Consider the following 56563-nt stretch of genomic DNA (forward strand, 5'->3'; position numbering starts at 1 on the left):
GACATCCGCGCCGCTGTCGAACTTCTTCCAGTTGATCTTGGCCTTGGTGGCAGCCTCATAGGTCCCGTCGGCCTGCGGCACGCGCGATGGCTCGACGATCGGCTGGTAGCCGATATTGATCGTGACGTCGGCGGCAAAAGCGCCTGTCGCTGCAAGGGTCGCGGTCAGGCCGGTCGCAAGTGCCAGCGTTGCAAGCCCGCGCCGTGAAATGGAAAACATGTCGGATCTCCCTGAATATCTTCGTGTTGATCGGTAAGACAGCGCTTATTCCGCCGCCGCCTTGAACGACTGGGCGGCTTCCAGGCCGCGCTCGAGATCGGCCAGAATGTCGTCGATATGCTCGATGCCGACCGAAAGGCGCACATAGCCTTCCGTCACGCCCGTCTTGCGCTGGTCCTCGGCGCTCAGCTGCGAATGCGTGGTGGAGGCCGGATGAATGGCAAGGCTGCGGGCATCGCCGATATTGGCCACGTGATAATGCAGTGTCAGCGCATCGATGAAGCGTCGACCGGCATCGCGTCCGCCTGCCAGCTCAAAGCCCACGAGACCACCATAGCCCCCCTTCAGGACGGCATCGGCGCGTGCACGTGCCGTACCGGTCTGCAGGCCCGGATAGATGACCTTGGTGACCTCCGGATGCCGGGACAGGAATTCCGCCACCTTCTGCGCATTGCTGCTGTGCCGTTCGATGCGCAGCGGCAAGGTCTCGATCCCTTGCAGCGTCAGGAAGGCGTTGAAGGGGGACAGTGCCGCTCCGAGGTCACGCAGCAGGGTGGTGCGCGCCTTGATGATGTAGGCGACGGGGCCAAGCGCCCGGGTTGCTTCCACCCAGACAGCGCCGTGGTAGCTCGGATCCGGCGTGTTGAGCGCCGGCTGGCGTGCCGCAGCGGCCTCCCAATCGAAATTGCCGCCGTCGATGATGGCGCCGCCGATGGAAGAGCCATGGCCGCCGATATATTTGGTGGTCGAGTAAACGACGATGGCGGCGCCGTGGTCGAAGGGGCGCGCGAGGAGTGGCGCTGCGGTATTGTCGACGATCAGCGGAATGCCGAGCTTGCGCCCGATGGCGGCGACCTCCGCGATCGGGAAGACCTGCAGCTTGGGGTTCGGCAGGGTTTCGGCATAGTAGGCGCGCGTGCGCTCGTCGGTTGCACGGGCAAAGGCTTCCGGATCCTGCGGATCGACGAAGCGCACCTCGATGCCCTGATCCTTCAGGGTGTTGGCAAACAGGTTCCAGGTGCCGCCATAGAGGTCGGTCGAGCTGACGATGTTATCACCCGCCCGCGCCAGGTTCTGGATCGCGAAGGCCGAGGCAGCCTGTCCGGAGGCCAGAACCAGAGCGGCCGCACCGCCTTCCAGCGCCGCCAGACGCTGTTCCAGAACATCATTGGTCGGATTGCCGATACGGGTATAGATCGGCCCGAGTTCCTCCAGCGCGAAGAGGCGCGAGGCATGGTCGGCGTTCTGGAACTGGAACGACGTCGTCTGGTAGATCGGCGGCTGGACCGCCCCCGTGGCAGGATCTGCCCGCCAGCCCGCGTGCAACGCAAGGGTTTCGGAATTTGAAATCTTCGTCATGTGCCTCTCCTCTGCAGTCCCGGCGCCATCGGCGCTTCATGGACACTGAGGATGAGGATAGGTTAGTCCATAAATTCTACAGATTATAAAAATTGCGAATTTGCGAACAGAAGAGAAAAATTCGCCTCCGTCTTTGGAAGGGGCCGAAGCAGGGATGCCGCAGATGCGTTGGGCAAGCACCCCCGGACCCGGATGGCGCGCACAGCTTGCAGGACATTTTGGATGTCCCGATGGGAGGCACGGGACCAGATGGGCCCTGACACTTAACCCTGATTGTAATCCGCAAGAGATCGCCGAGACGCCCACGGGCGGAGCTGGCGCCATGCAAAGAGCGTCGAGCGGAGTCGGGCTGACGTGTCGGGCCGTCTGTGGTCGGTTGGCGCCGCTGGACAATGCGAGGCTCGGCCGCATCCGTCAGGTTGTGCAATCGACAGGCGCGCACCAAATTTTCCCGATCGTTTCCGACTTACGCAAATTCATTGCTTATAAATCTATAAAATACATAGAATAAATAATCTCCGATAAATTGTTGGAGATGCCCATGCCCTATCAGCTCAGTCTTCTGGATAAAAGTCCGGTTCGCGCAGGAGACAGCGCCGTGACCGCGCTGGCGAACACCGTCAACCTTGCCAGGCGTGCGGAAGAGCTGGGTTATCGGCGCTTCTGGGTGGCGGAGCATCACGGCACCACCGAACTGGCAAGCTCTGCACCGGAGGTGCTGGTCAGCTGGATCCTCGCCAATACCTCGCGCATCCGCGTCGGCTCCGGGGGCGTCATGCTGCAGCATTACAGCCCCTACAAGGTTGCCGAGACCTTCAACCTGCTGTCTTCTCTGGCGCCGGGTCGCGTCGATCTCGGGATCGGCAAGACGCCGGGCGGTCTGCCGAATGCGACGCAGGCCTTGCAGGTCTACCGCGCGGAAAAGCCGGATTTTGCCGCCCAGCTCGCGGCATTGACAACCTATCTGGATGAAGCCGTCCGCGTCGGACGGGATCCGGCGCGCCCGGTTGCGGGGCCGCAGCCGCCCGTCAGCGCCGAGCGGTTCTTGCTGGGGGCAAGCCCGGACAGCGCGCGGCTGGCCGCGCAGCAGGGCTGGCATTTCGTCTTTGCCGGTCACCTGAACGGCGATCCGGAAAACCTTCGCCTCAGCCTGGAGACTTTCCGCGCCGAAAGCGGTGGCAAGAGCGCCATCCTCGCGCTGGCCGTGCTCGCCTCCACCGATGCGGCACGCGCTGCGGAACAGGTGGCGGACCTGAAAGTCTTCAAGGTCTTCCTCGACAACGGACAGTCCGTCAGTCTCGGGCGGCGGGAGCAGGCGGAGGAATTTGCCCGGCAGGCCGGCGCGAAGAGTTTCCGCATCGAGGAGCGCAAGCCGAGCATCCTGCACGGGACGCCGGAGACGATCCACGCCGAGCTCGCCGATCTCTCGGCCCGCTACGGCATCGAGGAATTCATTCTCGAGCCGCCCGCCGTCAGCGCCGACGAGCGGCTGGCATCCATCGAACTTCTGGCGCGCCAGCCTCTTTCGGCGGCCGCCTGACCTCGGAGCATCATCCCATGAGCAAGAAAATCACCTTCGGAATCATGCTACAGGGCGCTGGCGGCCATATGAACGCCTGGCGCCATCCCAAAAGTCCGGTCGATGCCAGCGTCAACCTCGCCTTCTTCCAGAGCGTCGCGCAGAAGGCGGAAGCCGCCGGCATCGCCTTCGGCTTCGTGGCCGACGGGCTCTACATCAACGAGAAGTCGATCCCGCATTTCCTCAACCGCTTCGAGCCGCTGACGATCCTGTCGGCGCTTGCCACCGTCACCAGCCGCTTCGGGCTGGCGGGCACCGTTTCCACCTCCTACAGCGACCCCTTCACGGTGGCGCGGCAGTTCGCCTCGCTGGACCTCATCAGTGGCGGGCGCGCCGGCTGGAATGCGGTGACCACGCCGCTGGAAGGCACAGCGCGCAATTACAGCCGCCAGCATCCGGAACATGCGCTGCGCTACGAGATCGCCCAGGAATATCTGGAGGTTGTGAAGGGCCTGTGGGACAGCTGGGACGATGACGCCTTCGTGCGCAATCGCGAGACCGGCCAGTTCTTCGACCGCGAGAAGCTGCACCGGCTCGATCACAAGGGCCGCTTCTTCTCCGTGGAAGGGCCCCTCAACATCCAGCGATCTCCGCAGGGCCAGCCGGTCGTCTTCCAGGCCGGGTCTTCCGATGCCGGCATCGGCCTTGCCGGTCGTCACGCCGATGCCGTTTTCACCAATTCGGTGTCGCTGGAGGAAAATCGCAGCTTCCTGCAACGCGTGAAGCAGGCGGCGGTCGCGCAGGGGCGCTCTGCGGATGACGTGAAGATTTTCCCGGGCATCGGTCCGGTCGTTGGCCGCACGCAAGCGGAAGCGGAAGAGAAATACCAGATCATCCGCAATCTGATCACCATCGAGGAGGCGCTCGCCTATCTCGGTCGCTTCTTCGATCATCACGATTTCAGCGTCTATCCACTCGACGCCCCGTTCCCGGACCTCGGTGACATCGGCAAGAACAGCTTCCGCTCGACCACCGATCGTATCAAGCGTGTGGCCCGCGAAAAGGGGCAGACGCTGCGCGAGGCGGCGCTCGAGGCGGCCACGCCGCGTGAAGGCTTCGTTGGTTCGGCCGAGACGGTGGCCGACACGATCATCGACTGGGTGGAAAACGGTGCCGCAGACGGCTTCATCCTCGGTTTTCCGGTGATTGCCGAGGGTCTCGACGATTTCATCGAACTGGTCATCCCGATCCTGAAGGCGCGCGGCTATTTCGACGGTCAGCTGACCGGTGCCATACTGCGCGAAAATCTCGGCCTGCCGTTCAAGTCAAGCCATTACGCCAGGCTGGAGGCCTGGGAAAAGGCCCGCGCCTGACACCCGGCCGTCAAAGCCAACCCTGCCGCGCAAGCTTTGGAGTCCTGTCATGAATGTTCATGTGAACGGCGGTCGCCCGGGCGATCCTGCCGGGGTGATCGATTTCGCCTTTCTCGATGAGATCATCGCCCTGCGGCACGATCTGCATCGCCACCCCGAACTCGCCTTCGAGGAGAAGCGCACCGCAGGTGTCATCGCCCGCTACCTGCTCTCCTATGGCTACACCGTGCAGGAAGGCATCGGTGGCACCGGCGTGGTCGCCACGCTGAAGCGCGGCCGGGGATCGAAGCGCCTCGGCATCCGCGCCGATTTCGATGCGCTGCCCATCACCGAGGAGACCGGGCAACCGTTTACCTCGGAGAATGCGGGTGTGATGCATGCCTGCGGCCATGACGGGCATACGGCCATTCTGCTCGCCGCGGCGCGTTATCTCGCGGAAGAAGTTGCCTTCGAGGGCACGCTGGTTCTGATCTTCCAGCCGGCGGAAGAGATCGGCGCCGGGGCCAAGGCGATGATCGGGCAGGGCCTGTTCGAGCGCTTCCCCGTCGATGCGGTCTTCGGCCTGCACAACTGGCCGGGGGTGGCGGCGGGCAGGTTCGGCTTCGTGGCGGGGCCGGCCATGGCCTCGGTGGATCAGGCGCTCATCACCGTTCGCGGCAAGGGCGGCCATGGCGCGTCTCCGCATGAGGCTGTCGATCCGGTGCTCGCCTCGGCAAGCCTCATCACGGCGCTGCAGAGCATCGTGTCGCGCAACATCGATCCGCTTGAAACGGCGGTCGTGACGGTCGGCTCCATTCACGGCGGCGCCGCCTCCAACGTCATTCCGGAAAGCGTCGAGCTGAAGCTGACCCTGCGCGCCTTCACCGAGGAGGTCCGGGCGAGGCTGGAGACGCGGGTGCCGGCGCTTGCGCGCTCCCAGGCCGAAAGCTTCGGCGCCTCGGCCGAGGTCAAGTATCGGCGCGGCTTTCCGGCCGTCGTCAACCACGAGGCCGAGACGGCCTTTGTCCGGGACGTGGCCGAGCGCAACTTCCCGGCCGGAACGGTGATTGCCGATTTCCGGCCGCGCACCGCCAGCGAGGATTTTGCCTACATGCTGCAGGCGCGTCCCGGCGCTTACGTCTTCGTCGGCAATGGCGAGGGCGCGCCGCTCCATAGCCCCCATTACCGCTTCAACGACGACATCATCGCGCCAGCCGCAACCCTCTGGGTGCGGCTGGCCGAGACCTTCCTGTCCTGATCTGCCACGATCCAAGGAGAACGCCATGAGCGATCATTTCCATTACACCAGCCCGCTCGACCCGCTGGCGGCGCCGCTGCTGGAGCAGCTGACGTTCGAATATGACAGCCGTTACGGCAGCTTCTTCGATGCCGAGGGCGCGAAGAAGGAAATCAACCGCTATCCGGCCGAGGTCTTCCAGCCGCCGCACGGCAATTTCCTGCTGCTGCTGCGGGAGGGCAGGGCCATTGCCGGCGGCGCCTTCATGGCCCATGCCGACGAGGGAACGGCGGAGTTCAAGCGGATCTGGACCGACGCAACGCTGCGCCGCCAGGGTCTGGCGCGCAAGGTGCTTCTGGAACTGGAGGCCCAGGCGATCCGGCAGGGATACCACCGGGTCTATCTCACCACCGGCTTTCGCCAGCCGGAGGCGGTCGGCCTTTATCTCACCAATGGCTACACCGCGCTGTTCGACACCACGGCTGCGCCGGAAACCATCGTGAAGCTGCCCTTCGAGAAACACCTGAAGGTGGAGCGCCATCGTCCTGCCCATTCCCTGCAGCGTCCCGTGGCGGACGTGCGGCCGAGCGCATGAGGGGCTTTCGCATGGCTGTCACAACAGATTTCGTCGAGACGGGCGTGGCCAGCGCGTCCCCCTCGTCCCGCCCCCGCACCGGTTTTGCCCAGTACAGGATCGTTCCGGCCCGCTATCCGGCCCGCACCGCCGGCACGCTGTTTGCGCTTCTCGTCATCGGGGTCGCGCTGCATTCGGTGTTCACCAATCCGCGCTGGGGCTGGGATGTCTTTGCGCAATGGTTCTTTGCAGAACCGGTGCTCGTCGGCCTCGGCCGCACGCTGCTGCTGACCCTGCTGGGCACGATTTCAGGCTTCACGCTCGGCACGGCGCTCGCCCTGGCGCGCGTGTCCCGTTCGCCGCTGCTGTCAGGTCTGTCCTGGACCTATATCTGGATCTTTCGCTCCATTCCGCTCGTCGTCCTGCTGCTGATCCTCAACAATCTCGGCTATCTCTACGAGACCGTGACGATCGGCGTGCCCTTTACCGGCATCAATTTCATCAGCTGGAACACCACGCAGATCATGACGCCGTTTGCCGCGGCGCTGCTCGGCCTGACGCTGAACCAGGCCGCCTTCGCCTCCGAGATCATCCGGGGCGGCATTCTCTCGGTCGATCAGGGACAGCTCGAGGCGGCCGCCGCACTCGGCCTGCCGCGGGGCCGGCAGGCGAGGCGCATCATCCTGCCGCAGGCCATGCGCTCCATCCTGCCCACCGCCTTCAACGATATCATCGGGCTCGCCAAGGGCACCTCGCAGGTCTACATCCTGGCGCTGCCGGAACTGTTCTACACGATCCAGATCATCTACCGTCGCAATCTGGAGGTCATTCCGCTGCTGATGGTGGCGACGGTCTGGTATCTCGTCATCCTCACGGTGCTGTCGCTGGTCCAGCACCATATCGAACGGCATTATGCCCGTGGCGCGCTGCGCACGCTGCCCCCCTCGCTGCTCTCGCGCCTGTCGCGGCGCCTTGCCGGAACGCATCAGACGCAGAGCGCTGTTCTCCCAACGCAGGTGGACCGTTCGGTCAGCATCGCGCCGCTTCACGCGCATGGCGGCGACGTGACGATCCAGGGCGTCTCCAAGAGCTCGGTCCGCTGAAGGTTCTCGACGATGTGTCGTTGACGCTTGCGGCGGGCAGCGTCACCGTCATCCTCGGTCAGTCGGGCTCCGGCAAGTCGACGCTGCTGCGCTCGATCAACCATCTCGAACGGGTCGATGAAGGTTTCATTGCCATTGACGGTCAGCTGGTCGGCTATCGGCAGGAGGGCGAGACGCTCTACGAGCTGAAGGAGAAGGACATCCTGAAGCGCCGCGTCGAAGTCGGCATGGTGTTCCAGAACTTCAATCTCTTCCCGCATCTGACTGTTCTCGACAACATCGTGGAGGCGCCCGTCACCGTGCGTGGACTTGCCCGTGAACAGGCCGAACGGGAGGCGCGCGAGCTTCTGGCCCGCGTCGGCCTGGCCGACAAGGCGGATGCCTATCCGCGCCAGCTCTCCGGCGGCCAGCAGCAGCGCGTCGCCATTGCCCGCGCCCTGGCCCTCAAGCCCAAGGTTCTCCTGTTCGACGAGCCGACCTCCGCGCTCGACCCGGAGCTGGTGGGCGAAGTGCTGGAGGTGATCCGCGAACTTTCCCGCTCCGGCACCACGCTGGTGATCGTGACGCACGAGATCGGCTTTGCCCGCGAGGTGGCGGATCTGGTCGTCTTCATGGAGCAGGGACGCATTCTCGAGACCGGTACGCCGGACAAGCTCTTCAACACGCCGGACCATCCGCGCACTGCGGAATTCCTGGCCAAGGTTCTCTAACGAAAACATCAGAGGAACACCTGACATGTCTTATTCCAAAAGTATTTTCAGCACTGTTGTGGCGGGCCTTGTCGCCCTTGCCGCATCCGTCGCCGGTATCGCCCATGCGCAGGAGGTCGATCTTTCGCCGGAGCAGAAGGGGCGCGTGCGGGCGCAGAAGGTCGAGGCGGCGATCAAGCTGATCCCGGCCGGCTTCACCTTCGTGACGCCCGGCAAGCTGACGGTCGCAACGGTTCCCTTCCGCCTGCCGCTGGTGGATTATGCGAGCGATACCAGGACCCCGATCGGCATCGAGCCGGATCTGGCCCAGCTGATCGCCGACGGGCTGGGGTTGCAGCTGCAACTGGTGCCGATTGCCTGGGCCGACTGGCCGCTGGGTCTTGCCTCCGGCAAGTATGACGCCGTGATCTCCAACGTGACGGTGACGGAAGAGCGCAAGGAGAAGTTTGATTTCTCCAGCTATCGTAACGACCTGCTGGGCTTCTATGCCGCCAGGGACGGCAAGGTGAAGGCGATCTCGAAGCCGGAAGACGTCGCCGGCCTGAAGGTCATCGTCGGCGCCGCGACGAACCAGGAGCAGATCCTGCTGCGCTGGATCGAAGAGAACAAGGCCAAGGGCCTGCCGGCAACCGAGGTTCAGTATTACGACGACCAGGCGGTGCTTGACCTCGCCCTGCAGGCCGGCCGCGCCGATGTCTATCTCGGTCCGAATGCGACAGCGGCCTTCCAGGCGCAGAAGGAAGGCAAGACGCGGCTGGTTGGAACCTTCTCCGGCGGCTGGCCGCTGACGGCGGAAATCGCGGTTGCAACCCGCAAGGGATCCGGCATCGCCGATGCCTTCACGGCGGTTCTGAACGAAGAGATCAGGCAGGGCAACTACACCAGGGCCCTGGCGCGCTGGAACCTGACCTCCGAGGCCATCACGGAATCGAAGACCAATCCGCCCGGTCTGCCGAAGAAGAAGTGATTGTGGGGGCGCGCCCCCTGGCGCGCCCTTTTCCCGTTTCAGAAGCTGGAGACTATCATCGTGTCGATGGTTGATAAAATTGGTCGCAGTCTCGCGACCGCATTGGTTCTCGTCGCTCTCGGACCCGCATCGGCGGTGCGTGCCGGCGCGGACAGCGTCTACGACCTGTCACCCGAACAGACGGGGCGTATTCATGTGAAGCCCAATCCACAAGCGATCGCCGCCGTTCCCGCCGATTTCAGGTTCGTGACGCCGGGCACCTTCACGGTCGCCTCGGCCGTCGGCGGCCCGCCGCTCAACACCTATGCGACGGATGCCAAGACGGTCGTCGGCGCCGATCCCGATCTTGCGTCTGCCATTGCCGAAAGCCTTGGCCTGCGGCTGACCATCATTCCCGTCGCCTGGGCCGACTGGCCGCTCGGCCTCAGCTCCGGCAAGTATGACGCGGTGATTTCCAATGTCGGCGTCACCGAGCAGCGCAAGGAGAAGTTCGATTTCTCCAGCTATCGCAAGGGCGGCCATGGTTTCTTCGTGCGGCTCGACAGCAAGATCGGACCGATCAGCGAACCGAAGGATGCTGCCGGGCTTCGCATCATCGTCGGCGCCGGCACCAATCAGGAGCGCATCCTGGTGCGGTGGAGCGAGGAGAACGTCAAGGCGGGCCTGAAGCCGATCGAGCTGCAATATTATGATGACGAGGCGACGCAGTTGCTTGCGCTGCAATCGGGCCGCGCCGACGTCATCGTGCAGCCGCATTCCACGCTGGTCTTCATCGCCAACCGTGACAAGAACATCAAGCGTGTCGGCTTTCTCTCCGCCGGCTGGCCGGAACGCTCGGATGTGGCGATCACCACCCGCAAGGGATCCGGTCTCGCCAATGCCCTCACGATTGCCACGAACGGACTGATCGCCAGCGGCGACTACGCAAAGATCCTCGACCGCTGGCAGTTGAGCGAGGAGGCCCTGGCGAAATCCGAGACCAACCCGCCCGGCCTGCCGAAATACTGAACGCGCATCCCCGCTTTGCTTTCAAAGGTTTCCCCACCATGGCTCTCTCCATCGCCCATATCGGCTTCCTCACCCCTGGCAATTATCCCGATAACGATCCGGCGGCGGGGCTCGAGGAGACGCTGAAACTCTTCGAGGCCGGCGAGGCGCTGGGTTTTGACAGCGCCTGGGTGCGTCAGCGCCATCTGGAGCATGGTGTTTCCTCCGCGCCGGTGTTTCTCGCCGCAGCCAGCCAGCGCACGCGGCGGATCGAACTGGGGTCTGCCGTGATCCAGCTCGGCTATGAAAGTCCGTTCCGGCTGGCGGAGGACCTTTCCATGGCCGATTCCCTCGCAGGCGGGCGGTTGAATGTCGGGGTCAGCGCCGGTCCGCCGCTGCATGCGGAGCTGGTCGCGCCATTGGTCTTCGATGGCGACTGGCGCAGCTTCGATTTCTCCTACGGGCGGGTGGAGCGGCTTCTCGACAGCCTCTCCGGCCATTATCTGGGCGATGGGGAAACCTATGTTCTCTCACCCGGCAACCGCCAGCGTGCCCGCCTGCAACCCTTTGCGCCGGGTCTTAGGGACCGGGTCTGGTATGGCGGCGGCTCGCTTCGCTCCTATGAATGGACAGGTTCGAAGGGCCTCAACCTGATGATCGGCAGCCTCACCTCCGGCGATGTGTCCGACCGGTTCGAGGAGGCGCAACTGGCGCAGCTCAGAGCCTATCGCGCCGCCTTGCCGCCCGGCCGCACACCGCGGGTGGCGGCGGGCCGCGTGATCGTGCCGACCGATAGCGCCGATGCAAGAACGCGGGCCCGCTACGCGACCTATGCCGCCAGCCGGCATGAGCGGACACTCTCGCCGCAAGGCCCGCGCCGCACGTTGTTCAGCCGCGATCTCGTCGGCAGTTCGGATGAAATCATTGCCCGCCTTCAGGCGGATCCGGTTCTGTCCGAAGTTCAGGAACTGCGCCTTGAGCTGCCTTACGAATTCGCGCTGGAGGAGTATCTGCAGATCATTACCGATTTTGTCGAAAAGATCGCCCCGCAGATCGGCTGGCAACGTCGCACCGGGGCAGAGCATCCCGATCCCCGGAGTTTTCGAGACCCGGCAATCCGGGATGCCGAGCGCGGGCGTTTCGCACCCTAGGCCTGCCATGCCTGCGAGGATGGAGGGCTGCCATCCGGATGGCCGTGAAGACGGTGCGACGGCATGGATCGCAACGGAGGGCGGAATGCGGCTGACGGTCCGTCGCGCCGCCACGAGATCTGCAAGGTGATACCCGGCGAGGACGGGCGAGGGCATGGGAAATCCTTTCATGGCCCTTGCGAGGGTATGGAAATGCAGACCGGGGTCCAACTTTGGAATGGGCACTCTCGATATAATATTAAATTTATAGAAATAATTCATCCAAATCGGAGGTATTGGAATGAAGTCGATCATTCGTCTGGCCGCTGCCCTGGCCCTGGTAGGAGCAAGTCACGTCGCCGCCCTTGCGGCGCAGATCTCGGAAATCCGGATCGACTGGGCGACCTACAATCCCGTCAGCCTTGTCCTGAAAGCCGACGGCGTTCTGGAAAAGGAATTCGAGAAGGATGGCATCAAGGTTACCTGGGTGCAGTCTGCCGGCTCCAACAAGGCGCTGGAATTCCTCAATGCCGGTTCCCTTGATTTCGGCTCGACGGCGGGCGCCGCTGCCCTGATCGGTCGCATCAACGGCAATCCGATCAAGTCGGTCTATGTCTATTCGAAGCCGGAGTGGACGGCGCTGGTGACGCGCAAGGATACCGGCATCACCACGGTGGCGGATCTGAAGGGCAAGGCCATCGCCGTGACACGGGGCACCGATCCGCATATCTTCCTTGTGCGGGCGCTCGCGGAGGCGGGACTGACGGAAAAGGACGTTTCACTGGTCCTGTTGCAGCATGCGGATGGCCGCCTCGCACTGAAGCGGGGAGACGTGGCGGCCTGGGCGGGCCTGGATCCGATCATGGCATCGGCCGAGATCGAGGATGGTGACGTTCTCTTTCACCGCAATCCAGCCAACAACAGCTGGGGTGTGCTGAATGTTCGCGAGGAATTTGCGGCCCAACACCCGGACATTGTCAGGCGTGTGCTGCGGGCCTACGAGCAGGCGCGCGCTGAATCGCAAAAGAACCCGGCCAAGCTGAAGGCTGAACTGGTCGCCGCCACGAAACTGCCGGAGCCCGTGATCGAGCGCCAGCTGCAGCGGACCGACCTCAACCATTCCGCGATCGGACAGGAGCAGGCGGGCACGATTGCCGCCGCCGGCCTTGCCCTGCAGAAAGCCGGGGTGGTGAAGGCCGATGTGGACGTTGCCGCCACCGTCTCCCAGCTCATCGATCCCTCCTATCTGCCTGTCGGGGTGGGCCAGTAATCTTCGGAGCCGCACGACATGGCCTTTCTGGAAGCCGTCTTTCTCAAACGCCAGCCGGGCGATGATCTGCCCTTGCGGCAGGGTGCTTCGCTTCTACAGCTGCTGAAACCGGTCCTGATTTCCGTCCTGTTTCCGCTGCTTGTGCTCGCAGGCTGGGAACTCGGCGTCCGGTCCGGTGTGATTGGAGGGCGGCTGATGCCGCCGCCCTCGCGCGTTCTGACGGCGCTCTCATCGCTCGCCGCCTCGGGAGAACTCTCGATGCATATCGGGGTCACGTTGCGGCGCGTGCTTGTGGGCTTCGTGACGGGCGCGGCAGCCGGCACGGTGCTCGGGGCGGTGACCGGTTCCTCGCCCCTGGCGTCGCGTCTTCTCGATCCCACGCTGCAGGCACTCAGGGCCATCCCTTCCATTGCCTGGGTGCCGCTGTTCATCCTGTGGTTCGGTATTTTCGAGACCTCCAAGGTTGCCCTGATCGCTGTCGGCGTCTTCTTTCCGGTCTATCTCGGGGTGCATGGGGCCATCACCGGCGTCGACCGGCGCATCGTTGAGGTCGGACGTGTCTTCCGCCTGTCGCGGCTGGGGCTTGTCCGCAGGATCCTGCTGCCGTCCATCCTGCCAAGCTATGTGCTGGCCCTGCGCGCGGGCCTCGGCCTTGGCTGGATGTTCGTGGTTGCTGCCGAGTTCATGGGCGCATCGGAGGGGCTGGGCTATCTTCTGGTTGATGGCCAGCAACTGGGCAAGCCGGATCAGATCATTGCCGCCATCCTCGTCTTCGCCCTGGTCGGCAAGGTGACGGATACCGTGCTTCTGCTCTGCTCCGCCCCGTTCCTCGCCTGGCAGGATACGCATCAGGGGAAACGGTAATGCTCGATATCCTGCGCCTGTCGAAGATCTATCCCAACGGGACCCGCGCGCTGGAAGCCTTTACGCTGAGCATCAGCAAAGGGGAGGTGGTGGCCATCATCGGCGGTTCCGGATGCGGCAAGAGCACGCTTCTGCGCCTGCTCGCCGGCCTGGAAGAGGCCAGCGAAGGGACGGTCAAGCTGCGCGGCCGCCGGCTGCACAAGCCGGATCCTCTCGTGAATGTCGTGTTCCAGGAGCCGCGCCTGTTTCCGTGGTTGAGCGTGGCCGACAATGTGGGCTTCGGCCTGTCCCATCTTGCCGCGGACAAGCGGAAGACGGCCGTTGCACAGGTTCTCAAAAGGCTGGGGCTCTCGGGCTTTGAGGGGCGCTGGACCAAGGAATTGTCCGGCGGTCAGGCGCAGCGGGTGGCGCTCGCAAGAGCGATCGTGACGATGCCCTCGGTCCTGCTGCTGGACGAGCCCTTCTCCGCGCTCGACGCCATGACCCGGGAAGACCTGCAATCCCATCTGGTGGATCTCTGGCGGGATTTCGGCTCCACCATGGTGCTGGTGACGCACGATATCGAGGAAGCGATCTTCATGGCGGACAGGGTGGTCGTGATGCGTCCGTTCCCGGGGCGCATTCTCGCGGAAGTCCCGATCGATCTGCCTCGGCCGCGCGATCGCATGAGCGAGGGCTTTACCATGATGCGCCGGCATCTGTCGGAACGGCTCGTCCAGTCCCTTGGCGAACAGCGTACCGCCGAACCCGCCTGAGGCAGGACCGCTACCGCATCATCACGAGCGTTTCCAATTTTCAATCGAAGCTTCCGCCCTTCGGCTCTGAAGGAGACGATGCCATCTCCTGACGAGGGATGCGTGCGCATAAAAATTGGTTTGCATATGACCGACCTCAACAGCGTCATGGATGAGAATAGCCGTGTCTATATCGGCTGCCGCTCAAACGGGATCTATCTCCGCAGGTGCGGAGGAACCGCGCCGATGTCGGTGCCCAGTGCCGTCAGGAAGGGTCTATCTCCGCAGGTGCGGAGGAACCGCGGCTGCGCGCGACAAGGCCATGCCGAGCCTGGGTCTATCTCCGCAGGTGCGGAGGAACCACCCAATTCGGAAACGGCGCGAACCCGGAAGTGGGTCTATCTCCGCAGGTGCGGAGGAACCGAGTGGCCGGGGTGATGACCAGTGATCTGATCGGGTCTATCTCCGCAGGTGCGGAGGAACCCGAAAGCGCCCTAACAACGCTCCAGCAGCGCGGGGTCTATCTCCGCAGGTGCGGAGGAACCGTGCCACCTGTTTCGCAAGCTTTTTTCAAAATGGGTCTATCTCCGCAGGTGCGGAGGAACCTCTGGCCTCTAAGTGCCTGAAAACCTGTACAATGTCAAAGAACAGTCAACGATCAAGGGTTGACGTTTGCGAGAGGCCGCCTCACCAGCAGCATCGCATCATGCGCCACGATCTGCTTGGGAGGTTCGCCAAGCGTGGACAAGCCAAGGCCGCCATGGGCGGCGCTGTCGGCCCAGGTCATGACGATGCTGCCCTGCCGCAGCTGGCCATGCCAGTCCACCATGACATCCCAGATGCGGGTTCGAACGCCAGCGCTCATGCGGGGATGGGCATAGACGCCGGCAGAGAGTTCCAGCATGATCGAACCGAGAAACCCGCGATAGCGGGCCTCCACATCGCGGGTCATGATCACCACCATCGGCATCAGTCTTCATCCTCGTTTGCCGTTTCGGTCCGGGGCGCGTCCGGACCCACCAGAAGCTTGATCCGGTCAATCATCGTGGGAATGACGTCGCGCTGGCGAAACAGCCTGGCAGCACGCTGCCGGGTCAGCCGTTCCACCGGCTCGCCGGTCTTCAGCGCCTCGCTCGCGGCCCCGAATGCGATGTCCAGCGTCACGTCATGGCGGTAGAGATCGGCAATATCGAGCAAGAAGGATTGGCCGGAATCCTCGTGCACGAAACCCAGTTGCGGAATGGCGCCGACGCTTGCCACCGCAACCGCGGCGGCGGCCCGCATGGCGCTGGCGGCGTGGTTGATCGCCTGGTTGGGCATGTCGCCGGCGTTCGGATTGTTACGGTCGTAGTTGCGCCCCTTCCAGGGCACGCCGTGGCGCTCCGCGGCCAGTTGATAGCTGCGCTTGATGCGCGCGCCTTCCTGCCCCCGCAGCACCTCGATGTCGCGGGTGCGCACGATCTCATCGAAGCGGATGGCATACATGGCGCGCGCCACCTCCATGCGCCTCTTCGGGTCTGCCCAGCGGCGCACCTGCTCGCGAGCCAGTGCCGATGTATCGGGCATCAGGGGCGGCGCGGTGTAGAAGCGCACCGCCCCTTCGCCGATCGCCGCCAGCGCACAGCCGTGGCGCGCCAGCAGCCGAAGGGCATCGTGGGTGACGCTGGAGCCCGGCCCCAGCAGTATGATCGAAAGCGCCTGGTGCGGGATCTGGTAGTCGCCGGCGGCAAGCTCGCCGCCGCCGGCCGTCACGAAACGCAGGCAACCGTCTTCCACCTCCAGCCGTCCTCGGTCGAGCCAGACGAGACCGTGCCTGTCCGCGTGGGGAATGCGGGCCTTTTCCAGCCCAAGCCGACCGATCAGCATGTCAGGACCCTCCGGGGCGCAGCAGCAGCATGCCAAAGCCATAGGCCGTGTGACGCCCGACGCCGGAGGCGAGAAGCGTTTGAAATGCTTCCCCATTCGTGACCGTCAGTTCGCCATGGAAGATCGCATCCGGCCCCTCGGACATCGCTTCCTTGCCGTGGCTATCGTTGCGTTGAACCCGGTCGCGGGCAAAGCGCGTCATTCTCGTCGCCTGCCGGTCGAGCACGCAGGCGCCTTCAAGGCGTTCGGCAAGCCAGTCGAGATAGACCTCCTCGCGTGAAAACGATCCCGCATCCTCCGGCACACCATCCGGGAATTGCCGCAGCCGGGCAATCAGAAAGGCGTCCACCTCGCTGCCCTTCTTCATCGGCCCGCGCAGAGCCTCACCCTTGAGCTGCCGCCGGTTTTCTTCGCGACTCCACCCCTCCAGCGGCTTCAGCAGCCGCCGCACGGGCCGCACACGCAGATCGAAGGCCAAGCGTCTGCCTTCCCGCCAAATGGCTGGCATCTCCCGCAGCGCCAGATGCGGGGTTCCCAGGGCGTTCAGCAGTTCCGGTGCCACAAGCTCCAGATTGTCCCGCAGCGTCTCTTCGGTAGCTTTCGTATAGGCATAGAGCGTTGCCCCATGTCCCTTTGGCGCCGGCATCAGACGAAATGGCTGCAACAGGCTCTTTCCAAAGGCTTCGCTGAGGAAATGGTGCAAGGCGCGCCCCTCATCGGCTTCAAAGCCGCGAAACGCCGCCAGCCGGCGAAATTCGCGCAAATCGACCGGCAGGCTTGCAAGTTGAAGCGTGCTCATGAGGCCACCTCTTGCGGCATCACAAAGCCTTCGATCACCCTGCGATGACCGCCATGCAGGCCGCTTTTCCAGTTTCTGAGGTCCGGCAGGTCATGGATGCGGGTCACGGCTTCGCCCTCGTCGGGGCCTTCTCCCGGTGGCCAGAAGGCGCGCAGCCTGCTCCTCCGGTCCTTCCTGTCGGCGGCTGGCAGGCGAGACAGTGCGGCATAGGCCGTTGGCGCCTCCATAAACCAGTCGTCGCGCCGCGCAGCCAGGATCGGCCGCGAGGGAAGGCAAGGCTTGCGGCCGATGAAGAGCGGCCGCGCCGGGCGATAAAGCGCCTCCGCCAGCCTGTCCAGATCCGGCGCGTCATCGCAAGGGGCCAGCCGAACCGCAATCATGATGCGCGCATCCATGTGGTAATCCCGCTTGCGGCGATGCGGCGCGCCATAGCTTGCGCCATCGCGCCCTTCCACAAGGCCCCAGGTGGTCCAGCCTCTGTCGCTTTTTTCCAGCTGTGCATTCTGCATGTCGGTCAAAATGCCGGCGGGCCTGTCGCGATCGATACGGGCGGCAAAGACCAGCCGATCCTGCAGCGCCTGATGTTTGTCCGTCTCGGTGCGTGTCCAGCCAAGCGCATTGGCAAACAGCCCCGTCAGCATGGAGGCGGCCGGAAAGTCGCGCGTAACCCCGATCTGGTCGATGACGACACCGCCAAAGGCGAGCAGCGGCGCCTCCAGATCGAGGATCAGCCACCGTTTGTCAGTCATCGGCATCGGGTGCATCCTTCACCTGTCCGGCGGCCCAGGCTGCCAGCTCCGAAAGCGGCGTCTTGTCGATGCCGGGCAACTCGCCCTCGATGCTCAGATGACGGCGCGCTTCGCCCGTCGCATAGGCTTTGTCGAAGGCCGCCAGCTGCCGCGCCAGCGCATCACGCCCCTTGGCGAAACTGTGGCCGACAGCCTCGCGATAGGCCGTCGACAGCGAACGCGGCTGGCGGTCTCCCGCCTCCACCAGCATCAGTTCCGCCCGGCCGTAAGGGGCCGTCGAGCCAAGCTTGGCACCGGGAGACACTTCCGCAATCAGATAGAGAAGGTTGTGCACCACGCGGGCGGCCAGTTCGCGATCCTCGCCGCAGTTTTTGATCAGCCCCGGCAGGTCGATCACCACATAGCCGTAATAGAGGCCGGAGGTGAGTTCGGTTTCCTGGATCGTATCGGCGCCGCTATCATCATCATCGCGTTTCAGATCGTCGACGGCGGTGAAGTAGTCGTCCTCGCTCTCGGCCGGATGAATGGTGAAGGCGTGCGCCACATGCACCGGCGCATCGATGTTGGCGGCGGGATCGGACGTCACCATGCGGCCGAAGAGAGCGGCAGTCAGGCCGCCCGGCAGGCTTGCGCCCTCGGTCATCGTCCTGAAGTTCTTGTCCTTCGCCCAATCCGCGACAGCCTTTTCCGCAGCCTTGGCATCAACGGCTGATGCGGCAATCTCTGCGGCGCGCGCGGCAAGCCAGGTGATTTCCGGCTCGCCGAGCAAGAGGGTCTGACGGCTCTTCTTTCCTTTTGCGCCACTGTCGCCGTAGACGAGCTTCTGGAAGGCCGGTTCCAGCGCATTCACGATCTCATCGGCAAAATGGCCCCGCAACGGCTTGATCACCTTTTCCGTCACCAGTTCGCGCGAACGGAAGCTATCGACATAGCCGGCAAGCTGTTTCAGCGCGTGCGGGTCATTCTCTGCCTTGCGCCAATGGCGTTTCAGGCTTTGCGAGGAAATGCGGGTGCGCGTCGTGCCGCCATAGACGAGGCGCTTGGCCTGACCGGTATCGTCGCGGTTCAGCAGGGCGGCCGTATAGCTATGCAGCGTATGGATTTGCAGAAAGCGGGGCTTGGTCATTTGTCTTCTCCCTTTGCCTTGACGGCAGCAATGCGATCGGATGCGGTGTAGTAAGCGGCTGCGAGCCGGCGCAGCGGCCAGACGTCGTTCACGAAGAGAAGCTGGGCGATATCGACGCAGTTCACGCCGTTTTCCATCTTGCGCGCAATGAAGCGGGCAATGCCTTCCAGCGCTTCTCCGCGTCGGGCAAAGGGCAGGGCCATGAAAGTGGCCAGCCGCTTTTCCGAGAACTTGGCCTCGGCCAGAACCTTGCCCAGCGGTTCGCCGAGCCGGTGAAACGGCGCTCTCGACGCGACCTCGCCTCGCGGCGCAAGCAGTGCCAGAATGCGGACAAAGAGCATGCCGGTGTCGTTGCCCGAGAGCTTGAGCGCCTTGTTCTGCGCCAGCCTCCAGAATTCCAGTTCTCCCGGCCCGTCGATATCCATTCGGCGCAAACGGGCCAATTGTCCGGGATTGAGTTTCATCAGCTCACCGACAAGGTTGGCGACCGCGGATTTCAGGTCGTCATCTTGTGTCTGGACGGCCTCAGGCATGTTCCGTCACCTCTCTCGCATGTTGATCCGTGAACACTTCGGGATAGTTTTCGCGCAGATCTGCCGCTCGAAGCGCCCGCCTTGCCCGCACTTCGGCTCTCAACCGATAGAGGGAATGGCAGGGCATATCCGGCAGGAACTGCTCGAAAATTGCTTGTGTGCGCTCCCAAAGGCGGGAGGCGAAGTTAAGCGCTTCCGCCTTTCTGGCAGCCTCGTCCAGGGACTCGACCGCGAAGCGCTGCCACAGATGCTCGAAGAAGATGGTATCGGCAAAGCGGTCGAGTGCGGCGCGGGCTGCTGTCGTCCGGGCATAGCTGTCGCGGCTGATGCGCTCTTTTTCGCCGGAGGCCGCAGCCAGCACCAGCGCATAGGCCAAAGCCTTGTCGAAACGGTCGATGGCCTTGGTTTGCTCCTGTGCAATCTGTCGCAGGGTTTCCTGCGATTGCGCAGAACCCCAGCCGCGCAAAATCTGCCGATTTTCCAGGGGAACAATGCGGGTGCGGAAACCGCCTGTCTTCGAATTGCCGCGCGCCAAGGCCTGTGCCGTGATGGCAAGCGGCGCATCCGGCCCCTCGAAGGAGGCGCGATGGGCCAGAAGCGGCAGCACCCATTCCCCGGAAAACAGCAGTCTGGTCAGCGTCCGATAATCGAAATCCCCGTCGTCCCCGATCGTCAGGCTTTTGCCTTCAGTCCTGTGGATCGGTGCCCAGGGGTCGTCCAGATTGCCTTTGAGCGCCTTGGCGGCGATGCGGGTTTCGCGCGAGGTGCCTTTGACTGCCGTGATGCGTCCGTCACGGTTTGACAGTCGCACCCGGCGGCACACCTCGATGAACCAGATGTCGAGATCTTTCAGTTGCAACTGATCGCCTTCCGGCCAAGGCGCCAGCCAGGTCAGGCCAATCCCGCCATCCGCATAATCGATTTGGGTGTTCTGCAGAGCGCGCTCCCGCGTTTCCAGAAGAACCCGCAGATCCCGCCGGAACCACGCACCGGGCCGCACGGCCATGGTCTTGCCCCTCGCCAAGGGCGCAAGGCTCAGCATGGCGCGGGAGGAGGAACCGCCGTTCATGCGGACGATGCCCTGATTGCCAGCCCCGCCATAGCCTTCGCCTGTTTGCAGCGAGACGAGCGCAAACAGCCAATCCTGCGGCGATGCGTTTCGCGCCATCCTCTGTTTCAGATCGTGATTGCGCGAGGTGATCAGAAGATCCAGTCCATCGGCGGTCTCGACATCATTGCCAAGCTTCACGCCTTCCGGCACGGCCGGTTGCAGAAAGGCAGGCTTCGACCAGTCCTCGACCACCAGACACCAGGGTTCATCTTCCGGGTAATCCGGTGTCAGGCCCCGCAGCAGCGTCAGCCATTCGTCCTCCCGCTCGGGAATATCCTTTCGTCCGGCCTTGTGAAGCGTAAGTGCCGCCAGTTGCACCAGAAACATATGCCAGGCAGGCGCCTGATGCGGCCGCAGGGCCGGAAAGCTCTCGATGTCGTCCCGCGCCAGGGCGGCAAGAACGCCGGGAAGCGTGAGGTTTCGATCAGGTCTTACCGCTATCAGTGGCTCTTCAATGAGATTTATCTGGACCAAATTTATCCCTCCCGCATCAGACCCGTTCGCCCGTAGCGAAAGGCCGCATCGTTGATCCTGAATGTGATTGCGCCATCAACCACTTGCGGCTCGACCGGCCCTTCGGAAAAGGCGCCCTGCCAGTGCGAAGGCAGGGTGATGCCGGTGATCTGTTCGCCGAACGGGCTGGTGACCGGCGCGGCAAAGTCGATGCGCGCACCCTCCGCGCCAAGCCGGGTGCGGACTTTTTCCTCCACATCGGCAAACGGCGGCAGGTCTGTAAAATCGCGATCGACGGGGAGCCGCAGATGTTTGGCCAATTGGGCGTCGGCAACATGATTGCCGTAAACGCCGGCCCAATAGGTCTGCCACAGTGGGCCGAGTTCTGCGCTCAGCGCGTCGATGCGCTCGGGATGCGTGGCGCTTTCCACGAGAAGGCGGTTCATCTCCGGGATCACCCAGGTGGGGTGATCGCGCACCAGCCTGCGCGTCAACTCACAGGCATGCAGGTTGCGATAGACGCCGCCGCCATCGCGGAACTGTCCAAGACCATTTTCGAATGCGGGCTTTGCCAACCGGTCCAATCCGTCCTCCGGCGACAGAACCAGGCATTGCGGCGCCTCGAAATTTTCCGGGCGTCCCAACTCATGGCGATGCAGCCGGCCGATCCGCTGAAGCAGCACATCGACCGGGCAGAGATCGGTGATCAGCAGATCGGCATCGATATCGAGGGACTGCTCCAGTGTCTGGGAACCGACGATGATGACGCCTTCTGTTTCACGAATTCTGGTGTCAGGGCTGAGAAGGCGCTCCACATGGGCGTCAAGAAGCCTTCGATCTTCGGCGGCAAAGCGCGAATGGTGCAGGGCTGCCCCGCCCGCCACCTGCATGAGAAGAGTTTCGCCACCCAGCTCGCGCACCGCTTCGAACGTCTCCTGCGCCGCCCGCACCGTGTTTCGGATGACGAGAACCTTTGCGCCTTGCCGGGCCGCTTCGATGGCGTGCCTTGCCGCAAGTTCGCCCGACCAGCCTGCCACAAGTGCCATGGCAACCGCCTTGCTGTGCTGGCCCGCGCGATCGACGCCCTGCAGACCATCCCGGCGACCCCAGACTGCGGGGTAGGGAGCCGCGATGGCGGTCTCGAAGTCCTGTCGTTTTCTGCTCCTGTTATCCGTGCTCAGCCATTTCGCGCGGGCTTCAGCGCCAAGCGTGGCAGACATCAGCATGGCATGGCCGCCGCGCTCCAGATGCATCGTCAGCAGATGGCTCTGGATATCGGTCATGTAGGGATCCGACGAATGGATCTCGTCGATCACCAGCAGCGAGCGGGAGAGGGCCGCTGCGCGCAGATGCGCATGCTTGACCTGAAGCGCTGCCAGCATGACCTGATCCACCGTGCCGACGGCAACGGTTGCGGCCAGATAACGGCGCCCGCTTTCGGCCGCCCATCGCGCAATGCGCCGGGCTTCATCCGGATCATCGTCCCACAAGACCTCGAAGGCCGGGAGTGTCTTCCCCGATATGTCGCCCGAGCGGAGATAGCCGGGCACGGCCTGCACGGCTTCAGGCGCCTCTTCCCCCATCAGCCGTCGCACGACATCATTCACCCGCTGATGGATCTGGCGTGCCGCCGCACGCGTCGGCAGCGCGAAATAGAGGCTGTCCACCCTTCCGGCTTCGAAGAGTTGCGCGAACCGCCAGAGGGCGGCTTCCGTCTTGCCGGAGCCCGTTTCCGCTTCGAGAATGACGAGCGGATCATCCAGCGACCACGCACCGGTGACTTCTTGGGCCGGACGCGGTTTCTTGCCGTCGGACAGCAGTTCGAACCGCGCCTTGCCTTCGATTGCGCTTCGCCAGCGCTGGACATCCAGACCGCTGCCGGCAACCGCACGGGCGGCCTGTTGCCGGGCGCGTTCCATGTAATCGGGGTCACACCCGGCGACGAAGGGAAAGAGGCTCTGGGTCGAGCCCAGCCAATCGGACAGCGACACCAGCCCGCAGAACAGATGCTGGAAATCGGGCCGATCGGGAAGCGGAGCGCCGCCTGCTGCAAAGGCAAGCGGGAACCAGGCCCGCATCAAGCTTCCCAGCCGGCGCGCTGCTGAAAGTGGCGCGTAATCAGGCCGGAGAACGGCTTCCCATCCCGTTCCGGCCTTTGGCTCTACGGAAAACGGGCGCCCATGATGCGCGATTGCCGCAAGAAGAAGACCGAGGCTGACACCCCAGCTGTGGAGTGCTGCGACATTGAGAGCGTCCGACAAGGCGCCATCCTGGACCCTGTCGAAGATCGCCGCGCCTTCCTGGACGTGACCGTGCGGGGTGAGCGGTGGCCAGGAGATCCCGGCGATATCTCCCTTGGCCTGGAAGCCGGGATGAAGTTTGCCGCAATCATGCAGAAAGGTGAGTGCCGCAAGGCGGGAGATATCGGTCTCCGTGAGGGCGCGACCCGCCGATCGCTCCATCCGGTTACGCACCACCGGCAGTTTTGCCAGGGCCTCGAAGCAGGCCGCAACGTCTGCGCAGTGATGCGCGAGATGGTGCGTCAACCCAAACGATGACTTTCCCCAGGGAAGCAGAGGCTCCACCGGTACTCCCCCAGTTCATGATATTGCACAACCAGAAGAGTGATTTTTCGAATCATGCGCAACTATTATGTTCCATGTCTCACAGGAAATCGGGCGCAAGTATTTCCTCGCACGGAGCAAAATCGTAAAATGTGCAAGGCTCGCGTATCGATGTTGCAGCGGCGCAAGATAATCCCGAGCTTGTCGAACATACGTCCGGTTATGCCGCCTGACGAGGAAGGATTGCATGGATACGTTAGAAAGCGGCGCGATGGCATCGCCAAGCCACGCTCTTGATCACCTCGTTGTCTAACGCTCTACCGGTACGTCAGTTGATCAGGCTACAGTCTGTGCAAATCATTGTGGAGTGGTGCGCCTTCGGTGACGATACTGCCTTTCTGCATCATGCTTTTAGAACGTTCCGGTGGTTAAAGGTGAAGGCCGAACGTCTCTGCTGGGAGATGCTGTCCGTTTCGTGTTTCGTGAATGAAAGAAGCTGATCATATCGGTAGATGATCTCGATGACGCCAAGGTCTACCGGGTGCCGGTTGGCGTCCCTTCGAGAGCAGACGTCCGTCTTATCCAACTCGATAGATCCCTTCGCCCCTGACCGGCCCGAACGTTACCAGAGCGCGGCCTATCCCCTTTAAGAGCACACTGGCGGCCGAATCCGCCTTTACGACAAGCCCGGCAACGGACCCCGCTGTCCATTGCGATGAACGCGGTCTTTCCTATGCCGAGCGTGCCAGTTGCGTACCGCGTCCGACATTGCTCAGGCCGAAATGGGAGCGGAGCGTGCTTCCCTCGTAGTCTGTCTTGAACAGGCCGCGCCTCTGCAGGATCGGAACCACTTCTTCCGCAAAAAGAGATAGCTGCCTGTTGATGATCGGCGGCATGACGTTGAAGCCATCGGCCGCTCCCGTTCGGAACCAGTCCTCGATGATGTCGGCGACCTCTTCGGGCGTTCCCGTCGCCACGAAGTGACCGCGGGCGCCAGCAAGCTTGCGAAGAAGCTGCCGGAGTGTGAGATTTTCCCGCAGTGTCATGTCGACATAACCGATCACCCGGCTCTTGGAGGCTTCCACCGTATCGGGGTCCGGAAAGTCATCGCGCGTCAGCGGACGATCAAGCGGAATGCCGCTGAAATCGTGTCCCCCGAAGCGGGCAGATAGCCGGGTCAGGCCAACCTCCGTGCTGGTAAGGGCGTCCAGTTCTTCCCAGACCTGCTCGGCTTCCCTGGAGGTCGAGCCGATCGCTGCACTGATGCCGGGCAGGACGACGATGTCTTCCGGCCGGCGACCATAGGCGATGGCGCGGTTCTTGACGTCGGAGTAGAATGTTCTTGCCGTGTCCTTGGTCATGTGGGCGGTGAAAATGGCCTCGGCCCATCGCGCGGCGAAGGCGCGGCCCGCATCGGATTGACCTGCCTGAATATAGACCGGGCGCGATTGCGGACTTTCAGGAACATTGAGTGGTCCCTTGGTCTTGTAGTGTTCTCCGGCATAGTTTGCCGGTCTGATCCGGTCACGGTCGAGATATCGCCCGCCCTCGCGATCATCGAGCACCGCATCGGCCGGAAAGCTCTTCCAAAGTGCATCGACCGCTTCCACGAATTCTTCGGCCAGCCTGTAGCGATCGCTGTGGTCGACATTCTGTTGCCGGCCGTAATTTGCACCCGCCTCCGGTGCCCATGAGGTAACGATGTTCCAGCCGGCGCGGCCCTTCGACAGATGGTCCAGCGTCGCAAACTGGCGGGCCAGCGTGTAGGGCAGGCTATAGGTGGTGGAGGCGGTCCCGATCAGGCCGATCTTGCGCGTATGGGCCGCCAGCAGCGACAGAAGCACGATCGGCTCCAGCGAGCCGGACGAGGCCAGGCCGCTGCTGTTGCCGGCCGCGAGGGTATCGGCGAGGAACACCGCGTCGAATTTCGCCTTTTCGGCGATTGCGGCTGCCTCGACGTAAAGGTCGAGATCCGTCAGCGCCTTGTGGTTTGCGTGTGGATGTCGCCATGCACCCTCATGATGGCCCCGCGACATGAGGAAGAGATTGAGGTGCAACATTCGGGACATGATCGGGCCTTTCAGAGGTTGCCGGCTTCCACGCCGAGGCTTGCGAGCAGACGTGCGCGCAGGAGGGAGAGTTCGGTCTGGTGCTGGTGGCGGGGATGGGCAAGCGAGACGGCGTGATCTTCGGCGATATGACCGTCCTTCAGCACAAGGATCCGGTCAGCCAGCAGAAGGGCTTCGTCAACATCGTGGGTGACCAGGATGATCGTCGGTCGCTGGTGCTCGACAAGACGCATGAGAAGAGCCTGCATTCTCAGCCGGGTCAGCGCATCCAGTGCGCCGAACGGTTCATCCGCAAGAAGCAGCGCCGGTGCACGCAGAAGAGACCTTGCGAGAGAAGCCCGCTGCTTCTGCCCCCCGGAAAGGGTGGAGGGCCATGCGGTTGCCTTGTCGCCAAGCCCCACATCGGCCAGCATCGCCTCGGCGGCGGCGCGCGCGTCCGGGCGGCGAAGACCGAGCTTGACGTTGTCGATCACCGTCTTCCAGGGAAGCAGCCGCGAGTCCTGGAACAGGACAGATACATTGTCCGGCCGGCTATAGTGCCCCTTGCTCTCGGCATCGTCGTCCAGGCCGGCGAGCGCGCGCAGCAGCGTCGTCTTGCCTGATCCGGATTCTCCGAGAAGTGCGACGAACTGCCCGGCTGGAATATCGAGTGAAATATGGTCGAGGACTGTCTTGCCCTTGAAGCTGCGGGAAAGATCACGAATGACCACGGCATGGGTAAGATGGGCGTTCATGAGCCGAGCGCCCGTCGATAGGAAAGCGCACGGCTTTCGATGAACCGGACGATGGCATCGGAGACAAGCCCGAGCAGCGCGTAGATGATGATCCCCACGACGATGATATCGGTCTGTCCCCAGTCACGGGCACGGTTCATGAGGTAGCCGATACCGGTCTGTGTATTGACGAGTTCCAGCACCACGAGCGCCGTCCAGCACAATGCGACAGCCAGGCGCAGGGACACGAAGAAGCCTGGAAGGGCGCCGGGAAGGGCAACGTGACGGATGAATTCCGCACGGCTCAGCCCGAGCGTTCGCGCCAGTTCCACATGACCGATGTCGATGCCGCGCAGGGCGGCATGCGTGTTGATGTAGACTGGAATGAGGACAGCCGTGAAGATGAGGAAGATCTTCATGGCTTCGCCGATGCCAAGCCAGATGATGACGAGCGGTATCAGGGCGAGGGTGGGGACTGCGCGCTTGATCTGGACGACGCCGTCGATCAGAGCCTCGCCGGTTCGCGTCAGGCCCGAAAGAAGGGCAAGAACGACGCCAGCGAAGACACCGAGAAACAGCCCCGAATAGGCGCGTGCTGCCGACGCCGCCAGATGAACGGGCAGACTGCCGTCCAGAACCATGTCGATGCCGGTCCTGACTGCCGTCGAAGGAGCTGCCAGCGTATTGGGAGACAGGACACCGAGCCGCGATGCGGCCTCCCATCCCATCAGGATGATCAGGGGGCCGATCAGCCGCCAGCCTGCCGGAAGTCTTTCAGGCGTCAGGCGCGCCGGTTTTTTCCTGTCCGTGCGATCGGCATTGCGCGTGATGCGCCTGTTGACAATGGTGCTGGTGGATATGTCTGTCATGTCGTCTCCGCGGTTAGCGGGACTGTTCGATGGTCTTGTCGAACGTGTCCACGAAGGATCCCTTGGCGTCGAAGCGTTCCCTGATCGAGCCTGCCTGATAGAGGATGTCGATCAACTTCTGATGGTGTGGGATCGCCTCTGCCGATGTCTGGAATACGAGCGGCGACTGGCCCTTGAGGATCGCCGCCGTATCCTCGGGCGAAACCCGCTGGAAGTCGGTATAATAGAGCTTTGCCCATGCCTTGTCGTTTTCGTTGCTCCATTTCCCGGCCTTGACGAAAGCTGCCAGGAATTGCCGGATGGCCTCCGCCTTGCCGGGATCGGCCAGTGCGTCCGGACGGGCATAGAAATACGACGTACTGGGCAGGAGCCTGCGCTCTTCGGGATCGACAACGGCGCTGGCGCCGGCCTGCCTAGAAAGCCTTGTCACGAATGGCTCCTGGAGCACGGCAACATCAACGGCGCCCGAACGCAGGGCGTCGGGAAGATCGGCAACACGAAGGTTGACCGGTGTGATGTCGCCGAGGGTCAGGCCGGCTCTGTTCAGGGCCTCGATCAGGTATACCTGCCGACCGGACCCTTCGACATAACTCACTTTCTTGCCCTTGAGTTCTGAGAGCTTTTCGATCCTGAGGCCGGCCCGGCTGGTGAGGCGGTATTGAGCGATCTCGCGTGTGAAGGTTGCAACGATCGGCAACAGCGTCCCGGAGGCACGGGCCTGGATTGGCGGCGTGTCGCCGACATAGGCGATGTCGAGTGCCCCGGCGCGGATTGCTTCGAGAATGGCCGGCCCGCCAGCGAAATTCGGGAAATCGACCGTGAAGGAAAGGGTCTTGCGTTGCCCGCTGGCCTCCAGAAGGTTGCGCACGAACTCGGCCTGGTCTGCAACGATCAGCTTTGTCGCTGGCTCGACAGCCCCTGCGGACACCGCCATCGAAGCGGTTGCGGCCAATGCCGTTGCGCAGACGTGCAGAAATGATCTTCGATGCAAGGGGTGATGCTCCATATGAGTCAATCAGCGTCCGCAACACCTGGGACGCCATCGGGACTGAACTCCCGCTAGCTTAGCGGCAATATTTTCAATCGATAGAAATTATGGACTTTAGCGATGGCCAGAACCGGAAATTGCTTCCGGCATCGGAGCATATCGTGGACGGTTATCCTGCCCGGCACCTTTTCCTGATATCGTGCTTCACCGGCCGTCGCGCGAAGCGGGCAAAGCGCTCACATCAACATCGAGAGGCAGCGCTTCTTCAGATCGGCGATGTCGAGGGATGCGCGATCACGCGGACGCGGAAGGTCGACCGTCACGATGTCGCGAATGCGTCCGGGGTTGGGCTCCATGACGATGACGCGGTCGCCAAGGTAAAGCGCCTCCTCAACATCGTGGGTGACGATCACGATGGAGACCTGATTTCTTTCCCAGATCGCGAGAAGTTCGTCCTGGAGCCGCATTCTGAGGATCGAGTCGAGAGCGCCGAACGGCTCGTCCATCAGCAGAATGTCGGGCTCCTGGGCGAGTGCGCGCGCGATGGCCGCACGCTGCGCCATGCCTCCGGACAGCTGCCGGGGATAGGCCTTGGCGAAGTCGGACAGTCCGACGAGGTGCAGGTAGTGACCGATCTTCTCATGCTTCTGCCGCGCCGACAGGGGGCTGGTGTCGAGAGCCAGTCCGACATTCGCCTCCACGGTCAACCAAGGATACAGCCGGTGATCCTGGAAGACCATGCCGACCCGTTTGCCCGGATCGCCGGCGTTGCTTCTCGTGATGGAGCCGCGGTATTCCGTGTCGAGGCCGACGATCAACCGCAGGAGTGTCGATTTTCCGCATCCCGATGCCCCGACGATGCCAAGAATCTCGTTGTGCCCGACGGAGAAATTGATGTCCTTGAGGACAAGTCGATCCAGTCCGTCCAGCGGATAGGACTTGCTGACATGCTCCACGAAAAGAGCGTTGGCCGAAGCGTTCATCGTAGGTCTTTCGTCCAGGGAGATAAGGCGTGCGACAGGCGGGTCGCCAGCGAATTCAGCAGCACGCCACCTGCCGCGAGCGTGATGACGCCGGCGAGAACGATGTCCATGCGGAACTGGTCGCGGCCGCTGGCGATGAAGCTGCCGAGACCACGACCGTTGCCGATGGCATATTCTGCGCCGATCGTTCCGATCCAGGCCGACAGGACGGCAATCTGGAGGCCGATGTAGATACTGGGCAGCGCCGCAGGCAGGTAGAGCTTCGTGATCCGGGTGAGATATGTCAGGTTCAGCACGCTTGCGACGTCCACGAGCGGGCGAGGAACCTGCCGGATCCCCTGTTCGGTGGCGAGGAACAGGGGAAAGAAGGCTGAAAGCGCGGTGAAGACCAGCTTTGTTGCCTCCCCATTGCCAAACCAGGCGGTCAGCAGGGGGATCCACGCGAAAAGCGCCACCTGCCGGATGCTGTGGACCGTCGGCGAAAGGCCAAGGGCGGCCAGCCGGTAGAGGCCTGTCAGATAGCCGGCTGTCAGACCGATCAATCCCCCGATCAGTCCGCCTGCCAGAACCCTTGCCATGCTTGTGCCAAGGGCGGCCCAGAGTTCACGTCCGGACGCGTCGAGAAAAGGCACGGCCACGACCTGCACAGGTGTCACGACAAGGGGGCCACGCACGAGGCCGAGCGACGTCACCATCCACCACAGCGAAAGCGCGCCCAATGGAAGAACGGCGCCCCGCAGACTGAGCAGACCACGGGCGTTCAGCCTAGCCATGAGCGCTCGCCCCCCGGACAATCGCCTTTTCCATCCTCCTGAGAAGAAGGTCGAGGAGGAAACCCACCGTGCCGACGACGATCATGCCGACAATCACGATATCGAGCTGGAACAGCGTCCGTCCCCAGACCATCAGATATCCGAGCCCATCGGAACCGGCGAGCATTTCAACGACGATCAGCGAGACGAAGGCCTGGCTCAGCGAAAGCCGGATGCCGCTTGCGAGAAACGGCGCCATGGCCGGAATGGTCAAGCGGAAGAAGCGTGTAGACCGGCGAATGCCCAGGACGTCGGCGACATCGGACAGCTTTGCCGGAATATTGCGCGCGCCATCGGCGGTGCTGATCGCCATCGGCACGAAACAGGCTTTTGCCAGGATGACGATTTTCAGCGTTTCCTCGATCCCGAGGATCAGGATCAGGATGGGGAGCCAGCCGAGCGAGGGAATTGCCGCCAGGGCGCGGAAGGTCGGGCCCAGATAGGCATCGGCCGAGCGCGAGGTGCCGATCAGAAGTCCAAACAGGAAGCCGGATGTCGCCCCAAGCAGGAAGCCTTCGGCAATGCGCCGGAAGCTGATGGCGGCAGCGGCGATGATATCGCCACTGACGACCAGATCGACAAATGTCTGCCAGACCCATGCCGGCTGAGGCAGCACCTGCGGCGAGACCCAGCCCCGCGCCGCACTCAGCCACCAGAAGAGCAGGAGCAGGAGAGGCGCCAGGGCGACGACCACGGCCGTTGCGACGAGGCGGCGGGCGCGCGGTGCTGCACTCTGCCCGTTCGAGGCTTTGCCCGGCAAGGACAGATGCAGGTCCACCTCGAAGGTTGACATCACCTTGCTCCGCTTCAGTTCTTCACGCTGCCGGTCGTGCCGCGATCCGGCCAGTAGGCCTCGAGCTTCTGCGAAGCGACAGCCTTATCGACATAGGAGCGGTCAACCCAGGCATCGAGGTCAACGTCGCGACGGATGAGCTTCTGTTCGAGGTTGAAGGCAATGCCGCTCTTGTAGCGGGCGACGAAAAAGGCGTCGAGACGCGGATTGTACTTGTCCCTGAGGGAGCTTCCCGCATTCGACTTGCGGATGACGTCGACGGGCGTTCCGGCGCGCGACCAGATCTGGAAGGCTTCCTCGCGGTTCTTCTCATCGCCCAGCCACTGGGCCGCCTTTACGAAGCCGTTGACGACTTTCTGGGTCGCTTCCGGGTAGGACTTGCGGAATTTGTCGGTAACGAGGAAGGCTCCGAAGCCATCGCCTGTCGCACCCGTATCCGAAGATTTGTAGAAGATCCTGGCCAGTCCCTTGTCTTCCAGCGGCAGCAGAAAATCTGCTCCGAACACGGCATCCACGCTCTTGGCGGCGATGGCGGCGAGCTGGTCGGCGTTCTTGAGATCGACGATGGTGATGTCCTTCTCGGAAAGCCCTGCGCCTTTCAATGCCGAAATCAGCCCCCAGTGGATGATCGTCGCCTTCTGAATGGCAACCTTCTTGCCCTTCAGGTCGGCAATCGACCTGATCTCGACATCCGGGCGCGCTGCTCCGAAGATGGTCGTGCCGCCATAGGATGCCACGATAACCGTATCGAGACCATTTGCCTTGCCGATGATATTGGGAACGGCCCCATAGGAGGCAAAATCGAGCTGGCCATTGGAGAGCGCTTCATTGATCGCCGGCCCGGTGCCGGTGAAATAGGTGAATTCCAGCTTGGTGGGGCTGCCCTTGAACTCGTCCGCGATGAAGCCTTTGGCGTCGGCAATCGCCTGAAGCCCCACGCCGAACGGCGTGCCGAAGCCAAAGCCGACGTCGCCGAGGCGGATGGTGGCGGGAGCATCCTCGGCGCGCAGCGGAGCGGATGACAGAGCCAGCGCGGCGGCCAGCAGGAAGGATGAAATCAAATGTCGCATGGTCGTCTCCAATCAGGGAATAATCCGTCCGGTCTCGAAGATCCGGTAACTCAGGTCGCCAGAGGTTCCGCGCGGTTTGGCGTTCTTCCAGCCCATCTCGCGACGAAAACTGCCCATGACGCCGCGTGCGATGAGATCCGCCTCGCTTGCGCCCTCGATGGCATCGGAGAAGGGCGACACGTAGAGCGCGTCGGTGGGGCAAAAGAGTTCGCAAAGGAAGCAGGTCTGGCAGTCAGACTGTCTGGCGATCACCGGAATTCCATCCGCGACAGCATCAAAGACATTGTCCGGGCACGCCTCGACACACAGGTCGCATTTGACGCACCGGTCGGCACTGACGATTTCAATCATGATGCATGGCTCATACGCTGCGGGGAAAGAGAGACGTAGCTGGTCCAGATATGATCAGTGCCGCCGGTATCGATCGCCTTGCGAAGTGCGCTGTTCTGCTCGGGGTGATCGAGGCGTCTCTGGAGACCGCGGCTCTCGCGTCGCAGAAGCGCGCTTTCGGTCACCCATCTTGCCGTTGCGATCAATGCCTCGGCTTCGCGGACCCTGGCGTTGCGTCGGCTGCGCCAGGTCTCATCAGCCCACAAGGCATTGAGGCTCTGTGACGCGGCAGTCAGCGTTTCCGCGGTCCGGAAAAACCCGCGGTCGACGGGAAGGATCTGCTGTTTGACGATATCCGTGACGTCCGCCACCGTGTCGTTGGCCTCTCCGCGATCCGAAGCCGCAACGGCGCTCACGCGATGGACCGTTCGCGAACGCCACAGCGGCCCAAGTGCCTTCACGAAGGCTGCCGCATCCTCCCCGGCCCAGGAGCCGGTTGCCATGGCCCAGCTCGAGTTCGGACCGCCACCGCCTGTCGTCGCTCCGGACATTGCCTGGCGCGTGGCGGCGTCCCCTGCGGCAAACAGCCCCGGCACCGTGGTTCCTGCACGGGCGTCGATCTTCAGTCCACCGGTGCCTCGCACGGTGCCTTCGTGTCTCAGCGTGATCGGGAATCGCTCGGTGAACGGATCGATCCCCAGGCGATCGAAGGGAACAAAAATGTTGGGTTGTCCGCGCCGGAAACCTTCCTGCAGCCTTGGTGGCGCCTTGTCGAGGACGGCATAGACGGAGCCTTTGATGAGTTCCTGCGCCACGGCGCTCTGCCGGTCGCCTGCTTCCCCAAGCACGTCTCCCGCTTCGTTGGTGAAGGTCCCCCAGAAGTAGACCACCCCTTTGGTGACACTCGAATAGGCCGGAGAGATGCCGTACTGCGCGGAGAACTCCATGCCGGACAACGTGGCTCCGGCCTCTGCGGCCATCAGATAGCCGTCGCCGGTCAGATTGTTCGTGCCCAGTGCGCCACTCAGGAAGGCGCAGCCGCCGCTTGCGATCACCACGGCTCCGGCATGGATCGCAAGCGCCTCGCCGCCTCTGCGGTAGCGGGCAATCGCGCCAGCCACGACGCCGTCAGACAGGAGCAGTTCCTCGGCGGGACAGTGATCGAGGATCTTGACCCGTGCCTTGATGAGTTTCTGCCGCATGAACCGCAGATAGTCCGGCCCGCGCAACATGCCGCGATAGGGGCGACCGTCTTCGTAGGTCGGGAACGGATAGCCCCAGTGCGCCAGAAGATCGAGATTCTCCACCGTTCTGTCGAGTACGGTTTCCACGACCGCCTGCTCGGCAAAACCCTGGCCGAGGCGCAGTCTCTGGTCGACGGTTGCTGCCCGCTCCGCTGTGCCGCGCTTGGTATAGATCGTCGTCGTGTTGCCTGCGGCGGTCGCGCCGCTGGTGCCGACATAGCCCTTGTCTATCAGAATGACGCTCATTCCGGCGGAGACTGCGTTCCACGCCGCCCAGCAGCCTGCAGGCCCCCCGCCGATGACCAGCACATCCGTTTCGGCCTTTTCGATTTTGTTCAGCATTCAACACCTCTGAAAAAAGTATATTTAATTTATAGATAATATCGAGAAATGCCTCTTTCGACGGTTCGACTGTTTTGAGAACGCCTTTCCAATCATCTGCATCCCCACCGGATGCGGCGGAGAGACGGAATGTGCCCGGCGCCAGGCCGTTGCGATCGGTCAGATCCGTGAAGGGCTGCAGTCGGCTCGTGTTGAGTTCGCTCTCGCCCGGCAGGGATGGTCGTCGAGCGAATAACCGGAAAGAGCTGAACTCGGCGTCAGATCGCTGAAAGCCGGAGGGATATCACGCTGTCCGGCCGGTCGACGTGAGGAGAGGTCCCAGGTAAGGCGAGGCTGGTGTTGACATCAGCAAAGATGGGACCGCCCGTCCGCCAGCGGCCGAAAGCGCTGGCAAGATCGATAGGTCCCACACGCTCTGTCACTTTGCGGCGACGGGAGAATCGAAGGCGCGTATCGGCGGCGGGTTTGCCATATGCTCCGCGGGTCCCGTCGCGATGGGTGTGTCGCCCGGAATGCCCCATTCGGCCCACGAGCCGTCATAGAGCGCGGTATCCTCCTTGCCGATGAGGTGAAGGCCGAACAGCAGGACGCCTGCCGTGACCCCCGAACCGCAGGACGCGACGACCGGTTGGTCCAGATCGACACCGGCCGAAAGAAATGCCGCGCGGATGGCGTCCGGAGACAGCACCTCTCCCGTCACCGGATTGCTGAGCGTCGTGAACGGCAGGTTGCGGCTGCCGGGAATGTGTCCGGCACGAAGGCCGGGCCGGACTTCCGCCTCCGTCCCCTCGAAGCGGGGTGCGGAGCGCGCGTCGATCACCTGTTCCGCCTGCGTGGTGAGGTTTGTGAGGAGCGCTGACTTGTCCCGCAGAAGGTCTGCGCGAAAGCGCGCCGTAAACGATGCGGGTCGGGGTGCTGGCACCTCGGTCGTCACGGCGCGTCCCTCCGCAAGCCAGCGCTTGAGACCGCCATCCAGAATGGCGACCTTGTCATGACCGAAGACGCGCCATGTCCACCAGACCCGTGGCGCCGACATCAGCCCGTGCGTGTCATAGATCACCACCAGCGTGTCGTTTCCGACGCCGAGCTTGCCGGCGACCGCTTCGAATTCGGCGGCATCCGGCAGCATGTGCGGGAGGGAGCTCCCCGATGCGGCGATCCGGTCGATATCGAAGAACCGCGCGCCGGGAATATGCTGGCGCGCATAATCTTCCGTCGCGGTCGGTGTTGCGCCGGGCAGCTTGTAGGAGCCGTCCAGGAGGACAAGGTTGTCGGTACCAAGGTGATCGGCGAGCCACCGGGTGGAGACCAGCGGGCCGGGCAGGGAGATGGACATGGTCTGTCTCGTCAAGCGGGAGGAAAAATCAGGCGACCAGACGTTCGCCGGCAAGGTGGCGCTCGAGGAAGGGCAGGCTGTCCTGCCCCCAGTACAGTTCATCCTCGAAGCGGAAGGTCGGGATTCCGAAGACGCCGGCCTGCTTTGCGCGGAGAAAATTGGCATCCAGAACGGCTTGAATGTCGGCGTCGCCAGCGCGGGCCTCCAGCCGGGCCGCGTCGAACCCGGCCTTGGAGACGATGGCTGCCCGGACCTCCTGAGTTCCGATATCGTCTGCCCGCCCCCAGAGCGCCGTTTGCAGGGCTCGGGTGAGGGCGATCCAGTCGAGGCCGTCGATCTGCGCGGCGACCACAAGCCGTCCGGCTGGCGTCGGATCCGAAAGACCGGCACGGTTGTCGAGTGCCAGCGGCTTGTTGCGAAGAGAGGCCCAGCGTCTGAGATCGCGCAGCCAGTAGGCGCGCCGTGCCTCGGGCCGATTGCGGGAATAGATCGCGCCGTTTTCCTCGATCAGCGGGATGAGGTGAGGCTGCACCGTGGCCTTATGGCGGGCGGCGACCTCGAGAAAGGCGTCAAAGCCGATATAGGCCCAAGGCGAGCCGATGCCGAAGAAGTAGTCGATGACCTGTGTCATGTGCGTGCCGTTCCATAAAGACTGTCAAAGAGTGCAAGAGCGCAATCGCGGGCAACCAGTGCGGACTGCGGCTTCCGATTGACGGCGATGGTGGCCAGTGCGCCTTCGTAGAGAAGGGCGAGATGGCGGGATGCCAGGCTGAGGCCCGTCTCATCGGAAGGAATGCCTGCGCTGGAGGTGATGCGACCAAAGATGTCGAGGATCGTGCGCTTGTGCCGTCGCGCCACCGATACCACCCGTTCGGAATCACCATGTTCGGCAACCGCCAGCGCAAAGGCGCAACCGCGAAAATCCGGACTTTCCGCCTTTTCGAAGAGACGCTGGAAGATCGTATCGATCTGATCGCGCGGCCGTTCGACGGTGCGAAGAACATCCTCCAGAGACGCGATCACCCGCTCATGCCGCTGTGAGAGATAGGCGGCGACAAGATGATCCTTGGAGGGGAAGTGTCGGTAGAGTGTCGCCTTGGCAACGCGGGCTTCCTCGATGATCCGGTCGATGCCGACTGCACGGATGCCGTCCCGGTAAAACAGGGTGCCCGCAGTGGAGAGGATCTGGTCCTGGATGGGAATGGTCATTGTGTCTGTCCTGGTGCTTCGCGCTCGGCGCTCTCAACGGAAAGGTGCCGCCCCTTCGCCTGGCGGCGCCGATCTCAGAACCGGGCAACCTCGTGGATGTCACGCGTGCCCGGTTTGCGCCCGTCGCGAGCGAGTTCGGCGGCCGCCCGCTGGAAGGCCGCATTGAGGGGCGTCTCGACACCATGCAGCCGGCCCAGCCTGACGATCTCGCCGTTGAGATAATCGACCTCGCTAGAGGCACCGCGTGTAAAACTTTGCCAGGTGGATTGCTGGCCTCGCTCGATGCCGCTGCCTTCGACGATGCGCCATCCGGAGATGTCAACGCTACGTTCGGATCGGGCTGCGGGGTCATGGCCGGCAGCCTGAAGAACGCGGCGCGCTTCCGTGACGAGCGCATCGGCAGCCTTGGTCCGCACCTCGCGATCTCCGGCGAACAGCTCCACCACGTTGGTCACATTGTGCTCCAGCTTGGCGGATTTCCAGCGCCGGATATCGGCGCGTGCCTCCACCAGATAATTTGCGGCCGTAAGATCCGCAGCAATGGTGCGGGCCGTGTCATCCAGGCCGTGCGGATAACGTCCGACGGTCACCACGCCGAGCTGCGGCTCGCTGCCGACGACGACTTCGCCCGTAACCGTGAAGCGTGCCGGAATGAGAATGCTTGCGGCATAGACATGCGCGAAGCGGCGAAGGGCGATGTCTTCGGCGGCAAGGCCGTTCTGGAAGGTGACCAGCGGCAGGTCCGCCGCAAGGCCGCCACCCTCGACAGGCTGCCAGGCCCAGAACTCCGTTGCTGCCTCCACGTCCTGCGACTTGACCGTCAGCAGCAGGATATCCCCCGGCGCAAGGCTTGGCGGACTGGCGGTGTCGTGGATGTTCAAGCGGACATTGCGGGTCTCTTTGGGGCGGCGATAGGTGAGGCCGTGTGCGGCGATATGGGCCGCCTGTTGTCCGCGACCTACAAGGGCATAGGCGATGCCGCTGCGTTCAAATTCCGCAGCCAGACTGGCGCCGACGGCGCCGGCTCCGATGATGATGTAGCGTGTCATGGGATATTTCTCGGGGAGCGGGGGCAAGGCATTGGAAGTCGCGTCAGGCCGTGCGAAGAACCGGCGGCTCAACCGACGAGCTTTGCGCGTCACGCTGCCACCGATCGAAGGCCGCGCGCCCCAGCAGAGATATGGTCGTATCCTCCTGCGGCGCATGCACAAGCACGGCCTGGATATCGCGAAAATGCCGCTCAAGGCCCAGCTCGGCACCGAGCCCGGGATTGCCCAGACCGCGGACAGCCAGTTGCACGGCATCACGCAACTGGCGCCCGGCCAGAAGGCGTGCACGCACCAGACGTTCCGCATCGGCCTGTCCTGTCGACAGGGCGTCGAAGATGAGCTGCCGCGCACCGCCGATCAGGAGATCGATCTCGCCGGAGAGCGTCACGAACCGCTCCGTGCGTGCGATGGGGTGGCCGAGATTGGTGGGCACGCGCTCATGGGCAAAGCGGCTGAAGGCCGCCTGTGCCGCTTCGGCAACCCCGAGATAGAGCGAGGTCAGGGCCAATGTCATGGCCGCGTGGCCGCGATTGTCCTGCTGGGCAACCTCCGTTCCCGTCAGGTCCACCACATTCTGCAGCGGAATTTCGACGTCCTCATATTCCACATCGTGGGAGCCGCTGGCCCGCATGCCGAGGCTGTCCCAGTTCTCGATGATGCGGATGCCGGGTAGACCATTCGGTACCACGAAGGTGCCGACACGGGTCGGCGCCTCGTCGGTATGGGCCCAGACGAGGAAATGCGTCAGCCCGTGCGCACCCGTCACGAAGCGCTTGCGGCCGGAGATCGACCAGCCGCTTGCGGTCCGGCGGGCCCGGGTTGCGGGCAGTCCGCCACGGGCAGGCGAGCCAAGCTCCGGTTCGACGCGGGCTGCATTGAGGAGAAGCGGACGCTCTTTCGCCTCAGCCAGCAGGCTGAGATAAAGGTCTTCCGGCCAGTGGTTTCTGGAGGCCTGCGCCAGATGGTTGAAGAGCGTCATGGCGGTGATCAGGGCGACCGACGGGTCGCCACGGCCGAGCGCCGCAAGGATATGGGCGGTATCCAGAAGGGAAGCACCCCTGCCGCCATAGCGTTTCGCCACCGTGCTTTCCAAGAGGCCGCCTGCGTGAACGGCACGAATGCCTGCCCAGGGGAATGCACCACTGCGGTCGACCTCGGGCGCTGCGTCTGCAACGGCGCGGACGATCTGGTCGAGCTGGCGGGGATCGAGAACCATCAGCAGAGGCCCTTTCAAAATGACCGGAAGTTTGCTGCCGCCCCTTGAGGAGAGGAGGCATCGAGAAAAAGGTTTCCGGCAGATGTCCCTCCTGCCGGAAACAAAGGCTCAGGCCGCGGCCTTGTTTTTGGCGTTCTCACGCTCGCGCAGTCCCTCGCGGACCAGCGGCAGCACGTAGCGGCCATAATCGACGGCATCGTTGAAATTGTCGTAGCCGCGGATCGAGATCAGATCGGCGCCGAGATCGACATAATCGAGGATCGAGTCGGCAATGGTGCGAGGGGAACCGACAAGGGCGGTTGTCGCGCCGCTGGCATTGGTCGCCGTGACCGTCGGATACCAGAGCGCCCGGTCATGCACGTCGCCGCGCTTGGCGATGTCGAGCAGGCGCTGCGAACCGACATTGGCGGGTGGGGCAGCCGTAAGCGGCGCGCGGCTCAGGCCCTTCTGGCGGTTTTCATTCAGGCGGTCGAGCACACGGTGTGCCTTTTCCCAGGCGAGCTCATCCGTTTCCGCGATGATCGGGCGGAAGGTGACCCAGATGCGCGGGCGATCCTTGCGCCCGGCCTTGGCCGCCTCGTCATAGATCCGGTCGATCTGCTCCTTCGTTTCCGCGAGCGGCTCGCCCCACAGGCCGAAGATGTCGCAAAGCGAGCCGCCGATGCGATAGGCGGCATCCGAGGAACCGCCGAGCGAGATCGGGATCAGGCCCTTCGTCGGGCGGACTGCGGCACGGAACTGCTTGAACTGGTAGTATTTGCCCTCGAAATCGAAGGGTTCGGTGGACGTCCAGGCGAGGCGCAGGATGCGGATATATTCTTCCTGGCGCTCATAGCGTTGTTCCTTGTTGAGGAAATCGCCTTCCCGCGCCTGCTCCTCGTCGCTGCCGCCAGCGATGAAGTGGACGACGACGCGCCCGCCGCTCAACTGATCGAGCGTGGCCAGCGATTTCGCCGCTACCGTCGGGTAGACCGTGTTGGGACGCAGCGCCACGATGATCTTGATCTGCTTCGTGTGTGCGAGGATCGTCGCGCCGAGCGTGAACGGATCGAAGGAGGCCGAGGAGTAGGGGATCAGCGTGTAGTTGAAACCGTAATCGTCGAGCGCACGGGCATATCGCTCGAGGAACAGCGGATCGACCGGCGCATCGGGGAGAGGGTTGAGGTCATTGGAGGCGTTGGCGAAGCTTGCACTGATAAATTCTACGGGCATCTGAGAAGGTCTCCGTTCCGATTGCCGGGCGATAGGGTCAGACTAGGGGGCTGAACATCCGGGAGAAAGACAGGTCTTTCTATTCTATGGAATTTATAGAAAATATTGTTCCGAGGGACAAGGGCGCGGGTGCCGGCCGCCCTTGTCCTGCGCCGGTCAGGTGGCCGGTGCCCAGCCAAGGTGTGGGGCCACCGTCTCGGCGAGATCGCGCAGCACGCGGAGGTTCTCTTCCAGGCCATGGGCAGGCGGAAGGAACAGGACGAGTTCGTCGGCGGCCGCAAGGCCGGGATCGGCGAGAACCGCTTCGGTAACCTCGTCGGGCGTGCCTTGAAACACCGGGGAAATCTGTCTGCCCGCAGGCAGCTGCCCCTGAGCCACCGGCGCAAGCGCGCCCTTTGGCCGCGAAGCGGCGATCCCGAGCGTACGGCGCTCCAGATCATAGGCCGCATATTTTTCCCGCAGTTTGGCGGTCGTGCCGACAAGGATGGATGCAGCGACGGCGACCGCGGGCGGCTCGGTCTGCCAGATCCGCCGCCAGGCCGAGCGATAGGCCTCGATGATGCGGGCCTGGTAGGCACCGAAACTTTCGCCCTCTGCATGGCCGTGCTGCACGGTTCCAGTAATGAGGCCAATGCCGAGTTCGGCGGCCTGGATGGCAGAGGCCACACTTGCGACGCCCTGCCGGATACGGTTGCGAAGCGTCGGGCTGTGGGGCGTCACGCGCAGCTGTGTTCCTTCCGGAGCCCCCTGGCCGGGACCGTCCACCGTGTGGAGCACGTCGCCGGCGACGGCAGACAGGAAGCGTGCCTGCCGACGTCTGGCCTCGGTTCTGGAGTCTGTGTCGACGGCGCCGAAGACGGCATCGAAGGCGGCGTTCTCCCCGGTCGAAATTGCAAGCTCCAGTCGGCCATCGACGAGAAGATCGGTCGTGCCGGCGGCTTCCGCCAGCAGGATCGGATCCTGGTAGCGCATCGGAATGACTGCGGAGCCCAGCGTTATGCGGCTGGTATGCTGTCCGACGGCCGCGAAGAATGGCAGCGGTGAAGAGAGATAGTTGTCGAAGTGCCGTTGATAGGACCAGCCGGACTGGTAACCGAAAGCTTCCGCTGCCTGATAGAGGAGAATGCCATCGCGCAGGCCCTTCGCCGGTCCGTCCATGTCGTTGAACGACACGCGCGTATTGAAGCCGAGCCGCGTCTTCGGACGAAAGTGCGCAGCCGCGACGGTCTGTTGCAAAGCAAGGGTCATGCAAATATCTCCTGACGCAGGTTGGCTGCCTTGTGTGTCGCGGTCTGTGAGGCGTGAACCCCGGCCGGGATCGAATCCAGGAGGGCCCGGGTATAGGGTTGGCGGGGGGTGTCGAAGATGTCCGTCACGGTCCCGTGTTCGACGATGCGGCCCTTGCGCATCACCGAGACCGTGTGGGCGAGCTGGCGCACCAGAGCGAGGTCGTGCGAGACGAACACATAGGTGAGGCCGAGATTGGCCTGCAGCGACAGCAGGACCTCGACGATGTCGGCCTGCACGCTGACATCGAGCGCAGAGGTCGGCTCATCGAGCACGATCACATCCGGCCGCAGGACGAGGGTGCGCGCGATGGCGACCCGCTGGCGCTGCCCGCCGGACAAGGCGCCCGGCTTGCGCTGCAGCAGGTGGTCGCCCAGTCCGACATTGGCGAGCGCCTCCCGCACCTGTGCGCGCCGTTCAGCCACCGTGCCGATCCGGTAGCGATCGAGCGGTTCGCGCACCAGCTGTTCGACCGACCAGGTCGGGTCAAGCGAGGTGAACGGATTCTGGTAGACGAGCTGCAGATGGCGCCACACCGCGCGCTGTGACGTCCGGTCGGAGCCGGATATTGTTTCACCCGACACGGTGATGCGGCCGGCATCGGGCTCGTCAAGACCGAGAAGCAGCCGGATCGTCGTCGTCTTGCCGGAGCCGGATTCGCCGACCAGGGCGTGAGTGGTGCCTGCGGCAACCGAGAAGCTGATCCTGTCGACAGCCGTCAGCGACTTGCCATCGACGGAGAAGGTCTTGCTCACGCCCTCGACGGCAATCTTCGTCGCCGTGCCCTCCCGTCCGTCGAGGCGATGAAAGCCGGGATCTCTCAGCGGCGCATAGCGATCCGGATTGAGCGCCGGGACATCCGCATGCAGCTTGCGGGCATAGGCGGAAGAGGGGGCGGAGAACACATCCTGCGTCCTGCCGGCCTCCTGCACCGTGCCGTCCTTCAGCACGACGAGCTTGTCCGCCCGTTCCGAGGCAATCGCCAGATCATGCGTGATCAGGAGAAGGCTGATGTCGAGATCGTGTTGCAGGCGCGACAAGAGGTCGAGGATACGCTTCTGGATCGTGACGTCGAGAGCCGAGGTCGGCTCGTCCGCCACCAGAAGCGCCGGGCGCGGCAGCACGGCAAGCCCGATCAGCACGCGCTGCAGCATGCCGCCCGAGAGCTGGTGCGGGTAGGAGTCGTAGACGCGGCCCGGATTGTCGAGGCCGACTTCGGCGAAGGTGTCGAGGATCAGCGCCTTGCGCAGGGCCTTGTTCGGCTCGTCGGTGAGGGCGGCGGCCTCCTGCGCCTGCGCGCCGATGGTGCGCACCGGATTGAGGGCATTGGCCGGATCCTGCGGGACAAAGCCGATGGCGCGACCGCGCAGCGTCCGGAAATGCCGCTCCGGTTGTTTCAGGATATCCTGCCCGTTGAAGGCGATGCGGCCATCGGCATGGGCACCGTCCGGCAACAGCCGCAGGACGGCCTTGGCAATCGTCGATTTGCCGGAGCCGGATTCGCCGATCAGGGCCAGGCTCCTGCCACGCGCGAGATCGAAGCCCACATCATCGACGACGGTGCGTCGACCATAGGCAACCGACAAGCCATCCACCTTGAGCAGCGGCGGCGTCAGAAGAGCAGATAGGGTGTCCGGGCGTTGAGTCAGTTTGTCTTGCGAAGCCATCGGCTGATCCTGTTGACGGAGAGGACGGTCACGATCGTGACGAACGCAGGGGCGTAAACCAGCCAGGGCCATTTGAGATAATCCTTGCCGATCGAGATCAGCAGGCCCCAGTCGGAAGCGGGCGGCGGGTCGCCGTAGCCCAGAAAGGCAAGTCCGGCGATGACGAGGATGGAGAGGCCAAACTGCAGCACGGCAAGCGGCAGAACCGAGCGCGAGGCATTTGGCAGGATGTGACGGATGAGGATGTACCAGCGCGATCCGCCGAGGATGAAGGAGGCTTCGATGAAGACGGCCTGCCGGGTCTTGATTACTTCCGACCGCATGACGCGGGCAAAGATCGCGACGGCGGAGATGCCGGTGGCAATGGCCGCATTGATGGTGTTGAAGCCGAGGGCGGTGACGATGATGACCGCCAGCAGGAAGCTCGGAATGGCGAGCAGCATATCGACCAGCCGCGCCAGAACGATATCCGTCCAGCCCCCCAGGAAACCGGAGAGAAGGCCGATCAGGCCGCCGATGACGACGCCGATGACAACGGCGATCAGGGCGCTGGTGACCGATGACGACGTGCCATAGACGATGCGTGCATAGACATCGCGCCCCAGATGGTCCGTCCCGAACCAGTGCGCAAAGCTCGGGCCAAGCAGCTTCTGTGCCGGCACGCCCACGACCGGGCTGTAGCTGGTAAACAGGCCGGGTACCACGGACCAGGCAATCACGAGGATGATGATTGCAAGCGAGAGCGCGACGCTGATCGGGATGCGAAGCGACGTGCGGGCCCCGCGCTCTCTTTCCTCAACCGGGTGCGATGAAAGGATGGCGCTCATGAGGGGATTCCTTCAACACGGTCATCGAAGGTGTCATCGCCCGTTGCCGGACGCGGCTTCACCGTGCCGATCAGCTTTACGCGCGGATCAAGCAGCGGATAGACGAGATCGGCAATCAGGTTGACCACGACGAAGGCGACGGCTGCGAGCGACACCACGGCCTGGATCACCGGCAGGTCCTGCGTGGTGACCGACCGCTGCACGAGGCTGCCGATCCCGGTGCGTCCGTAGACCGTTTCGGTGATCAGCGAGCCGCCCAGAAGTTCGCCGATGGTCAGCGCGACAACCGTGACCACAGGCAGTGCGGAGGGTTTCAGGAGATGGCGGAAGAACAGCTGGGACTGGGAGATGCCGCGCCCCCTGGCGACGGCTGCGTAATCCTGCCGGGCTTCGTGGTCGAGATTGGCGATCAGCACTTCGGCAATCTGCGCGGATACCGGGATTCCAAGCGCCACGGCCGCAAAGAAGGTCGCCCAGAAGCTGTCCGCATTGATGACCCTGAAGAGCCCGAGCTGAAACCCGAAGATATGGATCAGCACGAGACCGATGACGAAGTTCGGCACGGACAGGAACAGGGAGGGAAAGCCCCTCAGCAGACCCTGGCCATAGCGGCGAGGCAGGAACTGCGTTCCGTAGCCAATGACCAGTGCCAGGACGATGGCGACGGCAAGCCCGGAGGTTGCCAGAACCAGCGTCGACGGCAAGACCTCCGCGATGAGGGTCGATACCGGCCGGTTGGAGCGCATCGACAGGCCGAGATCTCCGGACAGGAACTGGCTCAGCGAGGCCCACAGCTGCACGAGCACGGGCCGGTCAAGGCCCTGCGCCGCGATGATCTGCTGGATCTCTTCTTCGGAGAAGCCGTTCTGCGGATCCCGCAGAACGTTGGTGATCGGATCGCCGGGCAGGACGCTCACGACGATGAAGGTGAACACATAGGACAGCAGGATCACGATGACCGCCTGGCCGATGCGCTTTGCCGCGTAGTCCAGATAGGAACGGTTCATGCCGCGTCCTCCTCACGCTCTGTCGCAACAGCCGGCATCATTTGCTTTTGAAGGCCGTGTAGTAGCTTGCATAGGCGACGCCGTTGTAGACTTCGCCCTTCAGCGTCGGCGACTGCACATAGATGCGCTGCACGATCTGGGTGCGGGGAATGAAGTAGCCCTGTTCGAGCACATATTTCTGCAGCTCGTTCAGCAGCGGATTGCGCACGTCGGTCGAGGCGGCGCCAGCGATCTTGTCGCGCAGGTCGTTCAGCGTCTTGTCGCTGTCGTCCAGATTGAACCAGTTTTCGCCATTGTTCGCATTGGTCAGGATGCTCGCGATGGTGCCCGCATCGATGAAGCTGCGCGTCACCTCATAGGCCGGCACGGTCGGTCCGCCATATTTCACCCGGTCCGTGAAGGTGACGACATCATAGGTGCGGATGTCCACCTTCCAGCCGATTTTGCCGAGCTGCTGGGCAATCAGTTCATCGATGGCCTTTGCGGTGGCAAGATACGGGTTGGAATAGAGAGTGAGCGTCAACGGCTTGCCGTTCTTCGCCCTCACGCCATCTGCCCCCTTCACCCAGCCCGCTTCGTCCAGAAGCTTTTCCGCCTTGGCCGGATCATAGGCCAGCAGAGCGGACTGGTCCGTGGCGCCGGGCACATTGCTCTGGATGAAGGATGTCGCCAGCTTCCAGTCGGGGGTATAGACCGTATCGATGATCTCCTGGCGGTTGATCGCGGCCTGCAGGGCCTGGCGCACCTTCAGGTCGTTATAGGGTTCAAGCTTCGTATTGATCGCCCAGCCATTGACGAAGCCGAGATAGCGGGGCGTCGCAATGGTGAAACCTTCATCCTTCAGGGACTTCAGCTCCTGGGGGGAGGCATTGTAGGCGACATCGGCCTGCGCGGACTGGACGGCGGACACCCGCAGCGAGGGTTCGCTGACGATCTTGTAGGTGATTCTGTCGAGGTAGGCCGGTCCCGTATGGCCGACGGCGGGCGGCCCCCAGTTATAGTCCTTGCGCTTGACCAGCGTGACGTGATCGCCTTCCTTCCAGGATTCCACCACATAGGGACCACTGCCGGAAGTCTTGCCGAGATCGGCCTGTTGCGTTGCCGGCTGGGCCAGCGTCTTGGGTGAAATCAGGATCGAGCCATGGTAGCCAAGCGTCGGGATGAAGCCGAGCGTCGGCTTCTTGAACGTCACCTTGACGGTCTGCGCGTCGATGACCTCGGCGCGATCATAGGTCTTCGGGAAAAGGGCGATCGGGTTGATGCCTTCGTTCTTGCGCCCGGCATACCAGATGTCCAGATTGGCGACGACCGCAGCGGCATCCAGCGGCGTGCCGTCGGAGAAGGTCACGCCCTTCTTGAGGTGCAGCGTAAACTCGGTCGCCTCCGCGTTCTGCTCCCAGCGCTCCGCAAGCCACGGGCTCACCTTGCCATCCGCGTCAACGTAGACCAGCTTGTCCGTGACATGCCCCCAGATGTGACCCTGGAAGCTGGAGATCGCGCTGTTGTTGGGGATCCACGTCCCGCCGAGCGAGTCGATCAGAAAGACAATGTCGCCGCCATTGCGCGGATCGTCCGCGCTCAGCGCCGGATTGACGCCGGCGAAGGTCACCGCTCCGGCGACAACGAGCGCGGAGCCGGCGATCAGCAGGTGGCGGCGGGAGAGAGAAACGAGTTTTGCAAAATTTGACATGTAAATCCTGGCCTTCGAGTGGCAGATCAAGGGAAGAATGCGCGATGCCCTTGCGGCGGTGGCGCTGTGTTCAATCGATACGTCAACCCGGGCAACAGGTGCAGGATCGAGCCAAGTCGAAGGTCGGGCGAGGCGCTTTCGGCATTTTTCCTCCTGGCATATCCAAGTTGAACCAATGCTCTGAGCGTAGCGATGCGATCGGCGGGAGAGAAAGACTGGTTATTCTTTTTCTATGGTTTCTATAGAATATATTGGCGCGTTTCCGGCGAGGCGTTGATTGGTCGTGCTAGGGTTGCGACTCAATCACTTTGCCCGCCCGATGATGATTGCGGCGAGGATGACGGCGGCTGAGCCGTTGTTGGCGAGTTCGTCGTCTCTTGTCGCGATGCGCCGCCAGTCCTTCAGGCGGCAGACAATCCTCGCGATGATGTTTCCGGTTTTGTCGGCCGGCTTTACACAAGGGGTGAGCGCTTGCGTGAGCGCGTGACCCGCGCGGCAGGTTGGTCCGAATTCTCTGATTGGAGCAGCCTGGCTGCAACGGCCCCCATCAGAGAAGATCCCGGATCTGCTGGCAGGCACAACGTCGTGGTCACGACGAACCAGCGTGACGCAGGCGACCGGCAGAGGCGCCGGAAGCCGGTTTGCCCGGAGGATCGGAGAGGGTAGGTATTTTCCCTCTCGACAACGCACGGGTGCTGACCTCGGCGCGTCAATCCGCCACCACATCCCCGATGCCGAGACTGTGTCGGAGAGCCAACCCGGCGACAACCTGTTGCGGGTCGGTGGTTCCTCGCCATGGATTGGTCGGTCTACGTCACGGCACGAGAACCGTCGCGCGCCTGTCCAGTTGCTGCTGCGACATTTGCCAGCGCCGGCTGCGCAGGCCGGACCCTACCAGCGCTGGTGGACATGCGGGGCGATGCGGTCGTGATAGAGCGCGCGGACCCTTTCCATGACGTCGGCCGGGATCGGCGGCAGGGCGCTCGCCCCCGCATTGGCAATTGCCTGGTCGCGGCTCTTGGCGCCGGGGATGACGACGGAGACGGCGTGTTCCATGAGGATCCAGCGGAGCGCGAACTGCGCCATGGAGGCGTTGCCGGGAATGAGCGCCTGCAGTTCCTCGACGGCCTCCAGCGCAACCTCGAACGGCACGCCGGAGAAGGTTTCGCCGACATCGAATGCCTCGCCATGGCGGTTGAAGTTGCGATGATCGTCTGCGGCAAAGGCCGTGTCCTTGCGCATTTTGCCCGTCAGGATGCCGCTCGCCAGCGGAACGCGCACGATGACGCCAACATCGCGTCGCGCTGCCTCCTGGAAGAACAGGTCGGCGGGACGGTGCCGGAACATGTTGAAGATGATCTGCACGGTCGATACGTTCGGATAGGCAATCGCCTTCAGAGCCTCCTCCACTTTCTCGACGGAGACGCCATAGAAGCGGACTTTGCCTGCCGCAATCAGATCGTCCATCGCACCGAACACCTCTGGACGGTAGTAGACTTCGGTCGGCGGGCAGTGGAGTTGGACAAGGTCGAGCGCATCGACACCGAGGTTGGAAAGGCTTCGGTCAACGAAGGCCTCGAGATTGGCCCTGGTGTATCCCTCCGCCACATGCGGGCTGAGGCGGCGGCCGGCCTTTGTCGCAACAACCGGTCGCTCGCCGCCGCGCTCCTTCAGGACATCGCGGATGATGCGTTCGGAGCGGCCGTCGCCGTAGACGTCGGCGGTGTCGATGAAGGTCATGCCGGCGTCGAGGGCGGCATGGACGCTGGCACGGGCATCGGCTTCGTCGACGTCTCCCCAGGATCCGCCGATCGCCCAGGCGCCGAAGCCGATTTCCGAGATGTTCCAGTTGGTCCGGCCGAGACGCCGTGAAGTGATGGTCATGACTTATGCTCCTGAGAATGAGGCCGACATGTTCAACGACGCACCCCTTGGCGGCGCACGCCGGCAGATCGGAAGGTGTGAGAGTGCGGAAGGCCGGCGTCAGGGCATGAGCTGCCCGCCGTTCACCTCGATAATCTGCCCCGTGATGTAGCCGGACAAAAGCGGTGAGGCCAGGAAGAGATAGGCGCCCACGCATTCGTCCGGCGTGCCGACGCGGCCCATCGGAACGCTCTGCCGCTGGGTGTCCAGCAGTTCCGGACTGGTATAGCGGTCGTGAAATGGGGTCGCGACAATGCCGGGCGCGACGGCGTTGACGCGAATGCCTTCGCCGACGAACTCCTTCGCGTGGCCGCGCGTGATTGTCGAGACGAACCCCTTCGCGGCGGCGTAGAGGATCGCACCGTTGCCGCCGCCGTTGCGTGCGGCGATCGAGGTCGTATTGATGACGAAGCCACCGCGCCGCTTCAGGAACGGCACGGCCGCCCGCGTTGCGGCCAGCACCGAGCGCGCGTTGAGGTCCATCACACGCGCGTAATGGGCGTCATCCAGTTCCGCCGTGGGTTTCCGGCCGAGCATGCCGCCGGCGTTGTTGATAAGGCCGTCCAGACCCCCGAGCTTGTCCGCTGCCGCCTCGACCACGCGTTCGCTCTCACCGGGGCGGGACATGTCGCCCTGCACGAGAACCGCCTCGCCCCCAGCCTGACGGATCGTGGTGAGAAGGGCGTCGGCAGCCGCAGCACTTTCGTTGTAGTGAATGGCCACCTTCGCCCGCTGCGCGGCAAACGCCCTGGCCACCGCGGCACCGATGCCGGTGGAGGCCCCTGTCACGAGAACGGCCCTGTCGGCCAAGTCCGGGATCGTCAGCGCATCCCACATGGGGACCTCCTTCGCATGTGTTCTCCAGCCAAGGAACCTACGCCTTGCCGTCGCGGATACAATCACTTATCCTTGCATGACATTCAACGATACGATGAATTTGATTACTTCATGCCGCCGTTTCTGAGGTCCGAGCTGCCGGATTTGGCAGCCTTCTCCATCGTGGTGCGGCGCCGCAGCTTCAAGGCGGCGGCGATCGAGCTGGGGATCACGACATCTGCCCTCAGCCATGCGATCCGCCGGCTTGAGGAGCGCCTCGGCGCCAAGCTCCTCAACCGCACAAGCCGAAGCGTTGCCCCGACGCCTGCGGGGCTCCGCTTCGCCGAGCGCCTGGAGGCGGGGTTCGACGAGATCGGCTCGGCCCTGTCGGAGATTGACGAGGTGCGCGCCGGCGCTTTCGGGGAGCTGCGCCTGAACATCCCTGCGGACGCCAGCCGCCTTGTGGTGAGCCCCGTCCTCGCCACCTTTCGAACGCGCTTTCCCGACATTCGGCTGACAGTCGTCGTTGAGAACCGCCCCATCGACATGGTGGCTGAGGGGTTTGATGCGGGGATACGATACGGGGATACCGTGCCGGAGGACATGATCGCGGTCGCGCTCACCGAGCCGCTGGACTGGGTCGTCGTCGGCGCGCCGGAATACCTCAAGGCACATGGCCGTCCGAGGGAGCCCGCCGATCTTGCCAGGCATTCCTGCCTGCGCCTTCTTCTGGGCGACAACTCGCCATTCCGCTGGGAACTGGGCAACGGCGACGCCATGGTGCGGGTGGACGTGCCCGGTAACTGCACGATCAGCGACACGCAGACCACCATCGATGCCGCCGTCGACGGTCTGGGGCTCGCCTATGTCCTGCGGCGGCGCGCGGAGGCCGAGATCAGGGCAGGGCGGCTGGACGTGGTCATGCCTGAATGGTCGTCCATGGGGGCAGGCTTTCACATGTATTACCCCAGCCGCCGGCAAAACCACCCGGCGCTGCGCCAGATGATCGAGCTGATCCGGGCCAGCGAAGGCCTGCCGCCGCTGGTACGATGAGTAAGACCAAGTGTCGATGATAGGGACCCGTAGGATCGGCGCGACCGGGCTTTCTGGCTGGCATCGGTCTTTGCGCCGCGCCTGGCCAGAAACCGGCAATAAGCCATCCTGTGGGTCCCTATCATCGACATTTGCTATAAGGTCAGGGAGGGCGGTCGCTGGATCGCCCACCTGCCAATTGCGTGGATCTGGAGGGGCCCGACCGGCTCTGCAAACGGCGCAATAACGGCGAGACACCGCGACGATTTGAGTCTCTTGATCTCGGCCCGGCAGCTTTCAAGTTGCTCCGCCCGTCATGGGGCGATTTTTTTGCCTTCGCGCTGGCAGCATCGATTGTCTTGGCAAAGGTTGCCCTTGTTGCCGTCAAGCGCTCGGAATTTGCGGACCACCGGTTCGAATTCCTTCAGGGCTGAGTAGACCTTTGAATTGTATACGGTCACTGCGGATTGATGAGAAGGATCCATAAGGCTCATCGATAGCAACGCTCTAATCATCGCTGGCGCCATTCCTTAGGTTGAGCACAGAAGCTCGGCCGACAGAAGGAAGCGCCGCCGTGAAGACATCTCTTCCACCCATCTTTCAGAATGACGTCGATGGGCATCTGATGATCGGGCGCCGTCATTGGCCGGTGATGACCGGCGCTGGCATCGCTGCGGCGCGTGCCACCTCCGGGATGGGCGCTGCCGGTGCCCAGGCGCAAGGCTCACGTGAAACCTGTTCACCGGCGAAAGCGGTGGCGCACCGGGCAATATTGCCTCGCCCGACGCCTGATCACGCCGATTGGCTCCTGCGGATACAGTCTTGAGCAAAGCCATCGGCATGCCCTTTTTTGAATTCCCTGAAACACCATTCGTCAACAGGTAGCGCCGCATCGGCTGATACCTCGCTGACCTGAAGGAGATGAACATGCACGTCGCAGTGGTTTATGACAGTGGCTATGGCCATACCAGGAAACAGGCCGAGGCCGTCGCGTCCGGCGCCGCGCGGATCGAAGGGGTAACGGTCGCGCTTGTCGCGCTGGCAGACGGCGAGCCTGACTGGGCGGCGATCGAAGCCGCCGATGCGGTCATCTTCGGTTCCCCCACCTATAACGGCACGATCTCCGCGCGCTTCAAGGCCTTCATGGAAGCGTCAACCCGCCAGGCATGGGTTCCCCAGACATGGCGCAACAAGATCGCAGCGGGCTTCACCAATTCCGGCTCCTGGCACGGCGACAAGCTGAATTCGCTGGTGACGCTCGCCCTGTTTGCGGCCCAGCACGGTATGATTTGGACCGGCCTTGATCTCTTCCCCGGCCATTCCGATGAGGCCAGGAACCGGATTGGCGGCTGGCTGGGCGCGATGGCCTATTCCAAGGATGAGCCGCCGGAGCTATCGCCGATCAGGAGCGATCTCGACACGGCCGCCTATCTGGGCGAGCGTGTCGCGAGGATTGCATCGCAGTTCGCACGCGGTGCGGAGTGAGGAGCCAGATGCCGATGCCGATGACCGGGGGCGGGGTCAGGCACCGCGCAGATGCGAACGTGCGCCACGCCGCCCATCTTGCCCGTGCATGAACCGACATCAGCCTGTCCAGGCCTGCATTCGGCGTGCCGGATGGACCGTCAGCTGCTTCGGGCAATGGGATCATTCATGAAGAGAGTTCATGGCCATGTACGGATCCCACGGGCTAATGCCGTGTATGTTCCTTTGGTAATGTTCATCCACACCACGCGCCGGCATCAGCCGCACTCTCGCTACGCCAAGGAGATGATATGTTCTACGATCCGGATGACTACGCCGTGGGCTGGCGACGCATGGGGGCTGGCTATGCCGTTGCAGTCATGACGCTCCTGGGCTTCCTCATGCTCGATATCGTTTGCTGCATGATGTGCCCCCCGATCCAGGTGTAGTCCGACGGCAGAGCGCTGATCGGCTGCAACCTGCATGCCGATCAAGATTGGCATCACTGTTCAGGGTCTCAACGATGGTCACCACCAGTCGCGACATCTCCCGGCTTGCTTGCGCGCTCGTCTTTTCCGTCATGACGGCCTTCGGTCCTGCACTGGCCGAGAGCCGCCCGTCCGTGGTCGGCACGGTCGTTCGATTTACCGCAGGCGCGGCCTCGGTCGATGTCACCATCGGGGAGGACAATCCGACAGTGCGGGATTTCCTGTCGCTCCTGCCGTTGACGATGAAGCTCGAGGAGTTCGCCGGTCGTGAGAAGGTCGGCTATTTCTCCCGGAAGCTGACGGTGAAAGGCTCCAAGGGGTCGGATCCGGAAGACGGTGATCTCATCTACTTCGTGCCTTGGGGCAATCTCGGTTTCTACTACAACGCCTCGGGTATCGGCTACTCGGACCAGACGATCCATATCGGCAAGTATCGGGCCACGCCTGCCGAACTCGCCCGATTTGAGGGCCAGTCGGTGACCGTTGCAATCGTCCAGTAGGCGCAGATCAACAAGAAGGCAGCGGGTTCGAAGAAGGAATGCATCTTTGATCAGCCTGACCATTGGCACTCTCCAGATCCGTGCCGAACTGGAGCAGCACGCAGCCGCACGTGAATTCAAAAATCTCCTGCCACTGAGCCTCGCGATGGAGGATTATGTCGGCAAAGAAAAGATCGGTTTCCTGCCGCAGAAACTCGCTACCCAGGGGATGCAGCCTTATGACGGCGAGGCGGTGGGCGATCTGGCCTACTACGCGCCCTGGGGCAATATCGCCATCTTCTATCGGCCCTATCGCTTTTCCCGTGGCCTTGTACGGCTCGGCCATCTGCTCGACCCGCTCGAACCTCTTCTCATCGACCACCCGTTCACACTCACGATCAAGGCCGAACTGGCCGCATAACCACGAGGAAGGCCCATGCGCGCAACCGTTCTTCATAGCCCCGGCGACATCCGTTGCGACGACGTTGCCGATCCCGTCATCGAGAAGCCGACGGATGCCATCATCAAGCTGTCGGCCTCGTGCATCTGCGGGTCGGATCTCTGGCCCTATCGCGGCCTGCAGAACAGCACTGGCCCGATGCATATGGGCCACGAATATTGCGGCATCGTGGTGGAGGTCGGCAGTGCGGTGAAGACCGTGCGCCCCGGCCAGTTCGTCGTCGGCTCCTTCTGCCTGTCGGACAACACCTGTCCGCACTGCCGTTTCGGCTTTCCCTCCTCCTGCGAACAGCGGGAATTCATGTCCGGTGCCCAGGCACCCTATGCACGGGTACCCCTTGCCGACGGGACCCTGGTCGCAACCGACGAGATTCCAGCAGACGATCTGATCCCCAGCCTGCTTGCGACATCCGATGTTCTGGGTACGGGGTGGTATGCGGCCGATGCCGCGCGCGTTCAGCCGGGTTGCACCGCCGTCGTCGTCGGGGATGGTGCTGTCGGGCTGATGGGTGTTCTGTCTGCCAAGCAGATGGGAGCCGAGCGGATCATCGCCATGAGCCGTCACACGTCCCGGCAGGATCTGGCGCTGGAATACGGTGCGACGGACATCATCTCTGAACGCGGTGACGCGGGTGTCGCGCGGATCAAGGAACTCACGAAGGGCGTCGGCGCCGATTCCGTGCTGGAATGCGTCGGCACGCAGGAATCCATGATGCAGGCCCTCAACTGTGCCCGGCCGGGTGGCGCCATCGGCTTTGTCGGCGTTCCGCATGGCGTGCAACTGGACGGGCACGGCCTCTTCTTCGCGCAGAAGAGCCTGATGGGGGGACCGGCGCCCGTCCGCCGCTATCTGCCTTATCTGATGGACCTCGTCCTCAGCCGCACCATCAATCCGGGCCGCGTCTTCGATCTGGAGGTGCCGCTCGAGGATGTGGCCGAGGGCTACAGGGCGATGGATGAACGGCGTGCCATCAAGACGCTCCTCAGGCTACAGTAAGGGAAAACACATGCTTATTCGACGCGCAGGCACTCAACCCTCCGGAAAGGGACCGAGCGAATGGTTCACCGGTACGGTGCGGATCGACCCGCTGTTTCCGGTTTCCGCGCCCGCCCGGGCGGCGGGCAACACCGTCACCTTCGAACCCGGCGCCCGCACTGCTTGGCACACCCATCCGCTGGGACAGGTGCTGATCGTCACGGCCGGCCTTGGCCGGGTCCAGCGGGAAGGTGGACCCGTCGAAGAGATCCGTCCGGGTGATGTCGTCTGGTTCGAGCCCGGCGAGAAGCACTGGCATGGTGCCGGCCCCACGACGGCCATGACCCATATCGCCATCCAGGAATCCCTGGAAGGGAAGGCTGTCGACTGGCTTGAGCATGTAACCGACGCAGACTATGGGGCGTAAGACCTCCTCATTCGTCCTCCCCGATGTGCCGCCGTGACTGCCTCAGTCGCGGTGGCGCAGCGCATTGACCAAGGCCGTGAAGGCGGGCGAAGACTGCCGGCGACTGGGGTAATAGAGGTGATAGCCATCCCAAGGCGGTGTCCAGTCTTCGAGTACCCGCAGCAGGCGACCATCCGCCAAATAAGGCTCGGCCACATCCTCGGGGACGAAGGCAAGTCCGAAGCCTTCCGCCGCCGCCAGGATGGATTGGTAGCAGGTGTTGGAGGCAAGTTGTCCTTCCACCCGTATGCGTGTTTCCTGACCGTCCTTCTCGAACTCCCAGATCCAGAAGCCGCCGAAGGTCGGCAGTCTCTCGTTGATGCAGGTGTGGCGAACCAGATCCTGCGGGTGGAGCGGAGGCGGGTTTTGCGCAAAATAGGACGGGGCACCCACCACCGCAAACGGGAAATCGGGGCTGATCCGGGCCGAGATCATGTCCTTTGCCAGTTGCTCGCCCATGCGAACGCCGGCATCGAAGCGTTCGGTGACAATATCCGTCAGGCCGTTATCGCGGATCAGTTCGACCTTGATGTCCGGGTAATCCTTGAGGAAGGTTCGAAGCTTTGGCCACAGGATCCAGGTGATCGCGTGGTCGGAAGCCGTAATGCGGATGCTGCCGGCGGGTCGTTCCCGCCAGGCGCTCAGCGCATCGAGTTCCGCTTCGATCTCGTCAAAATGGGTGCTGATGCCGTCGAGCAGGCGCTGACCCGCCTCGGTAGCGGAGACGGCGCGGGTGGTGCGCGTGAGCAACCGCACGCCAAGCCGCGCTTCCAACTGGCGAAGCGTATGGCTGAGGGCCGATTGCGAGACGCCCATCTTGGCCGCCGCCTTGGTAAAGCTGCGTTCGCGCGCAACCGCAATGAAGGCCAGCAGATCGTTGATGTTTTCGCGGGCCATTTATGAATCCTCTTCATTCACGCCAATATATTATATCTGAATTGCGCATGAAGGGTGAAGTGCAAATGCAGATCACGCGCTCTTGGACGAATGGATGCCAGGCAGCGGCGTCTGCACGCTCTGGATCGCCCCTTCATTCATCCGTCCGGCGCCTCGCCATTCATGAGCCCCCTTCATGAGTATAACTCATGCCGGAGCGCTAATGTTGCCGGTCGGTCGGGTATAGACTGATCACCGATACTGTCTGTTCTCCGGTACCAGGTGCCTTGCTTGGCAGGAGGATGAGATGCCTCGGTGCGCCGCACCGGCGGCAATGCCGGTCAACGTTTTCAGGGAGATGGCCATGCAGCTTACCATCAACGGGCAATCGCATCAGGTGGACATCGAGCCGGATACGCCGCTTCTCTGGGTCCTTCGCGACACGCTTGGACTGACGGGCACGAAATATGGCTGCGGCCTTGCCCAGTGCGGAGCCTGCACGGTGCTGATCGACGGTCAGGCGACGCGAGCCTGCGTCACGCCGGTCGAAAGCGTCGCCGGCACCGAGATCGTGACGATCGAGGCGATCACCGGGGATGCCGAAGGACGCAGGGTCGTTGAAGCCTGGGTCGATCATCAGGTTCCGCAATGCGGCTATTGCCAGTCCGGCCAGGTGATGGCGGCGACGGCGCTTCTCAAACAGACGCCCCAACCGACCGAGGAAGACATTGCCGCGGCAATGATCAACCTCTGTCGGTGCGGCACCTACAATGCCATCGCGTCTGCCGTTCGGCAGGCCGCCAAAGCGTGAGGGAGGCCAGCATGAACGACATGACACCGATCAACGCGTCCCAAAACTCCGACGGGCAGGCGGGACTGCTCAATCTCTCGCGCCGTCGATTTCTGGGTGTCTCGGCAGGAGCGCTGGTGCTGGGCGTCGCTTTGCCGTCTGGCGCCGGGCGCGCCCTGGCACAGGCCGCCGCACCCGCCGTTGTGGCCGGCACGCGGGTAAACGCCTATATCGAGATCCGGCCGGACAGTACCGTCCTGTTCCGGAGTGCCTTCATCGAGGGAGGGCAGGGTATCTTTACGGCGATGGCGCAGATCGTCGGCGAGGAACTCGATGTCGATCCCGCGCGCTTCGTGGTCGAGGCCGCTCCCCCCGGCCCCGATTATCTGCTGATCGGCGGCTTCCGCTTTACCGGCGGCAGCATGTCGGTGCGCATGAGCTACGAAAAGATGCGCAAGCTCGGGGCGAGCGCCCGCCTGATGGTGATGCAGGCCGCCGCCGCACGAATGAACGTGCCGGTGCCGGAACTGACGACCGAGCCTGGCCGCGTCCTCCATGCCGCGTCCGGACGGGCCCTGAGCTATGGCGAACTCGCGCAGGATGCCGCGGCATTGGCGGTACCCGCCGACGCGCCGCTCAGAGCAAAATCGGATTTCCGCTGGATCGGCAAACCTCTTGCGCGGCTCGACGTGCGCGACAAGTCCACCGGCAAGGCGAAGTATGCCATCGATCTTCGTGTGGACGGCATGCTCTATGCCGCTGTCCAGCATGCCCGCCATCTGGGCGCAGAGCCGCATACGATCACCAATGAAGCCCAGGTTCTCGCCATGCCGGGCGTGCATTCCGTTCATCGTC

Annotated in this window: 52 protein-coding genes, 2 pseudogenes and 1 CRISPR repeat array (1 of these 55 cut by a window edge); of the genes and pseudogenes, 20 read left to right on the forward strand and 34 right to left on the reverse strand. The window is 63.2% G+C overall.

Going from position 1 to position 56563, the window contains the following annotated elements; translation table 11 throughout:
- Positions 1-219: pseudogene (tauA, locus tag FNA46_RS02070) on the reverse strand (taurine ABC transporter substrate-binding protein); the annotation flags it as partial.
- A gap of 45 nt (positions 220-264) precedes the next feature.
- Complete coding sequence (locus FNA46_RS02075) at positions 265-1578, reverse strand: O-acetylhomoserine aminocarboxypropyltransferase/cysteine synthase family protein (protein ID WP_142880687.1); 1314 nt, start codon at positions 1576-1578, stop codon at positions 265-267.
- Positions 1579-2119: 541 nt separating this feature from the next.
- Here FNA46_RS02075 and FNA46_RS02080 point away from each other — a divergent pair.
- The 11 genes and pseudogenes from FNA46_RS02080 to FNA46_RS02130 all read left to right on the forward strand — a co-directional run bounded on the left by FNA46_RS02080 (position 2120) and on the right by FNA46_RS02130 (position 14046).
- Complete coding sequence (locus FNA46_RS02080; RefSeq protein WP_142880688.1) at positions 2120-3118, forward strand: MsnO8 family LLM class oxidoreductase; 999 nt, start codon at positions 2120-2122, stop codon at positions 3116-3118.
- Between the two features lie 17 nt (positions 3119-3135).
- On the forward strand, positions 3136-4470 hold the full coding sequence (locus FNA46_RS02085; RefSeq protein WP_142880689.1) for an LLM class flavin-dependent oxidoreductase: 1335 nt from the start codon (positions 3136-3138) through the stop codon (positions 4468-4470).
- Positions 4471-4519: 49 nt separating this feature from the next.
- Positions 4520-5707, forward strand: a complete 1188-nt coding sequence (locus tag FNA46_RS02090) for a M20 aminoacylase family protein (RefSeq protein ID WP_142880690.1) — start codon at positions 4520-4522, stop codon at positions 5705-5707.
- A gap of 25 nt (positions 5708-5732) precedes the next feature.
- Positions 5733-6281 carry a GNAT family N-acetyltransferase gene (locus tag FNA46_RS02095; RefSeq protein ID WP_142880691.1) on the forward strand — a complete coding sequence of 183 codons (549 nt, stop codon included), beginning with the start codon at positions 5733-5735 and terminating at the stop codon, positions 6279-6281.
- Between the two features lie 11 nt (positions 6282-6292).
- Positions 6293-8073, forward strand: a pseudogene (locus FNA46_RS26505) (amino acid ABC transporter permease/ATP-binding protein).
- A gap of 25 nt (positions 8074-8098) precedes the next feature.
- Positions 8099-9040: an ABC transporter substrate-binding protein gene (locus FNA46_RS02105; protein ID WP_142880692.1), complete on the forward strand. Its 942-nt coding sequence runs from the start codon at positions 8099-8101 to the stop codon at positions 9038-9040.
- 66 nt (positions 9041-9106) lie between these two features.
- Complete coding sequence (locus FNA46_RS02110; RefSeq protein WP_142880693.1) at positions 9107-10048, forward strand: ABC transporter substrate-binding protein; 942 nt, start codon at positions 9107-9109, stop codon at positions 10046-10048.
- Between the two features lie 38 nt (positions 10049-10086).
- Complete coding sequence (locus FNA46_RS02115; RefSeq protein ID WP_142880694.1) at positions 10087-11178, forward strand: LLM class flavin-dependent oxidoreductase; 1092 nt, start codon at positions 10087-10089, stop codon at positions 11176-11178.
- A gap of 280 nt (positions 11179-11458) precedes the next feature.
- Entirely contained in the window at positions 11459-12427 is a 969-nt protein-coding gene (locus tag FNA46_RS02120; RefSeq protein WP_142880695.1) for an aliphatic sulfonate ABC transporter substrate-binding protein, read from the forward strand.
- 18 nt (positions 12428-12445) lie between these two features.
- Positions 12446-13291 (forward strand): ABC transporter permease, encoded by an 846-nt coding sequence (locus tag FNA46_RS02125; protein ID WP_142880696.1) that lies wholly within the window; start codon positions 12446-12448, stop codon positions 13289-13291.
- Positions 13291-14046: an ABC transporter ATP-binding protein gene (locus tag FNA46_RS02130; RefSeq protein WP_142880697.1), complete on the forward strand. Its 756-nt coding sequence runs from the start codon at positions 13291-13293 to the stop codon at positions 14044-14046. Before FNA46_RS02125 ends, FNA46_RS02130 begins: the two co-directional genes overlap by 1 nt.
- A gap of 190 nt (positions 14047-14236) precedes the next feature.
- Positions 14237-14631: direct repeats of the CRISPR family, unit length 29 nt; unit sequence GGGTCTATCTCCGCAGGTGCGGAGGAACC.
- 52 nt (positions 14632-14683) lie between these two features.
- On the opposite strand, the gene cas2e is transcribed toward FNA46_RS02130, so the two are convergent.
- The 31 genes from cas2e to FNA46_RS02285 form a co-directional block, all read right to left on the reverse strand.
- Entirely contained in the window at positions 14684-14995 is a 312-nt protein-coding gene (gene cas2e, locus FNA46_RS02135) for a type I-E CRISPR-associated endoribonuclease Cas2e (RefSeq protein ID WP_142880698.1), read from the reverse strand.
- Complete coding sequence (gene cas1e / locus FNA46_RS02140) at positions 14995-15891, reverse strand: type I-E CRISPR-associated endonuclease Cas1e (protein WP_142880699.1); 897 nt, start codon at positions 15889-15891, stop codon at positions 14995-14997. The genes cas2e and cas1e overlap by 1 nt, the downstream gene beginning before the upstream one ends.
- Before the next feature lies 1 nt (position 15892).
- On the reverse strand, positions 15893-16690 hold the full coding sequence (locus FNA46_RS02145) for a type I-E CRISPR-associated protein Cas6/Cse3/CasE (protein WP_142880700.1): 798 nt from the start codon (positions 16688-16690) through the stop codon (positions 15893-15895).
- The gene (gene cas5e, locus FNA46_RS02150) at positions 16687-17445 is read right to left on the reverse strand and encodes a type I-E CRISPR-associated protein Cas5/CasD (protein WP_210245845.1); all 759 of its coding nucleotides are present in this window, start codon (positions 17443-17445) and stop codon (positions 16687-16689) included. Before cas5e ends, FNA46_RS02145 begins: the two co-directional genes overlap by 4 nt.
- The gene (cas7e, locus tag FNA46_RS02155; RefSeq protein WP_142880701.1) at positions 17432-18565 is read right to left on the reverse strand and encodes a type I-E CRISPR-associated protein Cas7/Cse4/CasC; all 1134 of its coding nucleotides are present in this window, start codon (positions 18563-18565) and stop codon (positions 17432-17434) included. Before cas7e ends, cas5e begins: the two co-directional genes overlap by 14 nt.
- Entirely contained in the window at positions 18562-19098 is a 537-nt protein-coding gene (locus FNA46_RS02160) for a hypothetical protein (protein ID WP_142880702.1), read from the reverse strand. Before FNA46_RS02160 ends, cas7e begins: the two co-directional genes overlap by 4 nt.
- The gene (locus FNA46_RS02165) at positions 19091-20683 is read right to left on the reverse strand and encodes a hypothetical protein (protein ID WP_210245846.1); all 1593 of its coding nucleotides are present in this window, start codon (positions 20681-20683) and stop codon (positions 19091-19093) included. Before FNA46_RS02165 ends, FNA46_RS02160 begins: the two co-directional genes overlap by 8 nt.
- 2 nt (positions 20684-20685) lie before the next feature.
- A complete protein-coding gene (gene cas3 / locus FNA46_RS02170) occupies positions 20686-23247 on the reverse strand; it encodes a CRISPR-associated helicase Cas3' (RefSeq protein WP_142880703.1) in 2562 nt (853 codons plus the stop codon).
- Positions 23248-23957: 710 nt separating this feature from the next.
- Positions 23958-25295, reverse strand: coding sequence for an LLM class flavin-dependent oxidoreductase (locus FNA46_RS02175; RefSeq protein ID WP_142880704.1), 1338 nt, complete (start codon positions 25293-25295; stop codon positions 23958-23960).
- An 11-nt stretch (positions 25296-25306) separates the two neighbouring features.
- Positions 25307-26029, reverse strand: a complete 723-nt coding sequence (locus FNA46_RS02180; RefSeq protein ID WP_142880705.1) for an ABC transporter ATP-binding protein — start codon at positions 26027-26029, stop codon at positions 25307-25309.
- Entirely contained in the window at positions 26026-26877 is an 852-nt protein-coding gene (locus tag FNA46_RS02185; RefSeq protein ID WP_142880706.1) for an ABC transporter permease, read from the reverse strand. Before FNA46_RS02185 ends, FNA46_RS02180 begins: the two co-directional genes overlap by 4 nt.
- 13 nt (positions 26878-26890) lie before the next feature.
- Complete coding sequence (locus FNA46_RS02190) at positions 26891-27811, reverse strand: ABC transporter substrate-binding protein (RefSeq protein WP_210245848.1); 921 nt, start codon at positions 27809-27811, stop codon at positions 26891-26893.
- 290 nt (positions 27812-28101) lie between these two features.
- Entirely contained in the window at positions 28102-28848 is a 747-nt protein-coding gene (locus FNA46_RS02195; RefSeq protein WP_185969691.1) for an ABC transporter ATP-binding protein, read from the reverse strand.
- The gene (locus FNA46_RS02200; protein ID WP_142880708.1) at positions 28845-29621 is read right to left on the reverse strand and encodes an ABC transporter permease; all 777 of its coding nucleotides are present in this window, start codon (positions 29619-29621) and stop codon (positions 28845-28847) included. Before FNA46_RS02200 ends, FNA46_RS02195 begins: the two co-directional genes overlap by 4 nt.
- Complete coding sequence (locus FNA46_RS02205) at positions 29614-30453, reverse strand: ABC transporter permease (RefSeq protein WP_142880709.1); 840 nt, start codon at positions 30451-30453, stop codon at positions 29614-29616. The genes FNA46_RS02200 and FNA46_RS02205 overlap by 8 nt, the downstream gene beginning before the upstream one ends.
- A 14-nt stretch (positions 30454-30467) precedes the next feature.
- On the reverse strand, positions 30468-31523 hold the full coding sequence (locus FNA46_RS02210; RefSeq protein WP_142880710.1) for an ABC transporter substrate-binding protein: 1056 nt from the start codon (positions 31521-31523) through the stop codon (positions 30468-30470).
- Between the two features lie 12 nt (positions 31524-31535).
- Positions 31536-31874, reverse strand: coding sequence for a 4Fe-4S dicluster domain-containing protein (locus FNA46_RS02215; protein WP_142880711.1), 339 nt, complete (start codon positions 31872-31874; stop codon positions 31536-31538).
- Complete coding sequence (locus tag FNA46_RS02220; protein ID WP_142880712.1) at positions 31871-33439, reverse strand: FAD-dependent oxidoreductase; 1569 nt, start codon at positions 33437-33439, stop codon at positions 31871-31873. The genes FNA46_RS02215 and FNA46_RS02220 overlap by 4 nt, the downstream gene beginning before the upstream one ends.
- Positions 33440-33857: 418 nt before the next feature.
- On the reverse strand, positions 33858-34775 hold the full coding sequence (gene sseA / locus FNA46_RS02225; protein WP_142880713.1) for a 3-mercaptopyruvate sulfurtransferase: 918 nt from the start codon (positions 34773-34775) through the stop codon (positions 33858-33860).
- 28 nt (positions 34776-34803) lie between these two features.
- A complete protein-coding gene (locus FNA46_RS02230; protein ID WP_142880714.1) occupies positions 34804-35406 on the reverse strand; it encodes a 2-hydroxychromene-2-carboxylate isomerase in 603 nt (200 codons plus the stop codon).
- The gene (locus FNA46_RS02235; protein ID WP_142880715.1) at positions 35403-35984 is read right to left on the reverse strand and encodes a TetR/AcrR family transcriptional regulator; all 582 of its coding nucleotides are present in this window, start codon (positions 35982-35984) and stop codon (positions 35403-35405) included. Before FNA46_RS02235 ends, FNA46_RS02230 begins: the two co-directional genes overlap by 4 nt.
- 74 nt (positions 35985-36058) lie before the next feature.
- Complete coding sequence (locus FNA46_RS02240; RefSeq protein WP_142880716.1) at positions 36059-37033, reverse strand: ketopantoate reductase family protein; 975 nt, start codon at positions 37031-37033, stop codon at positions 36059-36061.
- Positions 37034-37076: 43 nt separating this feature from the next.
- Positions 37077-38249, reverse strand: coding sequence for an acyl-CoA dehydrogenase family protein (locus FNA46_RS02245; RefSeq protein ID WP_142880717.1), 1173 nt, complete (start codon positions 38247-38249; stop codon positions 37077-37079).
- A gap of 108 nt (positions 38250-38357) precedes the next feature.
- Positions 38358-39461: an LLM class flavin-dependent oxidoreductase gene (locus FNA46_RS02250; RefSeq protein ID WP_142880718.1), complete on the reverse strand. Its 1104-nt coding sequence runs from the start codon at positions 39459-39461 to the stop codon at positions 38358-38360.
- Between the two features lie 156 nt (positions 39462-39617).
- Positions 39618-40709 (reverse strand): LLM class flavin-dependent oxidoreductase, encoded by a 1092-nt coding sequence (locus FNA46_RS02255; protein ID WP_142880719.1) that lies wholly within the window; start codon positions 40707-40709, stop codon positions 39618-39620.
- Entirely contained in the window at positions 40706-42415 is a 1710-nt protein-coding gene (locus tag FNA46_RS02260) for a dipeptide ABC transporter ATP-binding protein (protein WP_142880720.1), read from the reverse strand. Before FNA46_RS02260 ends, FNA46_RS02255 begins: the two co-directional genes overlap by 4 nt.
- Positions 42394-43242: an ABC transporter permease gene (locus tag FNA46_RS02265; RefSeq protein WP_142880721.1), complete on the reverse strand. Its 849-nt coding sequence runs from the start codon at positions 43240-43242 to the stop codon at positions 42394-42396. Before FNA46_RS02265 ends, FNA46_RS02260 begins: the two co-directional genes overlap by 22 nt.
- Positions 43239-44249 carry an ABC transporter permease gene (locus tag FNA46_RS02270; protein WP_142880722.1) on the reverse strand — a complete coding sequence of 337 codons (1011 nt, stop codon included), beginning with the start codon at positions 44247-44249 and terminating at the stop codon, positions 43239-43241. Before FNA46_RS02270 ends, FNA46_RS02265 begins: the two co-directional genes overlap by 4 nt.
- 37 nt (positions 44250-44286) lie before the next feature.
- Positions 44287-45939, reverse strand: a complete 1653-nt coding sequence (locus FNA46_RS02275; RefSeq protein ID WP_142880723.1) for an ABC transporter substrate-binding protein — start codon at positions 45937-45939, stop codon at positions 44287-44289.
- An 891-nt stretch (positions 45940-46830) separates the two neighbouring features.
- Positions 46831-47823, reverse strand: a complete 993-nt coding sequence (locus FNA46_RS02280) for an aldo/keto reductase (protein WP_142880724.1) — start codon at positions 47821-47823, stop codon at positions 46831-46833.
- Positions 47824-47922: 99 nt separating this feature from the next.
- Positions 47923-48699 carry an SDR family NAD(P)-dependent oxidoreductase gene (locus tag FNA46_RS02285; RefSeq protein WP_142880725.1) on the reverse strand — a complete coding sequence of 259 codons (777 nt, stop codon included), beginning with the start codon at positions 48697-48699 and terminating at the stop codon, positions 47923-47925.
- 111 nt (positions 48700-48810) lie between these two features.
- Here FNA46_RS02285 and FNA46_RS02290 point away from each other — a divergent pair, with 111 nt between their 5' ends.
- The 7 genes from FNA46_RS02290 to FNA46_RS02315 all read left to right on the forward strand — a co-directional run bounded on the left by FNA46_RS02290 (position 48811) and on the right by FNA46_RS02315 (position 54003).
- Positions 48811-49731, forward strand: a complete 921-nt coding sequence (locus FNA46_RS02290; RefSeq protein WP_142880726.1) for a LysR family transcriptional regulator — start codon at positions 48811-48813, stop codon at positions 49729-49731.
- A 906-nt stretch (positions 49732-50637) separates the two neighbouring features.
- A complete protein-coding gene (locus FNA46_RS02295; protein ID WP_142880727.1) occupies positions 50638-51195 on the forward strand; it encodes a flavodoxin family protein in 558 nt (185 codons plus the stop codon).
- Positions 51196-51485: 290 nt separating this feature from the next.
- Entirely contained in the window at positions 51486-51623 is a 138-nt protein-coding gene (locus FNA46_RS25885) for a hypothetical protein (protein WP_185969692.1), read from the forward strand.
- Positions 51624-51697: 74 nt separating this feature from the next.
- Positions 51698-52162, forward strand: a complete 465-nt coding sequence (locus tag FNA46_RS02300; RefSeq protein ID WP_185969693.1) for a cyclophilin-like fold protein — start codon at positions 51698-51700, stop codon at positions 52160-52162.
- 46 nt (positions 52163-52208) lie between these two features.
- Entirely contained in the window at positions 52209-52562 is a 354-nt protein-coding gene (locus FNA46_RS02305) for a cyclophilin-like fold protein (RefSeq protein ID WP_185969694.1), read from the forward strand.
- 15 nt (positions 52563-52577) lie between these two features.
- Positions 52578-53597, forward strand: coding sequence for a zinc-dependent alcohol dehydrogenase family protein (locus FNA46_RS02310; RefSeq protein ID WP_142880729.1), 1020 nt, complete (start codon positions 52578-52580; stop codon positions 53595-53597).
- A 10-nt stretch (positions 53598-53607) separates the two neighbouring features.
- Positions 53608-54003 (forward strand): (R)-mandelonitrile lyase, encoded by a 396-nt coding sequence (locus FNA46_RS02315; protein ID WP_142880730.1) that lies wholly within the window; start codon positions 53608-53610, stop codon positions 54001-54003.
- Positions 54004-54045: 42 nt separating this feature from the next.
- Here the strand turns inward: FNA46_RS02315 and FNA46_RS02320 are convergent, their stop codons facing one another.
- Positions 54046-54939, reverse strand: a complete 894-nt coding sequence (locus FNA46_RS02320) for a LysR family transcriptional regulator (protein WP_142880731.1) — start codon at positions 54937-54939, stop codon at positions 54046-54048.
- A gap of 343 nt (positions 54940-55282) precedes the next feature.
- On the opposite strand from FNA46_RS02320, the gene FNA46_RS02325 reads away from it, so the two are divergent.
- Entirely contained in the window at positions 55283-55729 is a 447-nt protein-coding gene (locus FNA46_RS02325) for a (2Fe-2S)-binding protein (RefSeq protein WP_142880732.1), read from the forward strand.
- A gap of 11 nt (positions 55730-55740) precedes the next feature.
- Positions 55741-56563: the 5' end (the start) of a xanthine dehydrogenase family protein molybdopterin-binding subunit gene (locus FNA46_RS02330; protein ID WP_142880733.1), read on the forward strand. It continues 1424 nt past the right edge of the window; only the first 823 of its 2247 coding nucleotides appear in the window; its start codon is at positions 55741-55743; its stop codon lies beyond the right edge, outside the window.

Origin of the sequence: Affinirhizobium straminoryzae (assembly GCF_007004135.1) — a bacterium.
Taxonomy (GTDB): domain Bacteria; phylum Pseudomonadota; class Alphaproteobacteria; order Rhizobiales; family Rhizobiaceae; genus Neorhizobium; species Neorhizobium straminoryzae.

What these genes read in the sequence shown, in the direction of transcription:
- FNA46_RS02105 (WP_142880692.1), top strand. Translation starts at nt 8,099, where the DNA reads ATGTCTTATTCCAAAAGTATTTTCAGCACTGTTGTGGCGGGCCTTGTC.
- FNA46_RS02185 (WP_142880706.1), bottom strand. Translation starts at nt 26,877, where the DNA reads ATGACAGACATATCCACCAGCACCATTGTCAACAGGCGCATCACGCGC.
- FNA46_RS02240 (WP_142880716.1), bottom strand. Translation starts at nt 37,033, where the DNA reads ATGACACGCTACATCATCATCGGAGCCGGCGCCGTCGGCGCCAGTCTG.
- FNA46_RS02075 (WP_142880687.1), bottom strand. Translation starts at nt 1,578, where the DNA reads ATGACGAAGATTTCAAATTCCGAAACCCTTGCGTTGCACGCGGGCTGG.
- FNA46_RS02265 (WP_142880721.1), bottom strand. Translation starts at nt 43,242, where the DNA reads ATGAGCGCCATCCTTTCATCGCACCCGGTTGAGGAAAGAGAGCGCGGG.
- sseA (WP_142880713.1), bottom strand. Translation starts at nt 34,775, where the DNA reads ATGTCCATCTCCCTGCCCGGCCCGCTGGTCTCCACCCGGTGGCTCGCC.
- FNA46_RS02325 (WP_142880732.1), top strand. Translation starts at nt 55,283, where the DNA reads ATGCAGCTTACCATCAACGGGCAATCGCATCAGGTGGACATCGAGCCG.
- FNA46_RS02175 (WP_142880704.1), bottom strand. Translation starts at nt 25,295, where the DNA reads ATGTCCCGAATGTTGCACCTCAATCTCTTCCTCATGTCGCGGGGCCAT.
- FNA46_RS02245 (WP_142880717.1), bottom strand. Translation starts at nt 38,249, where the DNA reads ATGGTTCTCGATCCCCGCCAGCTCGACCAGATCGTCCGCGCCGTTGCA.
- FNA46_RS02310 (WP_142880729.1), top strand. Translation starts at nt 52,578, where the DNA reads ATGCGCGCAACCGTTCTTCATAGCCCCGGCGACATCCGTTGCGACGAC.
- FNA46_RS02125 (WP_142880696.1), top strand. Translation starts at nt 12,446, where the DNA reads ATGGCCTTTCTGGAAGCCGTCTTTCTCAAACGCCAGCCGGGCGATGAT.
- FNA46_RS02080 (WP_142880688.1), top strand. Translation starts at nt 2,120, where the DNA reads ATGCCCTATCAGCTCAGTCTTCTGGATAAAAGTCCGGTTCGCGCAGGA.
- FNA46_RS02235 (WP_142880715.1), bottom strand. Translation starts at nt 35,984, where the DNA reads ATGACCATTCCCATCCAGGACCAGATCCTCTCCACTGCGGGCACCCTG.
- cas2e (WP_142880698.1), bottom strand. Translation starts at nt 14,995, where the DNA reads ATGCCGATGGTGGTGATCATGACCCGCGATGTGGAGGCCCGCTATCGC.
- FNA46_RS02300 (WP_185969693.1), top strand. Translation starts at nt 51,698, where the DNA reads ATGGTCACCACCAGTCGCGACATCTCCCGGCTTGCTTGCGCGCTCGTC.
- FNA46_RS02160 (WP_142880702.1), bottom strand. Translation starts at nt 19,098, where the DNA reads ATGCCTGAGGCCGTCCAGACACAAGATGACGACCTGAAATCCGCGGTC.
- FNA46_RS02130 (WP_142880697.1), top strand. Translation starts at nt 13,291, where the DNA reads ATGCTCGATATCCTGCGCCTGTCGAAGATCTATCCCAACGGGACCCGC.
- FNA46_RS02120 (WP_142880695.1), top strand. Translation starts at nt 11,459, where the DNA reads ATGAAGTCGATCATTCGTCTGGCCGCTGCCCTGGCCCTGGTAGGAGCA.
- FNA46_RS02285 (WP_142880725.1), bottom strand. Translation starts at nt 48,699, where the DNA reads ATGTGGGATGCGCTGACGATCCCGGACTTGGCCGACAGGGCCGTTCTC.
- FNA46_RS02090 (WP_142880690.1), top strand. Translation starts at nt 4,520, where the DNA reads ATGAATGTTCATGTGAACGGCGGTCGCCCGGGCGATCCTGCCGGGGTG.
- FNA46_RS02145 (WP_142880700.1), bottom strand. Translation starts at nt 16,690, where the DNA reads ATGAGCACGCTTCAACTTGCAAGCCTGCCGGTCGATTTGCGCGAATTT.
- FNA46_RS02180 (WP_142880705.1), bottom strand. Translation starts at nt 26,029, where the DNA reads ATGAACGCCCATCTTACCCATGCCGTGGTCATTCGTGATCTTTCCCGC.
- FNA46_RS02210 (WP_142880710.1), bottom strand. Translation starts at nt 31,523, where the DNA reads ATGCGACATTTGATTTCATCCTTCCTGCTGGCCGCCGCGCTGGCTCTG.
- FNA46_RS02095 (WP_142880691.1), top strand. Translation starts at nt 5,733, where the DNA reads ATGAGCGATCATTTCCATTACACCAGCCCGCTCGACCCGCTGGCGGCG.
- FNA46_RS02250 (WP_142880718.1), bottom strand. Translation starts at nt 39,461, where the DNA reads ATGCCCGTAGAATTTATCAGTGCAAGCTTCGCCAACGCCTCCAATGAC.
- FNA46_RS02260 (WP_142880720.1), bottom strand. Translation starts at nt 42,415, where the DNA reads ATGGCTTCGCAAGACAAACTGACTCAACGCCCGGACACCCTATCTGCT.
- FNA46_RS25885 (WP_185969692.1), top strand. Translation starts at nt 51,486, where the DNA reads ATGTTCTACGATCCGGATGACTACGCCGTGGGCTGGCGACGCATGGGG.
- FNA46_RS02230 (WP_142880714.1), bottom strand. Translation starts at nt 35,406, where the DNA reads ATGACACAGGTCATCGACTACTTCTTCGGCATCGGCTCGCCTTGGGCC.
- FNA46_RS02190 (WP_210245848.1), bottom strand. Translation starts at nt 27,811, where the DNA reads ATGGCGGTGTCCGCAGGGGCTGTCGAGCCAGCGACAAAGCTGATCGTT.
- FNA46_RS02110 (WP_142880693.1), top strand. Translation starts at nt 9,107, where the DNA reads ATGGTTGATAAAATTGGTCGCAGTCTCGCGACCGCATTGGTTCTCGTC.
- cas1e (WP_142880699.1), bottom strand. Translation starts at nt 15,891, where the DNA reads ATGCTGATCGGTCGGCTTGGGCTGGAAAAGGCCCGCATTCCCCACGCG.
- FNA46_RS02280 (WP_142880724.1), bottom strand. Translation starts at nt 47,823, where the DNA reads ATGACCATCACTTCACGGCGTCTCGGCCGGACCAACTGGAACATCTCG.
- FNA46_RS02220 (WP_142880712.1), bottom strand. Translation starts at nt 33,439, where the DNA reads ATGCTGAACAAAATCGAAAAGGCCGAAACGGATGTGCTGGTCATCGGC.
- FNA46_RS02275 (WP_142880723.1), bottom strand. Translation starts at nt 45,939, where the DNA reads ATGTCAAATTTTGCAAAACTCGTTTCTCTCTCCCGCCGCCACCTGCTG.
- FNA46_RS02200 (WP_142880708.1), bottom strand. Translation starts at nt 29,621, where the DNA reads ATGGCTAGGCTGAACGCCCGTGGTCTGCTCAGTCTGCGGGGCGCCGTT.
- FNA46_RS02320 (WP_142880731.1), bottom strand. Translation starts at nt 54,939, where the DNA reads ATGGCCCGCGAAAACATCAACGATCTGCTGGCCTTCATTGCGGTTGCG.
- FNA46_RS02315 (WP_142880730.1), top strand. Translation starts at nt 53,608, where the DNA reads ATGCTTATTCGACGCGCAGGCACTCAACCCTCCGGAAAGGGACCGAGC.
- FNA46_RS02205 (WP_142880709.1), bottom strand. Translation starts at nt 30,453, where the DNA reads ATGTCAACCTTCGAGGTGGACCTGCATCTGTCCTTGCCGGGCAAAGCC.
- FNA46_RS02115 (WP_142880694.1), top strand. Translation starts at nt 10,087, where the DNA reads ATGGCTCTCTCCATCGCCCATATCGGCTTCCTCACCCCTGGCAATTAT.
- FNA46_RS02295 (WP_142880727.1), top strand. Translation starts at nt 50,638, where the DNA reads ATGCACGTCGCAGTGGTTTATGACAGTGGCTATGGCCATACCAGGAAA.
- FNA46_RS02215 (WP_142880711.1), bottom strand. Translation starts at nt 31,874, where the DNA reads ATGATTGAAATCGTCAGTGCCGACCGGTGCGTCAAATGCGACCTGTGT.
- cas7e (WP_142880701.1), bottom strand. Translation starts at nt 18,565, where the DNA reads ATGACCAAGCCCCGCTTTCTGCAAATCCATACGCTGCATAGCTATACG.
- cas5e (WP_210245845.1), bottom strand. Translation starts at nt 17,445, where the DNA reads ATGCCGATGACTGACAAACGGTGGCTGATCCTCGATCTGGAGGCGCCG.
- FNA46_RS02085 (WP_142880689.1), top strand. Translation starts at nt 3,136, where the DNA reads ATGAGCAAGAAAATCACCTTCGGAATCATGCTACAGGGCGCTGGCGGC.
- FNA46_RS02270 (WP_142880722.1), bottom strand. Translation starts at nt 44,249, where the DNA reads ATGAACCGTTCCTATCTGGACTACGCGGCAAAGCGCATCGGCCAGGCG.
- FNA46_RS02195 (WP_185969691.1), bottom strand. Translation starts at nt 28,848, where the DNA reads ATGAACGCTTCGGCCAACGCTCTTTTCGTGGAGCATGTCAGCAAGTCC.
- FNA46_RS02255 (WP_142880719.1), bottom strand. Translation starts at nt 40,709, where the DNA reads ATGACCCTTGCTTTGCAACAGACCGTCGCGGCTGCGCACTTTCGTCCG.
- FNA46_RS02290 (WP_142880726.1), top strand. Translation starts at nt 48,811, where the DNA reads ATGCCGCCGTTTCTGAGGTCCGAGCTGCCGGATTTGGCAGCCTTCTCC.